At 71.7% G+C, this 56,793-nt stretch carries 56 protein-coding genes (2 of these 56 running past the window's edge); 43 read left to right on the top strand and 13 right to left on the bottom strand.

What is annotated here, in order from left to right:
* The 14 genes from ACIGEZ_RS01590 to ACIGEZ_RS01525 all read left to right on the top strand — a co-directional run.
* Positions 1–443, top strand: the end of a protein-coding gene (locus tag ACIGEZ_RS01590; protein ID WP_399824580.1) for a peptidoglycan D,D-transpeptidase FtsI family protein. It extends 1,528 nt beyond the left edge of the window; 443 of the gene's 1,971 nt are visible here — the last part of the coding sequence; its start codon lies off the left edge, out of view; its stop codon occupies positions 441–443.
* Positions 444–459: 16 nt separating this feature from the next.
* Positions 460–2,112 (top strand): UDP-N-acetylmuramoyl-L-alanyl-D-glutamate--2,6-diaminopimelate ligase, encoded by a 1,653-nt coding sequence (locus tag ACIGEZ_RS01585; RefSeq protein WP_399824579.1) that lies wholly within the window; start codon positions 460–462, stop codon positions 2,110–2,112.
* Positions 2,113–2,116: 4 nt separating this feature from the next.
* Complete coding sequence (gene murF / locus ACIGEZ_RS01580) at positions 2,117–3,547, top strand: UDP-N-acetylmuramoyl-tripeptide--D-alanyl-D-alanine ligase (RefSeq protein ID WP_399824578.1); 1,431 nt, start codon at positions 2,117–2,119, stop codon at positions 3,545–3,547.
* Entirely contained in the window at positions 3,544–4,614 is a 1,071-nt protein-coding gene (gene mraY / locus ACIGEZ_RS01575; protein WP_399824576.1) for a phospho-N-acetylmuramoyl-pentapeptide-transferase, read from the top strand. The genes murF and mraY overlap by 4 nt, the downstream gene beginning before the upstream one ends.
* A complete protein-coding gene (murD, locus tag ACIGEZ_RS01570) occupies positions 4,596–6,032 on the top strand; it encodes a UDP-N-acetylmuramoyl-L-alanine--D-glutamate ligase (RefSeq protein WP_399824575.1) in 1,437 nt (478 codons plus the stop codon). The genes mraY and murD overlap by 19 nt, the downstream gene beginning before the upstream one ends.
* 55 nt (positions 6,033–6,087) lie before the next feature.
* Positions 6,088–7,428, top strand: coding sequence for a putative lipid II flippase FtsW (ftsW, locus tag ACIGEZ_RS01565; RefSeq protein WP_399824573.1), 1,341 nt, complete (start codon positions 6,088–6,090; stop codon positions 7,426–7,428).
* A gap of 6 nt (positions 7,429–7,434) precedes the next feature.
* A complete protein-coding gene (murG, locus tag ACIGEZ_RS01560; RefSeq protein WP_399824572.1) occupies positions 7,435–8,529 on the top strand; it encodes an undecaprenyldiphospho-muramoylpentapeptide beta-N-acetylglucosaminyltransferase in 1,095 nt (364 codons plus the stop codon).
* 37 nt (positions 8,530–8,566) lie between these two features.
* Positions 8,567–9,358 carry a cell division protein FtsQ/DivIB gene (locus ACIGEZ_RS01555; RefSeq protein WP_399824571.1) on the top strand — a complete coding sequence of 264 codons (792 nt, stop codon included), beginning with the start codon at positions 8,567–8,569 and terminating at the stop codon, positions 9,356–9,358.
* 280 nt (positions 9,359–9,638) lie between these two features.
* Positions 9,639–10,853, top strand: coding sequence for a cell division protein FtsZ (gene ftsZ / locus ACIGEZ_RS01550; RefSeq protein WP_399824570.1), 1,215 nt, complete (start codon positions 9,639–9,641; stop codon positions 10,851–10,853).
* Positions 10,850–11,578, top strand: a complete 729-nt coding sequence (gene pgeF, locus ACIGEZ_RS01545) for a peptidoglycan editing factor PgeF (protein ID WP_399824569.1) — start codon at positions 10,850–10,852, stop codon at positions 11,576–11,578. Before ftsZ ends, pgeF begins: the two co-directional genes overlap by 4 nt.
* A gap of 8 nt (positions 11,579–11,586) precedes the next feature.
* Positions 11,587–12,306, top strand: a complete 720-nt coding sequence (locus tag ACIGEZ_RS01540) for a YggS family pyridoxal phosphate-dependent enzyme (protein WP_399824568.1) — start codon at positions 11,587–11,589, stop codon at positions 12,304–12,306.
* A gap of 139 nt (positions 12,307–12,445) precedes the next feature.
* Complete coding sequence (locus tag ACIGEZ_RS01535; protein ID WP_399824567.1) at positions 12,446–13,069, top strand: cell division protein SepF; 624 nt, start codon at positions 12,446–12,448, stop codon at positions 13,067–13,069.
* An 84-nt stretch (positions 13,070–13,153) separates the two neighbouring features.
* Positions 13,154–13,444 (top strand): YggT family protein, encoded by a 291-nt coding sequence (locus ACIGEZ_RS01530; protein WP_399824566.1) that lies wholly within the window; start codon positions 13,154–13,156, stop codon positions 13,442–13,444.
* Positions 13,445–13,499: 55 nt separating this feature from the next.
* Entirely contained in the window at positions 13,500–14,558 is a 1,059-nt protein-coding gene (locus tag ACIGEZ_RS01525) for a DivIVA domain-containing protein (protein WP_399824565.1), read from the top strand.
* Between the two features lie 153 nt (positions 14,559–14,711).
* Here ACIGEZ_RS01525 and ileS read toward each other — a convergent pair whose 3' ends face one another.
* Both ileS and ACIGEZ_RS01515 read right to left on the bottom strand, forming a co-directional pair.
* The gene (ileS, locus tag ACIGEZ_RS01520) at positions 14,712–17,855 is read right to left on the bottom strand and encodes an isoleucine--tRNA ligase (protein WP_399824564.1); all 3,144 of its coding nucleotides are present in this window, start codon (positions 17,853–17,855) and stop codon (positions 14,712–14,714) included.
* A gap of 520 nt (positions 17,856–18,375) precedes the next feature.
* Positions 18,376–18,687, bottom strand: a complete 312-nt coding sequence (locus ACIGEZ_RS01515; protein ID WP_399824563.1) for a hypothetical protein — start codon at positions 18,685–18,687, stop codon at positions 18,376–18,378.
* Positions 18,688–18,691: 4 nt separating this feature from the next.
* On the opposite strand from ACIGEZ_RS01515, the gene ACIGEZ_RS01510 reads away from it, so the two are divergent.
* From ACIGEZ_RS01510 to ACIGEZ_RS01485, 6 genes are all read left to right on the top strand, one after another.
* Positions 18,692–19,378 carry a TraR/DksA family transcriptional regulator gene (locus ACIGEZ_RS01510; RefSeq protein WP_399824561.1) on the top strand — a complete coding sequence of 229 codons (687 nt, stop codon included), beginning with the start codon at positions 18,692–18,694 and terminating at the stop codon, positions 19,376–19,378.
* A gap of 34 nt (positions 19,379–19,412) precedes the next feature.
* Positions 19,413–19,994, top strand: a complete 582-nt coding sequence (gene lspA, locus ACIGEZ_RS01505; protein WP_399824560.1) for a signal peptidase II — start codon at positions 19,413–19,415, stop codon at positions 19,992–19,994.
* 77 nt (positions 19,995–20,071) lie between these two features.
* Positions 20,072–21,013, top strand: a complete 942-nt coding sequence (locus tag ACIGEZ_RS01500) for an RluA family pseudouridine synthase (protein WP_399824559.1) — start codon at positions 20,072–20,074, stop codon at positions 21,011–21,013.
* Complete coding sequence (locus tag ACIGEZ_RS01495) at positions 21,010–21,489, top strand: GNAT family N-acetyltransferase (protein WP_399824557.1); 480 nt, start codon at positions 21,010–21,012, stop codon at positions 21,487–21,489. The genes ACIGEZ_RS01500 and ACIGEZ_RS01495 overlap by 4 nt, the downstream gene beginning before the upstream one ends.
* A gap of 57 nt (positions 21,490–21,546) precedes the next feature.
* Complete coding sequence (locus ACIGEZ_RS01490; RefSeq protein WP_399824556.1) at positions 21,547–23,133, top strand: Na+/H+ antiporter; 1,587 nt, start codon at positions 21,547–21,549, stop codon at positions 23,131–23,133.
* Between the two features lie 30 nt (positions 23,134–23,163).
* A complete protein-coding gene (locus tag ACIGEZ_RS01485) occupies positions 23,164–23,733 on the top strand; it encodes a dienelactone hydrolase family protein (protein ID WP_399824554.1) in 570 nt (189 codons plus the stop codon).
* A 71-nt stretch (positions 23,734–23,804) separates the two neighbouring features.
* On the opposite strand, the gene ACIGEZ_RS01480 is transcribed toward ACIGEZ_RS01485, so the two are convergent.
* The 5 genes from ACIGEZ_RS01480 to ACIGEZ_RS01460 form a co-directional block, all read right to left on the bottom strand.
* Entirely contained in the window at positions 23,805–24,740 is a 936-nt protein-coding gene (locus ACIGEZ_RS01480; protein WP_399824553.1) for a zinc metalloprotease, read from the bottom strand.
* Positions 24,741–25,133: 393 nt separating this feature from the next.
* Entirely contained in the window at positions 25,134–26,783 is a 1,650-nt protein-coding gene (locus ACIGEZ_RS01475; protein ID WP_399824552.1) for an alkaline phosphatase D family protein, read from the bottom strand.
* 159 nt (positions 26,784–26,942) lie between these two features.
* Complete coding sequence (locus tag ACIGEZ_RS01470) at positions 26,943–27,755, bottom strand: thioredoxin domain-containing protein (RefSeq protein WP_399824550.1); 813 nt, start codon at positions 27,753–27,755, stop codon at positions 26,943–26,945.
* Between the two features lie 51 nt (positions 27,756–27,806).
* On the bottom strand, positions 27,807–28,520 hold the full coding sequence (locus ACIGEZ_RS01465) for a hypothetical protein (RefSeq protein ID WP_399824548.1): 714 nt from the start codon (positions 28,518–28,520) through the stop codon (positions 27,807–27,809).
* 81 nt (positions 28,521–28,601) lie between these two features.
* The gene (locus ACIGEZ_RS01460) at positions 28,602–29,927 is read right to left on the bottom strand and encodes a DUF2252 domain-containing protein (RefSeq protein WP_399824547.1); all 1,326 of its coding nucleotides are present in this window, start codon (positions 29,925–29,927) and stop codon (positions 28,602–28,604) included.
* Between the two features lie 249 nt (positions 29,928–30,176).
* Here ACIGEZ_RS01460 and dnaE point away from each other — a divergent pair, with 249 nt between their 5' ends.
* Positions 30,177–33,719 (top strand): DNA polymerase III subunit alpha, encoded by a 3,543-nt coding sequence (dnaE, locus tag ACIGEZ_RS01455; protein ID WP_399824546.1) that lies wholly within the window; start codon positions 30,177–30,179, stop codon positions 33,717–33,719.
* A gap of 150 nt (positions 33,720–33,869) precedes the next feature.
* On the opposite strand, the gene ACIGEZ_RS01450 is transcribed toward dnaE, so the two are convergent.
* Positions 33,870–34,043, bottom strand: a complete 174-nt coding sequence (locus ACIGEZ_RS01450; RefSeq protein WP_399824544.1) for a hypothetical protein — start codon at positions 34,041–34,043, stop codon at positions 33,870–33,872.
* 217 nt (positions 34,044–34,260) lie between these two features.
* Between ACIGEZ_RS01450 and ACIGEZ_RS01445 the strand changes: the two genes are divergently transcribed.
* The 4 genes from ACIGEZ_RS01445 (at position 34,261) to ACIGEZ_RS01430 (ending at position 38,083) form a co-directional block, all read left to right on the top strand.
* A complete protein-coding gene (locus tag ACIGEZ_RS01445; RefSeq protein WP_399824542.1) occupies positions 34,261–35,556 on the top strand; it encodes an NYN domain-containing protein in 1,296 nt (431 codons plus the stop codon).
* A 20-nt stretch (positions 35,557–35,576) separates the two neighbouring features.
* The gene (locus tag ACIGEZ_RS01440; RefSeq protein WP_399826159.1) at positions 35,577–36,548 is read left to right on the top strand and encodes an ABC transporter ATP-binding protein; all 972 of its coding nucleotides are present in this window, start codon (positions 35,577–35,579) and stop codon (positions 36,546–36,548) included.
* A gap of 67 nt (positions 36,549–36,615) precedes the next feature.
* A complete protein-coding gene (locus ACIGEZ_RS01435) occupies positions 36,616–37,419 on the top strand; it encodes an ABC transporter permease (protein ID WP_399826156.1) in 804 nt (267 codons plus the stop codon).
* A 34-nt stretch (positions 37,420–37,453) separates the two neighbouring features.
* Positions 37,454–38,083, top strand: coding sequence for a DUF2567 domain-containing protein (locus tag ACIGEZ_RS01430; protein ID WP_399824541.1), 630 nt, complete (start codon positions 37,454–37,456; stop codon positions 38,081–38,083).
* Between the two features lie 52 nt (positions 38,084–38,135).
* Here the strand turns inward: ACIGEZ_RS01430 and ybaK are convergent, their stop codons facing one another.
* The 4 genes from ybaK to ACIGEZ_RS01410 form a co-directional block, all read right to left on the bottom strand.
* Positions 38,136–38,633, bottom strand: a complete 498-nt coding sequence (gene ybaK / locus ACIGEZ_RS01425) for a Cys-tRNA(Pro) deacylase (RefSeq protein ID WP_399824539.1) — start codon at positions 38,631–38,633, stop codon at positions 38,136–38,138.
* A gap of 17 nt (positions 38,634–38,650) precedes the next feature.
* A complete protein-coding gene (locus tag ACIGEZ_RS01420) occupies positions 38,651–39,388 on the bottom strand; it encodes an LON peptidase substrate-binding domain-containing protein (protein WP_399824537.1) in 738 nt (245 codons plus the stop codon).
* A 5-nt stretch (positions 39,389–39,393) separates the two neighbouring features.
* Complete coding sequence (locus ACIGEZ_RS01415) at positions 39,394–40,512, bottom strand: hypothetical protein (RefSeq protein ID WP_399824535.1); 1,119 nt, start codon at positions 40,510–40,512, stop codon at positions 39,394–39,396.
* A 147-nt stretch (positions 40,513–40,659) separates the two neighbouring features.
* Complete coding sequence (locus ACIGEZ_RS01410) at positions 40,660–42,261, bottom strand: oxidoreductase (RefSeq protein WP_399824533.1); 1,602 nt, start codon at positions 42,259–42,261, stop codon at positions 40,660–40,662.
* A 173-nt stretch (positions 42,262–42,434) separates the two neighbouring features.
* Here ACIGEZ_RS01410 and hisD point away from each other — a divergent pair, with 173 nt between their 5' ends.
* The 8 genes from hisD to hisF are packed head-to-tail and all read left to right on the top strand — an operon-like array spanning position 42,435 to position 48,196.
* A complete protein-coding gene (gene hisD, locus ACIGEZ_RS01405; protein ID WP_399824531.1) occupies positions 42,435–43,769 on the top strand; it encodes a histidinol dehydrogenase in 1,335 nt (444 codons plus the stop codon).
* A 20-nt stretch (positions 43,770–43,789) separates the two neighbouring features.
* Entirely contained in the window at positions 43,790–44,905 is a 1,116-nt protein-coding gene (locus ACIGEZ_RS01400) for a histidinol-phosphate transaminase (protein WP_399826153.1), read from the top strand.
* Positions 44,902–45,495 carry an imidazoleglycerol-phosphate dehydratase HisB gene (gene hisB / locus ACIGEZ_RS01395; RefSeq protein ID WP_399824530.1) on the top strand — a complete coding sequence of 198 codons (594 nt, stop codon included), beginning with the start codon at positions 44,902–44,904 and terminating at the stop codon, positions 45,493–45,495. The genes ACIGEZ_RS01400 and hisB overlap by 4 nt, the downstream gene beginning before the upstream one ends.
* Before the next feature lie 2 nt (positions 45,496–45,497).
* Positions 45,498–45,662: a hypothetical protein gene (locus ACIGEZ_RS01390; RefSeq protein ID WP_399824528.1), complete on the top strand. Its 165-nt coding sequence runs from the start codon at positions 45,498–45,500 to the stop codon at positions 45,660–45,662.
* Positions 45,659–46,309, top strand: coding sequence for an imidazole glycerol phosphate synthase subunit HisH (gene hisH, locus ACIGEZ_RS01385; RefSeq protein WP_399824527.1), 651 nt, complete (start codon positions 45,659–45,661; stop codon positions 46,307–46,309). The genes ACIGEZ_RS01390 and hisH overlap by 4 nt, the downstream gene beginning before the upstream one ends.
* Before the next feature lie 2 nt (positions 46,310–46,311).
* On the top strand, positions 46,312–47,049 hold the full coding sequence (gene priA / locus ACIGEZ_RS01380) for a bifunctional 1-(5-phosphoribosyl)-5-((5-phosphoribosylamino)methylideneamino)imidazole-4-carboxamide isomerase/phosphoribosylanthranilate isomerase PriA (RefSeq protein ID WP_399824526.1): 738 nt from the start codon (positions 46,312–46,314) through the stop codon (positions 47,047–47,049).
* Complete coding sequence (locus ACIGEZ_RS01375; protein ID WP_399824525.1) at positions 47,046–47,444, top strand: RidA family protein; 399 nt, start codon at positions 47,046–47,048, stop codon at positions 47,442–47,444. Before priA ends, ACIGEZ_RS01375 begins: the two co-directional genes overlap by 4 nt.
* The gene (gene hisF / locus ACIGEZ_RS01370; protein ID WP_399824523.1) at positions 47,441–48,196 is read left to right on the top strand and encodes an imidazole glycerol phosphate synthase subunit HisF; all 756 of its coding nucleotides are present in this window, start codon (positions 47,441–47,443) and stop codon (positions 48,194–48,196) included. Before ACIGEZ_RS01375 ends, hisF begins: the two co-directional genes overlap by 4 nt.
* A gap of 139 nt (positions 48,197–48,335) precedes the next feature.
* On the opposite strand, the gene ACIGEZ_RS01365 is transcribed toward hisF, so the two are convergent.
* A complete protein-coding gene (locus tag ACIGEZ_RS01365; RefSeq protein WP_399824522.1) occupies positions 48,336–48,971 on the bottom strand; it encodes a TIGR03085 family metal-binding protein in 636 nt (211 codons plus the stop codon).
* 84 nt (positions 48,972–49,055) lie between these two features.
* Here ACIGEZ_RS01365 and hisI point away from each other — a divergent pair, with 84 nt between their 5' ends.
* The 10 genes from hisI to ACIGEZ_RS01315 all read left to right on the top strand — a co-directional run.
* Positions 49,056–49,424 carry a phosphoribosyl-AMP cyclohydrolase gene (gene hisI / locus ACIGEZ_RS01360; protein WP_399824521.1) on the top strand — a complete coding sequence of 123 codons (369 nt, stop codon included), beginning with the start codon at positions 49,056–49,058 and terminating at the stop codon, positions 49,422–49,424.
* 11 nt (positions 49,425–49,435) lie between these two features.
* Positions 49,436–50,938: an anthranilate synthase component I gene (locus tag ACIGEZ_RS01355; protein ID WP_399824519.1), complete on the top strand. Its 1,503-nt coding sequence runs from the start codon at positions 49,436–49,438 to the stop codon at positions 50,936–50,938.
* A gap of 82 nt (positions 50,939–51,020) precedes the next feature.
* Positions 51,021–51,677: a TIGR02234 family membrane protein gene (locus ACIGEZ_RS01350; protein WP_399824518.1), complete on the top strand. Its 657-nt coding sequence runs from the start codon at positions 51,021–51,023 to the stop codon at positions 51,675–51,677.
* Between the two features lie 137 nt (positions 51,678–51,814).
* The gene (locus tag ACIGEZ_RS01345) at positions 51,815–52,069 is read left to right on the top strand and encodes an HGxxPAAW family protein (protein ID WP_399824516.1); all 255 of its coding nucleotides are present in this window, start codon (positions 51,815–51,817) and stop codon (positions 52,067–52,069) included.
* 104 nt (positions 52,070–52,173) lie between these two features.
* Positions 52,174–52,674: a DUF2752 domain-containing protein gene (locus ACIGEZ_RS01340; RefSeq protein WP_399824515.1), complete on the top strand. Its 501-nt coding sequence runs from the start codon at positions 52,174–52,176 to the stop codon at positions 52,672–52,674.
* Between the two features lie 141 nt (positions 52,675–52,815).
* Positions 52,816–53,625: an indole-3-glycerol phosphate synthase TrpC gene (gene trpC / locus ACIGEZ_RS01335; protein ID WP_399824513.1), complete on the top strand. Its 810-nt coding sequence runs from the start codon at positions 52,816–52,818 to the stop codon at positions 53,623–53,625.
* 130 nt (positions 53,626–53,755) lie between these two features.
* A complete protein-coding gene (gene trpM / locus ACIGEZ_RS01330; protein WP_399826151.1) occupies positions 53,756–53,938 on the top strand; it encodes a tryptophan biosynthesis modulator TrpM in 183 nt (60 codons plus the stop codon).
* A gap of 443 nt (positions 53,939–54,381) precedes the next feature.
* The gene (trpB, locus tag ACIGEZ_RS01325) at positions 54,382–55,665 is read left to right on the top strand and encodes a tryptophan synthase subunit beta (RefSeq protein WP_399824512.1); all 1,284 of its coding nucleotides are present in this window, start codon (positions 54,382–54,384) and stop codon (positions 55,663–55,665) included.
* A complete protein-coding gene (gene trpA / locus ACIGEZ_RS01320; protein WP_399824511.1) occupies positions 55,662–56,480 on the top strand; it encodes a tryptophan synthase subunit alpha in 819 nt (272 codons plus the stop codon). Before trpB ends, trpA begins: the two co-directional genes overlap by 4 nt.
* Positions 56,481–56,544: 64 nt before the next feature.
* A protein-coding gene (locus tag ACIGEZ_RS01315) for a DsbA family protein (RefSeq protein ID WP_399824509.1) crosses the window boundary here: on the top strand, positions 56,545–56,793 show its 5' portion. It continues 579 nt past the right edge of the window; only the first 249 of its 828 coding nucleotides appear in the window; its start codon is at positions 56,545–56,547; the stop codon falls past the right edge of the window.

Raw genomic sequence — 56,793 nt, 5'->3', positions numbered from 1 at the left:
TGGTGCGCGGCACCAAGGGCCCCGACGGCCGTTTCACCGCGGCGCCCGCGCCCAAGGAGAGCAGGGTGATCAGCGAGAAGACCGCCAAGACCCTCGCGCAGATGCTGGAGTCCGTCGTCGACGACCGGGAGGGCACCGGAAACAAGGCGGCCATCCCCGGCTACCGGGTCGCCGGAAAGACCGGCACCGCCAACCGCGTCGACCCCGAACGCGGCGGCTACAAGGGCTACACCGCCTCCTTCGCCGGCTTCGCCCCCGCCGACCAGCCCCGTATCACCGTCTACTGCGCCATCCAGAACCCCACCAAGGGCAGCTATTTCGGCGGCCAGATCTGCGGACCGATCTACAAGAAGGTCATGGAGTTCGCCCTGAAGACCCTGCACGTCGCCCCCACGGGCAGCGCCCCCGCCCGCCTGCCGGTGAACTTCAAGCCCAACCCGTGACACTCCGGGAGCACCAGTGACAACCATCACCCCCCGTTCCGGGAACCGGAAATCGAACTCCGTCGACGCCCCGGCCTCATTTAGCCCTGCGCAGGGTGCGCCCGGTACGCTCACCGCCGTGCCACACGCTGATCAGTACCGAACCACCCCGCCCCGCCCGGAGCGGCTCCGCCCGACACCCCTGGGCGAGCTCGCCGCACGGCTGGGCGTCGAGGCCCCCGGCGACGCCGCCGAGGTCTCGGGCATCACCCACGACTCGCGGGCGGTGCGCCCGGGTGACGTGTACGCGGCGCTGCCCGGTGCCCGCGCGCACGGCGCCGACTTCGTCGCCCAGGCCGCCGGGCTCGGCGCCGCCGCCGTCCTGACGGACCCGGCAGGGCGCGAGCGGGCCGAGGCGACCGGCCTGCCGGTCCTCGTGGTCGAGGACCCGCGCGGCCGGATGGGCGAGCTCGCCGCCGAGATCTACCGGCGGCCCGGCGCGGACCTGCTGCAGATCGGCATCACCGGCACCTCCGGCAAGACCACCACCGCCTACCTCGTCGAGGGCGGACTGCGCGGCGCGGGCAAGGCCACCGGCCTGGTCGGCACCGTCGAGATGCGCATCGGTGACGAGCGCATCAAGTCCGAGCGCACCACTCCCGAGGCCACCGACCTCCAGGCCCTGTTCGCGGTCATGCGCGAACGCGGCGTCGAGGCCGTCGCCATGGAGGTCTCCAGCCACGCCCTCGTGCTCGGCCGGGTCGACGGCTGCGTCTTCGACGTCGCCGTCTTCAACAACCTGAGCCCGGAGCACATGGAGTTCCACTCCGGCATGGAGGACTACTTCCAGGCCAAGGCGCGGCTGTTCACCCCGGAGCGCAGCAAACGCGGCGTGGTGAACCTCGACGACGCCTACGGCCGCCGGCTCGCCGAGGAGGCGACCGTCCCGGTCGTCACCTTCTCCGCCACCGGCGACCCGGACGCCGACTGGCGCGCGGAGGACGTCACCACCGGAGCGGCCGACTCCACGTTCACCGTCGCCGGCCCGGACGGTGAGCGGATCTCGGCCACCGCCCCGCTGCCCGGCCCGTTCAACGTGGCCAACACCCTCGCCGCGATCGTCACCCTGGCCACCGCCGGGCTCGACCCGCAGACCGCCGCCGACGGCGTCGCCGCCGTCCCCGGCGTCCCCGGCCGCCTGGAGCGGGTCGACGCCGGCCAGCCGTACCTCGCGGTCGTCGACTACGCGCACAAGACGGACGCCGTCGAATCGGTCCTGCGCTCGCTGCGCGAGGTCACCCGCGGCAAGCTGCACATCGTCATCGGCTGCGGCGGCGACCGCGACACCACCAAGCGCGGCCCGATGGGCGCCGCCGCGGCCCGGCTCGCCGACACCGCCGTCCTCACCTCCGACAACCCGCGCTCCGAGGACCCGCTCGCGATCCTCACCGCGATGCTCGCGGGCGCCGCCGAGGTGCCCGCCGCCGAGCGCGGCGAGGTCCTGGTCGACGCCGACCGGGCCGCCGCCATCGCCGCCGCCGTCGCCCGCGCCCAGCCGGGCGACACCGTCCTGGTCGCCGGCAAGGGCCACGAGCAGGGCCAGGAGGCCGCCGGGGTGGTCCGCCCCTTCGACGACCGTCAGGTCCTGCGCGAAGCGATCGAACACCGTCACAAGAACAGTCAGGGATGAAGCAGTGATCGCCCTCTCCCTCGCCGAGATCGCCGAAATCGTCGGCGGGCAGCCGCACGACATACCGGATCCGGCCGTCCTGGTCACCGGCCATGTCGTCATCGACTCCCGTGAGGTGAAGCCCGGCAGCCTGTTCGCCGCCTTCGCCGGCGAGCGCGTCGACGGCCACGACTACGCGGAGCGCGCCTTCGAGGCCGGTGCGGCGGCGGTGCTCGCCGCCCGCCCCGTCGGCGTACCCGCCATCGTCGTGACCGACGTCCAGGCCGCGCTCGGGGCCCTCGCCCGCGAGGTGGTCGGCCGCCTCGGCACCGACGTCGTCGCGCTCACCGGCTCGGCCGGCAAAACCTCCACGAAGGACCTGATCGCCCAGGTCCTGCAGCGCCACGCGCCGACCGTGTGGACGCCCGGCTCCCTCAACAACGAGATCGGCCTGCCGCTGACCGCGCTGAAGGCCACCGCCGAGACCCGGCACCTCGTCCTGGAGATGGGAGCGCGCGGAATCGGCCACATCCGCTACCTCACCGGCCTGACCCCGCCGCGCATCGGCCTCGTCCTCAACGTGGGCACCGCGCACATCGGCGAGTTCGGCGGCCGCGAGCAGATCGCCGAGGCCAAGGGCGAGCTCGTCGAGTCCCTGCCGGCCGCCGAGGACGGAGGTGTCGCGGTCCTCAACGCCGACGACCCGCTGGTGCGCGCGATGGCGAGCCGCACCAAGGCGCGGGTCACCCTGTTCGGAGAGTCGGACGAAGCGGCCGTACGTGCCGAGAATGTCCGGCTCACAGACAACGGACAGCCCTCTTTCAGGCTTCACACACCCACCGGGTGCAGTGACGTGACCTTGCGCCTGTACGGTGAGCACCACGTGTCGAACGCGCTCGCCGCGGCCGCCGTCGCCCATGAGCTGGGCATGCCCGTCGAGGAGATCGCCACCGCGCTCTCGGAGGCAGGCACCCTGTCGCGCTGGCGCATGGAGGTCACCGAGCGTCCGGACGGCGTGACGATCGTCAACGACGCCTACAACGCGAACCCCGAGTCCATGCGAGCCGCTCTGCGCGCGCTCGCGGCCATGGGCAGGTCTGCACAGGCCAGGGGCTCCCGTACGTGGGCGGTGCTCGGCAAGATGGCCGAGCTCGGAGACGAGTCGCTCGCCGAGCACGACGCGGTCGGACGGCTCGCCGTCCGGCTCAACGTCAGCAAGCTCGTCGCGGTCGGGGACAGGGAAGCGTCCTGGCTGCAACTGGGCGCCTATAACGAGGGTTCGTGGGGTGAGGAGTCGGTGCACGTGTCCGACGCGCAGGCGGCGGTCGACCTGTTGCGCAGTGAGCTGCGACCGGGGGACATCGTCCTGGTGAAGGCATCCAGGTCGGTCGGCCTCGAACGGGTCGCCCTGGCACTGCTCGACGCCGGCTCCGAAGGCGAGGTCGCCGGCCGATGAGGCAGATCCTCTTCGCGGGGGCCATCGGGCTCTTCCTGACCCTGATCGGCACCCCGCTGCTCATCAAGCTGCTCGCCCGCAAGGGATACGGACAGTTCATCCGGGACGACGGCCCGCGCGGCCACGCCGGCAAGAAGGGCACGCCCACCATGGGCGGCATCTCCTTCATCCTGGCCACGCTCATCGCGTACGCGCTCGCCAAGGTCATCACCGGTGAGGACCCGACGTACTCGGGTGTGCTCGTCCTCTTCCTGATGGCCGGCATGGGCCTGGTCGGCTTCCTCGACGACTACATCAAGATCGTCAAGCAGCGTTCGCTGGGTCTGCGGGCCAAGGCCAAGATGGCCGGCCAGCTGATCGTCGGCATCGCCTTCGCCGTGCTGTCGCTGCAGTTCGCGGACCTGCGCGGACTCACCCCGGCCTCCACGAAGCTCTCCTTCATCACCGACTTCGGCTGGGCCATCGGCCCGGTGCTCTTCGTGGTCTGGGCGCTCTTCATGATCCTGGCCATGTCCAACGGCGTGAACCTGACGGACGGTCTGGACGGCCTGGCCACCGGCGCGTCGGTGATGGTCTTCGGTGCGTACACCTTCATCGGGCTCTGGCAGTTCCAGGAGTCGTGCGCCAACGCGATGACCCTGACCAACCCGAACGCCTGCTTCGAGGTCCGCGACCCGCTCGACCTCGCGGTGGTCGCCTCCGCCCTGATGGGCGCCTGCTTCGGCTTCCTGTGGTGGAACACCTCGCCCGCCAAGATCTTCATGGGCGACACCGGCTCGCTGGCCCTCGGCGGCGCGCTCGCCGGTCTCGCCATCTGCTCCCGTACGGAGCTGCTGCTGGCCCTCCTGGGCGGCCTCTTCGTGATGATCACGATGTCCGTGGTCATCCAGGTCGGCTCCTTCAAGATGACCGGCAAGCGCGTCTTCCGGATGGCGCCCCTCCAGCACCACTTCGAACTCAAGGGGTGGTCGGAGGTCCTCGTCGTCGTCCGCTTCTGGATCATCCAGGGCATGTGCGTGATCGTGGGCCTGGGCCTCTTCTACGCGGGATGGGCATCCGAAAAGTGAGCGAGCTGGACTGGCAGGGCAAGAAGGTCACCGTCGCCGGACTGGGCGTGAGCGGCATCCCCGCCGCCCGGGTCCTGCACGGTCTGGGCGCGGTCGTCACGGTCGTCAACGACGGCGACGACGAGCGCTCCCGGGCGCAGGCCGCCGAGCTGGAGGCGGAGGGGATCACGGTCCGCCTCGGCGACGGCGCGACCCTGCCGGCCGGCACCGAACTGATCGTCACCACCCCGGGCTGGCGCCCCGACAAGCCGCTCTTCCAGGCCGCCGCCGAGGCGGGCGTGGAGGTCTGGGGCGACGTGGAGCTGGCCTGGCGCCTGCGCGGTCCGGACGCGGCGCCCTGGCTCGCGGTCACCGGCACCAACGGCAAGACCACGACCGTGCGGATGCTCGCCTCCATCCTCCAGGCGGCCGGCCTGCGGACCGCCGCCGTCGGCAACATCGGGGTCTCGCTCCTCGACGCCGTCCTCGGCGAGGAGACCTACGACGTCCTCGCCGTCGAGCTCTCCAGCTACCAGCTGCACTGGGCGCCCTCCCTGCGCGCCCACTCGGCCGCCGTGCTCAACCTGGCACCCGACCACCTCGACTGGCACGGCTCCATGGAGGCGTACGCCGCCGACAAGGGCCGGATCTACGAGGGCAACCAGGTCGCCTGCGTCTACAATGTGGCCGACCAGGTGACCGAGGACCTGGTCCGCGAGGCCGACGTCGAGGAGGGCTGCCGGGCCATCGGCTTCACCCTCGGCACCCCGGGCCCCTCGCAGCTCGGCGTGGTCGAGGGCATCCTCGTCGACCGGGCCTTCGTCGAGAACCGGCAGAAGAACGCCCAGGAGCTGGCCGAGGTCTCCGACGTCCAGCCGCCGGCCCCGCACAACATCGCCAACGCGCTCGCCGCGGCCGCCCTCGCCCGCGCCTACGGCGTCGAGCCGAAGGCCGTACGGGACGGGCTGCGGGCCTTCCGGCCCGACCCGCACCGCATCGAGCTGGTCGAGGAGATCGAGGGCGTCGTCTACGTCGACGACTCCAAGGCCACCAACACCCACGCCGCGGAAGCCTCGTTGGCGGCCTACGACCCGATCGTCTGGATCGCCGGCGGCCTCGCCAAGGGCGCGACCTTCGACGAGCTCGTCCGGAACTCCGCGAAGCGGCTCGCCGGAGTGGTCCTGATCGGCCGGGACCGGGCCCTGATCCGCGAAGCCCTGGCGCGACACGCGCCCGAGGTCCCGGTCGTGGACCTCGACCGGACCGACACTGGGGCGATGTCCGCGGCGGTCCAGGAGGCGACCCGGCTCGCCCGGCCGGGGGACACGGTCCTGCTGGCCCCGGCCTGTGCCTCGATGGACATGTTCGCCGACTACAACAAGCGGGGCGAGGCCTTCGCGGACGCCGTCCGCGCCCTCGCCACGACCGGGCACGCCTGACCTGACCAGCAAGGAGGTCCGGCCGCGCCGGGCACGACTGGAGGGGACAGCGACCATGCCGAGCAGAACCGCCGGGACGCGAGAGGCCTCCGCCGCACGCGGCGGCGGCCGCGCCCCCGCGGCGCCGAGGAGGGCGCGCGCGGGCGGGGTGCGGGGGCTCTACGAGCGGGCCCGCAGGGCCTGGGACCGGCCCCTGACCGCGTACTACGTGATCGTCGGCGCCGGACTGCTCATCACCGCGCTCGGCCTGGTGATGGTCTACTCCGCCTCGATGATCACGGCGCTCCGCTACGACCTGGTGCCCTCGTACTTCTTCCGCAAGCAGTTCTTCGCGGCGCTGCTCGGCGCGGGGCTGCTCCTGGTGGCCTCCCGGATGCCGGTGAAGCTGCACCGGGCGCTCGCCTACCCGATCCTGGTCGGGGCGATCTTCCTGATGGTGCTCGTCCAGATCCCCGGGATAGGAGTCGCGGTCGGCGGCAACCAGAACTGGATCTCGCTGGGCGGACCGTTCATGCTGCAGCCCAGCGAGTTCGGCAAACTGGCGCTGATCCTCTGGGGAGCCGACCTGCTGGCCCGCAAGCAGGACATGAAGCTGCTCACCCAGTGGAAGCACATGCTGGTGCCGCTGGTGCCCGGTACGTTTCTGCTGCTCGGCCTGATCATGCTGGGCGGTGACATGGGCACGGCGATCATTCTCACCGCGATCCTCTTCGGACTGCTGTGGACCGCAGGCGCGCCCACCCGGCTCTTCGTCGGGGTGCTCACCGTCGCCGGCGTGATCGGCATGGTGCTGATCAAGACCAGCCCGCACCGGATGGAACGGTTCGGCTGCCTCGGCGCCAGCGACCCGGGCGGCGCGGGGGACCCGTGCTGGCAGGCCGCGCACGGAATCTATGCTCTGGCCTCGGGCGGATGGTTCGGTTCCGGTCTGGGTGCGAGTGTGGAAAAATGGGGCCAACTCCCCGAAGCGCACACCGACTTCATCTTCGCCGTCACCGGGGAGGAACTGGGTCTGGCGGGGACGCTGTCGGTGCTGGCCCTGTTCGCGGCTCTAGGCTATGCGGGTATCCGCGTGGCCGGACGTACGGAGGACCCCTTCGTCAGGTATGCCGCGGGAGGCGTGACCACCTGGATCACGGCGCAGGCCGTGATCAACATCGGTGCGGTGCTCGGTCTGCTGCCGATCGCCGGAGTCCCCCTCCCGCTGTTCTCCTACGGAGGTTCAGCCCTGCTGCCGACCATGTTCGCCGTCGGGCTCCTGATCGCCTTCGCGCGACAGGATCCCGCCGCGAAAGCGGCCCTGGCCATGCGCCGCCCCGGCTGGGGCAAGCGGGCCGGGGGGAGATGGAAGTCGATGCGACGGCGCGTCAAGAAGCGTCCGTCCGGAGAGCGGTGAATTTCGGTGCATGTCGTCCTCGCCGGCGGAGGTACAGCCGGCCACATCGAGCCCGCGCTCGCACTCGCGGACGCCCTGCGCAGGCAGGACCCCAGCGTGGGCATCACGGCGCTGGGCACGGAGCGCGGCCTGGAGACCCGTCTGGTGCCCGAGCGGGGCTATGAGCTGGCGCTCATCCCCGCCGTCCCGCTGCCCCGCAAGCCCACCCCCGAGCTGATCACCGTCCCCGGGCGGCTGCGCGGCACCATCAAGGCCGCCGAGCAGATCCTGGAGCGCACCAAGGCGGACTGCGTGGTCGGCTTCGGCGGCTACGTGGCGCTGCCGGGCTATCTCGCGGCCAAGCGGCTCGGCGTGCCGATCGTGGTCCACGAGGCCAACGCCCGGCCCGGCCTGGCCAACAAGATCGGCTCGCGGTACGCGGCCGGGGTCGCCGTCGCCACCCCGGACTCCAAGCTGCGCAATTCCCGGTACATCGGCATCCCACTGCGGCACACCATCGCCACCCTCGACCGGGCCCGGGTCCGCCCAGAAGCGCGCGCCGCCTTCGGCCTCGACCCGAACCTGCCGACCCTGCTGGTGTCCGGCGGCTCCCAGGGCGCACGCCGGCTCAACGAGGTCGTCCAGCAGATCGCCCCGGTGCTCCAGCGCTCCGGCATCCAGATCCTGCACGCGGTCGGCCCGAAGAACGAACTGCCGCGTGTCGACAACATGCCCGGGATGCCGCCGTACGTCCCGGTACCGTACGTGGACCGGATGGACCTCGCGTACGCCGCCGCCGACATGATGCTCTGCCGCGCGGGCGCGATGACCGTCGCCGAACTGTCCGCCGTCGGGCTCCCGGCCGCCTACGTCCCGCTGCCCATCGGCAACGGCGAACAGCGGCTCAACGCCCAGCCGGTGGTCAAGGCCGGTGGTGGACTCCTCGTCGACGACGCGGAACTGTCGCCGCAGTGGGTGCAGGCCAACGTCCTGCCCGTACTGGCCGATCCGCACCGGCTGTACGAGATGTCCCGCGCCGCCTCCGAGTTCGGCCGCCGGGACGCCGACGACCTCCTCGTCGGCATGGTGTACGAGGCGATCGCCGCCCGCCGACAGGCGTAGCGCGCCGAGAACCCCGAGAACACGGAAGGCAGGGGACGTGTCCGGACCGGCGACCGCCGAGAAGAGTGGAACCAGCAGGTCCAAGGGGTCGCCGCGGCCGTCCCGACCGGGCACCCGGAATCTCCGGGTGCCCGGCCCGCGTGTGCTCCTCATCGCCTTCGGCGCCGTCGTCCTCGTGGCCGGCGGCATCTGGGCGCTCTACGGCTCGAACTGGTTCCGCGTCGAGCGGGTGAGCACCTCCGGTACGACGGTGCTCACCCGGGACGAGGTCGAGCGGGCCGCGGCCGTGCCGGTCGGTGCTCCGATGGTCTCCGTCGACACCGACGCCATCGAGGCGCGGCTGCGCGGGGAGCTGCCCCGGATCGACAGCGTGGACGTGGTGCGGTCCTGGCCGCACGGAATCGGTCTGAAAGTGACGGAACGACAGCCCGTCCTGCTCCTGGAAAAGGGCGGAAAGTTCACCGAAGTGGACTCTACCGGTATGCGTTTCGCCACCGTGGACAAAGCGCCCCGAGGTGTCCCCCGACTCGTGCTCCAGGCCGGCGCCTCGCCCAGCCTGCGCCGCTTCGACGAGGACCGGCTGCTGCGGGAGGCGGTAGGCGTGACGGGCGAACTCCCGGAGAAAATCGCCCAGGACACCCGTGTCGTCCGGATCACGTCGTACGACTCCATCACTCTGGAGCTCGGCGGAGGCCGCACCGTGTTCTGGGGCAGCGGAGAGGACGGGGCCGTGAAGGCCCGTGTTCTCACCGCGCTGATGAAAGCGACTCCCAAAGCGGGGCACTTCGATGTAAGTGCCCCCACCGCCCCCGCTTCGTCGCGGAGTTGACGCTCATCGGCGCTGGCCAGCACCCTGGTTGGCCAGCGCTACGGGTGATCACATAGGGTGAAAAGAAAAACGGGAGGTTCGGCGTGTTCGTTGAACGTGCGCCACTTGTCGACTTAGTGTCCTGTTCGGAAGAGTCCAGCGAACAGAGACACTGGTAACCCTAAACTTCAACGTTAGGGTTTGGGTCGGCGTTTCGGACCGTCCCAATCGGCATCCGTCGTCGCGGCGCGCTTACCACCGCGAAGCGGCGACACGTAACTCGAGGCGAGAGGCCTTCGACGTGGCAGCACCGCAGAACTACCTCGCAGTCATCAAGGTCATCGGTGTCGGCGGCGGTGGTGTCAATGCCATCAACCGAATGATCGAGGTCGGTCTCAAGGGCGTCGAGTTCATCGCCATCAACACCGACGCGCAGGCGCTGTTGATGAGCGACGCCGACGTCAAGCTCGACGTCGGCCGTGAACTCACCCGTGGCCTCGGGGCCGGGGCCAACCCGGCAGTCGGTCGCAAGGCGGCAGAGGACCACCGTGAGGAGATCGAGGAGGTCCTCAAGGGGGCCGACATGGTCTTCGTCACCGCCGGCGAAGGTGGCGGCACCGGCACCGGCGGCGCGCCCGTCGTCGCCAACATCGCGCGCTCGCTCGGCGCCCTCACGATCGGTGTGGTCACCCGGCCGTTCACCTTCGAGGGCCGGCGTCGCGCCAACCAGGCGGAGGACGGCATCGCCGAGCTCCGCGAAGAGGTCGACACCCTCATCGTCATCCCGAACGACCGGCTGCTCTCGATCTCGGACCGCCAGGTCTCCGTGCTCGACGCCTTCAAGTCGGCCGACCAGGTCCTGCTGAGCGGTGTCCAGGGCATCACCGACCTCATCACCACGCCGGGTCTGATCAACCTCGACTTCGCCGACGTCAAGTCGGTCATGTCCGAGGCCGGTTCGGCCCTCATGGGCATCGGCTCCGCCCGCGGCGACGACCGCGCCGTGGCCGCCGCCGAGATGGCCATCTCCTCGCCGCTCCTCGAGGCGTCCATCGACGGCGCCCGCGGCGTGCTGCTGTCCATCTCCGGTGGCAGCGACCTCGGCCTCTTCGAGATCAACGAGGCCGCACAGCTGGTCAGCGAGGCCGCCCACCCCGAGGCGAACATCATCTTCGGCGCCGTCATCGACGACGCCCTCGGCGACGAGGTCCGGGTCACCGTCATCGCGGCCGGCTTCGACGGCGGCCAGCCGCCGACCCGCCGCGACAACATCATCGGTTCGGCCTCGGCCAAGCGCGAGGAGCCGGCCCCGGCCCCCCGCATCGCCGAGACCTCCCGCCCGCTCGGCGGCCTGGGCACGGTCACCCCGCGCGAGGAGCCCGCGGCCCCCGCCGAGCCGGCGCCGGCCGTCGGTGAGTCCGCGCTGCCGCCCGTCACCCCGCCGGCGGTCCCGCCGGCCCGCCCGTACCCGGACACCCAGGCCGAAGAGCTGGATGTCCCGGACTTCTTGAAGTGATAGGACAGCGCTACGACACGAGCGGCGCCCACTTCGCCTTCACCGACCGGTGGGGCGGAGTGAGCGCCGTTCCGTACGAGGAGCTCAACCTCGGCGGCGCCGTGGGCGACGACCCCGCAGCCGTACGCGCCAACCGGGAGCGGGCGGCGGCCGGGCTCGGGCTCGACCCGGCGCAGGTCGTCTGGATGAACCAGGTGCACGGCGCCGACGCCCTCGTCGTCGAAGGCCCCTGGACCTCCGCCGACATCCCCTCGGTCGACGCGATCGTCACCGACCGCCGGGGCCTCGCCCTCGCGGTGCTCACCGCGGACTGCGTCCCGGTCCTGCTCGCCGACCCCGTCGCAGGGGTCGTCGCCGCCGCCCACGCCGGGCGGCCCGGGATGGTGACCGGGGTCGTCCCGGCCGCGGTCGCCCGGATGACCGGACTCGGCGCCGACCCGGAGCGGATCGTCGCCCGCACCGGGCCCTCCGTCTGCGGGCGCTGCTACGAGGTGCCGGAGGAGATGCGCGCCGAGGTGGCCGCGGCCGAACCGGCCGCCTACGCCGAGACCTCCTGGGGCACCCCCGCCGTCGACGTCGCCGCCGGAGTGCGCGCCCAGTTGGAGCGGCTCGGGGTCCGGGACGTCGAGGACGCCGGGGTCTGCACCCTGGAGTCCCGTGACCACTACTCGTACCGCCGCGACCGCACCACGGGGCGACTCGCGGGATATGTCTGGTTGAGCTGAGAAGAGATATGACGGACCGCAAGTCGGAACTCGCCGCGAACCTCGCCCGGGTGGAGGAGCGCATCGCCGCCGCGTGCGCCGCCGCCGGCCGCGGGCGGGAGGAGGTGACCCTCATCGTGGTCACCAAGACCTATCCCGCGAGCGACGTGAGACTCCTGCACGAGCTCGGGGTGCGGCACGTGGCGGAGAACCGGGACCAGGACGCGGCCCCCAAGGCCGAGGCCTGTGCGGACCTCGATCTGACCTGGCACTTCGTGGGCCAGTTGCAGACGAACAAGGTCCGTTCCGTGGTGGGTTATGCCGATGTGGTGCAGTCCGTCGACCGTTTGAAGCTCGTTTCCTCTCTCTCCGCGGCGGCGCAGAAGGCGGAGCGTGAGCTGGGCTGTCTGATCCAGGTCGCCCTCGACGCCGAGTCCGGCCTGCGCGGCGAGCGGGGCGGGGTCTCGCCCGACGGGGTCGAGGAGTTGGCGGCGGCGGTGGACGAAGCCGACGGGCTGCGGCTCGACGGACTGATGACCGTCGCACCGCTCGCCGGTCCCTATGCGGGCCGGCAACGGGCCGCCTTCGAGCGGCTGATGGATTTGTCGACTGTCCTGCGCGCGACTCGTCCGACTGCGAACATGGTGTCAGCAGGGATGAGTGCGGACCTCGAAGAGGCCGTGGCGGCCGGAGCGACACACGTGCGCATCGGTACGGCGGTACTCGGAGTCCGCCCTCGGCTCGGGTAACGTCGCGAAGCAAGTCGGACCACAGCAGAAAATATGGTCATTCCGCCGAAGAGGCGGGGCGGACCTCGTGGATCGCGGGCACTTGGTGACACTGCGAAATCGGTAAGGGCGATCCACCACAGAGCGGAGGATGCAGAGAATGGCCGGCGCGATGCGCAAGATGGCGGTCTACCTCGGCCTCGTGGAGGACGATGGGTACGACGGCCGAGGATTCGACCCCGACGACGATTTCGAACCCGAGCTGGAGCCGGAGCCCGAGCGCGACCGGCGCCATCACCAGCCCCCGCGTCAGGTGGAGCGGGAGGAACCGGTACGCGTGGTGGCCCCGCCCGCACCCCGCGAGCCGGTGTCCCATTCTGTCCCGGTACTCGCCGAGAGCGGACGTCCGGCCCGAATTGCCCCCGTGGCATCCATCACACCCGAACGTCCGAGCATGGAGAAGAACGCACCGGTGATCATGCCCAAGGTCGTGTCCGAGCGGGAGCCCTACCGCATCACCACATTGCACCCGCGGACCTACAACGAGGCCCGTACCATCGGGGAACACTTCCGTGAGGGCACCCCGGTGATCATGAACCTCACGGAGATGGACGACACGGATGCCAAGCGACTTGTCGACTTTGCCGCCGGACTCGTCTTCGGGCTCCATGGCAGCATTGAGCGCGTGACGCAGAAGGTGTTCCTGTTGTCGCCTGCTAACGTCGATGTCACGGCGGAGGACAAGGCCCGTATCGCAGAGGGCGGATTCTTCAACCAGAGCTGAGAACCGAGACCGAGAACAGCCCGGCCGCAGAGGGCGGCCGGACACGTTGAGAAGCAAGAGAGCCAGGGGAGAGGGAAGCGCGGGATGGGCGTCGCATTGCAGGTGGTCTACATCGCGCTGATGTGCTTCCTGGTCCTCCTGATCTTCCGGCTGGTCATGGACTACGTCTTCCAGTTCGCCCGTTCATGGCAACCCGGTAAGGCGATGGTGGTCGTCCTTGAGTCCACCTACACTGTCACCGATCCACCGCTCAAGCTTCTGCGGCGACTCATCCCGCCGCTGCGTCTCGGGGGCGTGGCACTCGACCTGTCCTTCTTCGTTCTGATGATCATCGTCTACATCCTGATCTCCATCGTGAGCAGCTTCGCGAGGTGAATGTGGACGATACGGTCTTGCCGACTGCCGACGACTACGTAGAGGTGAAGAAGAGATGCCGCTGACCCCCGAGGACGTGCGGAACAAGCAGTTCACGACCGTCCGCCTTCGAGAAGGCTATGACGAGGACGAGGTCGATGCCTTCCTCGACGAGGTCGAAGCAGAACTGACCCGTCTGCTCCGCGAGAACGAGGACCTGCGCGCCAAGCTGGCCGCGGCGACCCGTGCCGCCGCGCAGAACCAGCAGCAGCAGGGCATGCGCAAGCCCCCGGAGCAGCAGGATCGTCCCGTCGGTCCCGGCGCCCCCGTGCCCGCCGCCATATCCGGACCGCCGGTCCAGCAGCAGCCCCCGCAGATGGGTCCGCCGCAGCTGCCGTCCGGTGCCCCTCAGCTTCCCGCGGGTCCCATGCAGGGCGGGCCCATGGGCCCCGGCCCGATGCAGGGCGGCCCGATGGGTCCCGGCCCGATGCAGGGCGGCCCCATGGGTCACCCGCAGCAGCAGCCGATGCAGCAGATGCAGCCGGCCCAGGGCCCGGGTGGCGACAGCGCCGCGCGCGTGCTCTCGCTGGCCCAGCAGACCGCGGACCAGGCGATCGCGGAGGCCCGTTCCGAGGCCAACAAGATCGTCGGCGAGGCGCGCTCGCGCGCCGAGGGCCTGGAGCGGGACGCCCGCGCCAAGGCCGACGCCCTGGAGCGGGACGCGCAGGAGAAGCACCGCGTCGCGATGGGCTCCCTGGAGTCCGCGCGGGCGACCCTCGAGCGCAAGGTCGAGGACCTGCGGGGCTTCGAGCGTGAGTACCGGACCCGCCTGAAGTCGTACCTGGAGTCGCAGCTGCGTCAGCTGGAGACCCAGGCCGACGACTCGCTGGCCCCGCCGCGCACTCCGGCGGCCGCGTCGCTCCCGCCGTCCCCCTCGATGGCCTCGGCCGGTGCGGGCGCCCCGTCGTTCGGCGGCAACGGCACGATGGGCGGCGCCCCGTCGTACGGCGGCCAGCAGCAGATGTCCCCGGCGATGACCCAGCCGATGGCTCCGGTCCGTCCGCAGGCTCCGCAGCCGATGCAGCAGGCGCCGGCGCCGATGCGCGGCTTTCTGATCGACGAGGACGACAACTGACGGCGCCGACCCCCACGCGCTGAGCGCGTAGCCGTCGGCGGCAGTCTCAAGGGCCGGGCCCTGGGTGATCCCAGGGCCCGGCCCTTTTGCGTGGCTGCGGGGGTACGAGGAAGGGCCCGGCACACCAAGGTGCCGGGCCCTTCCTCGTCCTGCTTACGCCTTGCGGAGGCGGAAGGCGAGGGACAGGCCCTCGTCCTCGAAGGGGGTGCCGTACGTGTCGTCGGCGGCGCCCTCCGCGTAGTCCGTCGCCAGGACCTCGTCGGCGATCAGGGACGCGTGGGCGGCGAGGGCCTCCGCCGTCTCCGGCGAGGTGGCCGTCCAGCGCAGGGCGATGCGGTCCGCCACGTCGAGGCCGCTGTTCTTGCGGGCCTCCTGGATCAGCCGGATCGCGTCACGGGCCAGGCCCGCCTTGCGGAGCTCCGGAGTGATCTCCAGGTCGAGGGCGACCGTCGCACCCGCGTCGGAGGCGACCGACCAGCCCTCCCGCGGGGTCTCCGTGATGATGACCTCCTCCGGGGTGAGGGTGATCGACTCGCCGTTCACCTCCAGCGTCGCCTCGCCCGAGCGCAGGGCCAGGGACAGGGCCGCCGCGTCCGCGGCCGCCACCGCCTTCGCCACGTCCTGCACGCCCTTGCCGAAGCGCTTGCCGAGCGCCCGGAAGTTCGCCTTCGCCGTGGTGTCGACCAGCGAGCCGCCGACCTCCGAGAGGGAGGCGAGCGAGGAGACGTTCAGCTCCTCCGTGATCTGGGCCTGGAGCTCCTCGGAGAGGGCCGCGAAGCCCGCCGCCGCCACGAGCGCCCGCGAGAGCGGCTGGCGGGTCTTCACGCCCGACTCGGCGCGCGTCGCGCGGCCCAGCTCGACCAGGCGGCGGACCAGGAGCATCTGCTCGGACAGGACGCCGTCGATCAGCGCCGCGTCCGCCTCCGGCCAGGTGGAGAGGTGGACCGACTCCGGAGCGTCCGGGGCGACCGGGACGACCAGGTCCTGCCACACCCGCTCGGTGATGAACGGGGTGAGCGGGGCCATCAGCCGCGTGACCGTCTCGATCACCTCGTGCAGGGTCCGCAGCGCCGCCTTGTCGCCCTGCCAGAACCGGCGCCGGGAGCGCCGCACGTACCAGTTGGAGAGGTCGTCGACGAAGGCCGAGAGGAGCTTGCCGGCCCGCTGCGTGTCGTACGCCTCCATCGCCTCGGTGACCCCGGCGACCAGCGTGTGCAGCTCGGACAGGAGCCACTTGTCGAGGACCGAGCGCTCCGCCGGCGCCGGGTCGGCCGCCGACGGGGCCCAGCCCGACGTACGGGCGTACAGCGCCTGGAAGGCGACCGTGTTCCAGTACGTGAGGAGGGTCTTGCGGACGACCTCCTGGATCGTGCCGTGGCCCACCCGGCGGGCCGCCCACGGCGAGCCGCCGGCCGCCATGAACCAGCGCACCGCGTCCGCGCCGTGCTGGTCCATCAGCGGGATCGGCTGCAGGATGTTGCCCAGGTGCTTGGACATCTTGCGGCCGTCCTCGGCGAGGATGTGGCCCAGGCAGACCACGTTCTCGTACGAGGACTTGTCGAACACCAGAGTGCCGACCGCCATCAGCGTATAGAACCAGCCGCGGGTCTGGTCGATCGCCTCGGAGATGAACTGCGCCGGGTAGCGGCTCTCGAAGAGCTCCTTGTTCTGGTACGGGTAGCCGTACTGCGCGAACGGCATCGAGCCCGAGTCGTACCAGGCGTCGATGACCTCGGGCACCCGGGTCGCGGTCTTCCCGCAGCCCTCGGCGGGGCAGGCGAAGGTGACGGCGTCGATGTACGGGCGGTGCGGGTCCAGGTCCGACTGGTCCGTGCCGGTCAGCGTGGACAGCTCCGCGCGCGAGCCGACGCACGTCAGGTGGTCGTCCTCGCAGCGCCAGATGGGCAGCGGGGTGCCCCAGTAGCGGTTGCGGGAGAGCGCCCAGTCGATGTTGTTGTTCAGCCAGTCGCCGAAGCGGCCGTGCTTGACCGAGTCCGGGAACCAGTTCGTCTTCTCGTTCTCCTCGAGAAGCCGGTCCTTGACGGCGGTCGTACGGATGTACCAGGACGGCTGCGCGTAGTAGAGCAGCGCCGTGTGGCAGCGCCAGCAGTGCGGGTAGCTGTGCTCGTACGGGATGTGCCGGTAGAGCAGGCCGCGCGCGTCCAGGTCGGCGGTCAGCTGCTCGTCGGCCTTCTTGAAGAAGACGCCGCCGACCAGCGGCACGTCCTCCTCGAAGGTGCCGTCCGGGCGGACCGGGTTCACGACAGGCAGGCCGTAGGCGCGGCAGACCTTGAGGTCGTCCTCACCGAAGGCGGGGGACTGGTGGACCAGACCCGTGCCGTCCTCGGTCGTCACGTACTCGGCGTTGACGACGTAGTGGGCGGGCTCGGGGAACTCGACGAGCTCGAAGGGGCGCTGGTAGGTCCAGCGCTCCATCTCGGCGCCGGTGAAGGACTCGCCGGTGGTCACCCAGCCCTCGCCGAGCGCCTTCTCCAGGAGCGGCTCGGCGACGACCAGCCTCTCGTCGCCGTCCGTGGCGACCACGTAGGTCACCTCGGGGTGGGCGGCGACGGCCGTGTTGGACACCAGGGTCCAGGGGGTGGTCGTCCAGACGAGGAGCGCGGCCTTGCCGGCGAGCGGGCCCGAGGTCAGCGGGAAGCGCACGTACACGGAGGGGTCGACGACCGTCTCGTAGCCCTGCGCGAGCTCGTGGTCGGACAGGCCGGTGCCGCAGCGCGGGCACCAGGGGGCGACGCGGTGGTCCTGGACGAGCAGGTCCTTGTCGAAGATCTGCTTCAGCGACCACCAGACCGACTCGATGTACGAGGGGTCCATGGTCCGGTACGCGTCGTCGAGGTCGACCCAGTAGCCCATCCGGGTCGTGAGCTCGGCGAAGGCGTCGGTGTGGCGGGTCACGGACTCGCGGCACTTGGCGTTGAACTCGGCGATGCCGTACGCCTCGATGTCCTTCTTGCCGGAGAAGCCGAGCTCCTTCTCGACGGCGAGCTCGACGGGCAGGCCGTGGCAGTCCCAGCCGGCCTTGCGGGCCACGTGGTAGCCGCGCATGGTGCGGAAGCGGGGGAAGACGTCCTTGAAGACGCGGGCCTCGATGTGGTGGGCGCCGGGCATGCCGTTGGCGGTGGGCGGACCCTCGTAGAACACCCACTCGGGGCGTCCTTCGGACTGCTCCAGGGTCTTGGCGAAGACCTTGTTGTCCTGCCAGAAGTCGAGCACGGCGTGCTCGAGTGCGGGCAGGTCGACCTGGGCGGGCACCTGGCGGTATTGCGGCGGCGTCATGTTGCGAGCTCCTCCGGCGGATGATCCTCGTTCCGTCCGGAGGGACGAGAGCGCTGCTCCCGCGGTACCACCCTCCTTGGCCCCGGACGCGGACGCCCTGAGCCCCCTCATTGGGGTCGCGACGCCGGGTCTAGTCGCCGCGGCCGACCGCGGCTTTCTTCCGGCAGCTCCGGGGTGATGCTTCACATCGGGCTCGCCCCCGGGCTCTCACCGTCCCCGGGTCGCTCATGGCTGCGTACGACGCTACTCGTCCCCATCCAAGCCTTTCGCTCCGGCCAGTGTACGGGGCGGGGAGGCGGTCGGCCGACCGAATTCCCGGTGACCCGAATGGCCACACGGGCGGCGCAGAGTCGGACTTCGGCCAAGTGGGGGACGGCCGGGACGGATAACCGGCCGAGGAGCTGGGCACAACGGAGGCAGGCTCGCTCCGAAGGGCGCCGGGGCGGGCGTGAAGGGCGGCGTGCCCCGTTGCCGCGGGCCGTGGGCCGATTTATCGTCCCAGCACGATTCGCGAGCAAGATCACAAAATGTGAAGGGGCCGCGACATGGTGGCGAAGAAGACCGCCGCGAGGAAGACGACGGCCGCGAGAAAACCGGCCGCGGACACGTCCGCGCCCGCTGGGAAGGCGCCCGCGAAGAAGGCGAACGCCACGAAGGCGAACACCACGAAGGCGAACGCCACGAAGGCGCCGGCGAACAAGGCGCCCGCCAAGAAGGTGCCCGCGAAAAAGGCACCCGCGAAAAGGGCGCCTGCGAAGAAGGCGCCCGCGAAAAGCGCACCCGCGAAGAAGGCGCCCGCCAGGAAGGCGCCCGGGGAAAAGGCGGCCGCCACGAAGGTGCTCGCGAACGAGGCGCCCGCCGAGAAGGCGGCGGAAGCGGTGGCCCCCGCGGAGAAGACCTCCGCCGCGAAGGCGCCGGCCAAGAAGACGGCCAAGAGCGCGACGACCGCCGGGAGCGCGAAGACCGCGAAAACCGCCAAGACCGCCAAGACCGCCAAGGCGGCGAAGAGCGCCAGGACCACGAAGACCGCGACCAAGAAGACAGGAGCCAGGACGGTGGCAGCGAAGAAGACCGCGGGTGGGGTCACCACGGCCGCGAGCGACGCCGCGGTGCCCCAGGCCCGTACCGGCGAGCTCGCCGTACGCCCCGGCGAGGAGCCGTGGACCGAGCAGGAGGTCGACGAGGCCCGCAACCTGCTCATGTCGGAGGTGCTGCGGCTGCGCAGCGAGCTCACCCACTCGCAGGAGGAGCTCACCGGTCTGATGCGCGACTCCGGCGACGGCGCGGGCGACGACCAGGCCGACACCGGCACCAAGAACATCACGCGGGAGCACGAGCTGGCCCTGGCCGCCAACGCCCGCGAGATGCTGGAGCAGAGCGAGCACGCCCTGGAACGGCTCGAGGCGGGCACGTACGGTCTGTGCGAGGTCTGCGGCAAGCCGATCGGCAAGGCCAGGATGCAGGCGTTCCCCCGGGCCACCCTCTGTGTGGAGGACAAGCAGAAGCAGGAGCGGCGCGGCTGACGCGGTCGCGGGAGTGTGCCGTACCCTCGTGCACATGGCAGAGGCGGAGAGCGTCATCGGTACGCCGGATTCAGGTGCGACGGATTCAGCAGGGGCCGACGAGACGGCCGTCCCCGAGGAGCGTCCGAAGGGCAGGCGGCGGATCGTCGCCCTGTTCGTCGTGGCCGTACTCGCCTACCTTCTCGACCTCGGCAGCAAGATGCTCGTGGTCGAGAAGCTGGAGGGGCACGCGCCGATCCAGGTGATCGGTGATCTGCTGCGCTTCGAGGCCATCCGCAACGCCGGTGCCGCCTTCGGCATCGGCGAGGCCTTCACGATCATCTTCACGGTGATCGCGACCGCGGTCATCGCGGTGATCGTCCGCCTGGCGCGCAAGCTCTACAGCCTGCCCTGGGCCATCGCGCTCGGCCTGCTGCTCGGCGGCGCGCTCGGCAACCTGACCGACCGGATCTTCCGCTCGCCCGGTGTCTTCGAGGGGGCGGTCGTCGACTTCATCGCGCCCGCCCACTTCGCCGTCTTCAACCTCGCCGACTCGGCGATCGTCTGCGGCGGCATCCTCATCGTGATCCTCTCCTTCCGGGGCCTGGACCCGGACGGCACGGTCCACAAGGACTGAGCTCGGGGCCCGGCTCCGGACCGGGCCGCGGAGGTGCTCCAGGACGGAGCACCTCCGACACAAGGCATACTCGACGGGTGAGTACGAGTCCCGAGATCCGCACGCTGCCCGTTCCCGACGGCCTGGAGGGCGAGCGCGTCGACGCCGCCATCGCCCGTATGTTCGGGTTCTCCCGTACCAAGGCGGCGGAGCTGGCCGCCGCAGGCAAGGTCCTGGTCGACGGCGCCGTCGTCGGCAAGTCCGAGCGGGTCAGCGGGGGTGCGTGGCTCGAGGTCGAGATGCCCGGCACGGCCGCTCCGGTCCAGATCGTGGCCGAGCCCGTGGAGGGCATGGAGATCGTCCACGACGACGACGACATCGTCGTGATCATGAAGCCGGTCGGCGTGGCCGCCCACCCGAGCCCCGGCTGGACCGGCACCACGGTGATCGGCGGCCTCGCCGCCGCCGGCTACCGGATCTCCACCTCCGGCGCCGCCGAGCGCCAGGGGATCGTGCACCGCCTCGACGTCGGCACCTCCGGTCTGATGGTGGTGGCGAAGTCGGAGTACGCGTACACGTCGCTGAAGCGCCAGTTCAAGGAGCGCACGGTCGACAAGCGCTACCACGCCCTGGTGCAGGGCCACCCGGACCCGCTGAGCGGCACCATCGACGCCCCCATCGGCCGGCACCCCCACCACGACTACAAGTGGGCCGTCACCGCCGACGGCAAGGCGTCCGTGACCCACTACGACCTGATCGAGGCGTACCGGGCGGCCTCGCTGCTCGACATCAAGCTGGAGACGGGCCGCACCCACCAGATCCGGGTGCACATGTCCGCTCACCGCCACCCCTGCGTCGGCGACCTCACCTACGGCGCCGACCCGACCATGGCCAAGCGCCTCGGCCTGACCCGGCAGTGGCTGCACGCGGTGCGGCTCGGCTTCGAGCACCCCGGTGACGGCCAGTGGGTCGAGTTCGCCAGCACCTACCCGGCGGACCTGCAGACCGCACTCGACCGGATCGCGGCGGAGAGCCGATGAGCACCGCCGAGGCCGTGTCGTACGAGGTGCGCGAGGCCGTCGGCCAGGACGACCGCGAGGCCTGCTTCGCCGTGCGCCACGAGGTCTTCGTCCAGGAGCAGGGCGTCCCGCGGGAGATCGAGTACGACACGTACGACGAGACCGCCGTGCACGTGCTCGCGATCCGCGGGGACGGCGTGCCGCTGGGCACCGGGCGGCTGCTGCACGGCGCGGACGCGGCCGGCAAGACCGGTGGCGACGCCTCGGTGGGCTCCCTCGGGCGGCTCGCGGTCGCCCAGGCGGCCCGCGGTCTCGGGGTGGGCGCGGCGCTGGTGAGGGCCATCGAGGACGCGGCCCGCGCCCGCGGGCTCGCCGCCGTCGACCTGCACGCGCAGACCCACGCCCTCGGCTTCTACGAGCGGCTCGGCTACGAGGCGTACGGCCCCGAGTTCCCGGACGCGGGCATTCCGCACCGGGCGATGCGCCGCCCGCTCTGATCCGTACGCCACGGGGGCAATCGCTGCCAAACCGGACGTACGTGGCAGGGTGAGCCCGTGGATCAATTGGCCCTGTTGTTCCTGCTGCTCCTCGGTGCCGTGCTGACCGTGCCCCTCGGGGACCGGCTCGGGCTACCGGCACCCGTCCTGATGACCCTCGTCGGGATCGCGCTGGCCTTCCTGCCCTTCGTGCCCGACGTCGACATCCCGCCCGAGTACATCCTGCCGCTGGTGCTGCCGCCACTGCTCTACGCCACCGCGCAGCGCACCTCCTGGCGGCAGTTCGCGGCCAACCGGCGGCCGATCTTCCTGCTCGCGGTGGCCCTGGTCTTCGTCACCACGGCCGCCGTCGGGGCGGTCGCCGACGCGCTCGTGCCCGGCATCCCGCTGGCCGCCGCGCTCGCCCTCGGCGCCCTGGTGGCGCCGCCCGACCCGGTCGCGGCGACCGCCGTGGCGGGCTCCCTCGGGCTGCCCAGGCGCCTGGTGTCGATCCTGGAGGGCGAGGGCCTGTTCAACGACGTCACGGCCATCGTGCTCTACCACGTGGCGATCACCGCGGTGGTCACCGGTTCCTTCTCCTGGCCCGACGCGCTCGGCGAGCTCGTCCTGTCGGCCGTGGTCGCCGTGGTCGTCGGCCTCGCCCTCGGCTGGGTCACCAACAGGCTGATGGGCGCGCTCGGCGACCCCACCCTCCAGACCGGGCTCACCCTGCTCGTCCCGTTCGTCTCCTACGTGCTCGCCGAGGAGTTGCACGGCTCCGGCGTCCTCGCGGTCCTGGTCACCGCGCTCTTCCTGGCCGAGCACGCGACCGACGCCGACGACGTGATGGGGCGGCTGGCCGGGCAGACCTTCTGGGAGGTCGTCGACACCCTGGTCACCGGCATCGCCTTCGGGCTCATCGGCCTGGAGCTCGTGCACGTCTTCGGCGTCGCCGAGGGGCGCGGCGGGCAGATGCTCGGCTGGGGCGCGGCCGTCGTCGGGGTGGTGGTCGCCGTCCGGCTCGTCTGGCTGCTGCCGGCGACCTGGCTCGCGAAGCGGCTGCACACCCGGCGCGACTACGCCGAGGAGATCCCGGTGAGCTGGCGGGAGACCGTCGTCATGTGGTGGTCCGGGATGCGCGGCGTGGCCTCGGTGGCGCTCGCCCTCGCCATCCCGCTGCGTACGGACGACGGGTCGCCCTTCCCCGGCCGGGACGAGATCGTCTTCATCGCCTTCTGCGTGATCATCGGCACCCTGGTGATCCAGGGGCTCACCCTGCCCTGGCTGGTGCACCGGCTCGGGGTGCAGGCCGACGCGGACGCCGAGCAGGCCTTCGAGCGGGAGCTGGCCATCCGGGCGGCGAAGGCCGCCAAGCGCCGGCTGAAGGAGATCGAGGAGACCGAGGAGCTGCCCGAGGAGGTCTCCGAGCGGCTACAGCGCGGGGCCTTCGACATCGGGGCGCGGATCAGCCCGGACATGGTCGACGAGGAGCGGCGGGCGGCGTTCACGGAGCGGGTGGAGCGGGTGAAGCAGGTCCACCGGATCCAGCGGGAGCTGATGTCGGCGGCCCGCCACGCGGTGCTTTCGGCGCGAAGCGAGCCCGGCGCCGACCCGGAGGTGGTGGACAGGGTGCTGCGGCACCTGGACGTGCGCAGCATGCGCTGAGGGGTTTCGAGCAGGTGGCAGGATGGCCGCATGGACATCATGCTTTTCCACTCGGTCTACGGGATGCGCCCCGCCGTGGCGGCCGCGGCCGAGCGGCTCCGGGCCGCCGGGCACCAGGTCTGGACGCCGGACCTCTTCGGGGGCCGCACCGCCGGCACGGTCGAGGAGGGCATGGTGCTCAGGGACGAGATCGGCAAGGACGAGCTGCTGAAGCGGGCGGTGCTCGCCGCCGCGCCCCACTCGGAGCGCGGCCTGGTCTACGTGGGCTTCTCGTTCGGGGCCTCGGTGGCGCAGACGCTGGCGCTCGGGGACGAGAAGGCGCGCGGGCTGCTGCTGCTCCACGGCACCTCGGACATCGCCGAGTCGGCCTCGGTGGACGACCTGCCGGTGCAGCTGCACGTGGCCGAGCCCGATCCGTTCGAGACGGACGACTGGCTGTCGGCCTGGTACCTGCAGATGCGCAAGGCCGGGGCGGACGTGGAGGTCTACCGCTACCGGGGCGCGGGTCACCTGTACACCGACCCGGAGCTGCCGGACTGGGACGCGGAGGCGGCGGAGCGGACCTGGTCGGTGGCGCTGTCGTTCCTCGACAGCCTGTAGAGCGCGGCACGAACGGGGTGTGGCCCCCGGGGAGTTCCCCGGGGGCCACACCGCTGTCCACGGACGATCCGTCAGCCGCGGTACGCGGTCCAGGAGTCGTTCATGCGGGTCACCTGGCCCGCGGTGAACTGGTACATGCAGGAGTCGTACGTGTAGTCCATGAAGTTGTGGATCGGGTCCACACCGGTCTTGTTGGTGCAGGAGTCACGGCCGGTCGGGCACTCGAAGGCCGCGCTCTTCTCGGCCGGGGTGTCGCTGACGGAGTCGCCGGAGCCGCTGCAGCCGCCCTGGAAGGTGTGGTAGAGGCCCATCCAGTGGCCGACCTCGTGGGTGGCCGTGTCGCCCTCGTTGTAGTTGGCGGCCGAGCCGCCGGGCAGCGAGGAGTCGAGGACGACGACGCCGTCCATCGCCGGGTTGGACGCGTAGGAGGACGGGAAGGTCGCCCAGCCGAGCAGGCCGCCGCTGAGGTTGGCGGTGTAGAAGTTCAGCGCGCCGGCGCCGCCCTTGCGGAGGGTCTGCTTCATCTGCTTCTCGGCGGTGGAGCCGTCGGCCAGGTTGTACCAGCTCGCGTTGTCCGTGTAGTCGGTTCCGGCCAGGGTGAACTGGAAGCCCGTGTTCACGTTGCCGGTGCCCTGGCCGCCGTACGCGGCGTTGAGGACGGCCATCTGCTTGCTGATGTCGGTGGCGGTGAGCTTGCCCGTCGTGCCGCTGTGGATGACGTGGAAGTAGACGGGGATGCTGACCGCGGTGGCGCCGGCCGCCGCGGAGACGCGGGCGCCGGAGACGCGGGCCTCGCTGACTCTCTTCTTCAGGTCCGCGTCCATGGCCTTGGCCTGGGCGGCGGTGACCTCGTTGGGCTCGGCCTTGGTGGCGCTGCCCTTGGCCTTGCGGGCGCCGGAGAGGGCGGACGCGTCGTCCGCGCACTTCTCGGCGGAGGCCAGGGTGTTGGTGGTGGCCGGGGTCGCCGCCGGGGCGGAGAGGGGGGCCAGGGCCAGGGTTCCGGCCATGACCGCAGTGCCGAGCATACGACGTGACATACGCGGCGATATACGAACAAGAGCACGCACGGGTGACTCCTCGCGGGGGGTTGTGGAGAGGTACTTCCTCGCCACTGGCCGGGAGATTACGCGTCCATGTCAGACATCGTTGAGGATTGATCAAGCCCAATCATTCGCAGGGCAAATCGGGTCATCGGGAAGAAAAAATTGCGCCGATTCCGGAGTTTGAGACGTGGACGTAACAGGAGAGACGACAAAGGCGGGTGGTGTGTCCGGTTTCGATCGCCCGAACTCGCCACCCGCCGTAGCCATGTGATCTTCCGTTAACGCGAGTGATCATGGCTGAAAATCGTCGCTACGGTGTCGTTACTTCGTCACCTCGTCACCTCGTCACGTCGTCGCTCAGCGCACCGGCTGGTACACCCGCTCGACGCGCTGCGTTCCGTTGAGCGTCCGGTACGAGCGCGCCCAGGCCGCCGTCGCGTTCACGTCCGCCCGGTCGGAGAGGGTGTAGTAGTCCATCTGCGAGCGCTCGGCCGTCACGTCGAGCACGCCGTAGCCGTGGTGGTCCATGTCCACCCACTTCACATGGCGGTTGGCCGCCTTGATCGCGCCGGCGGCCACCACCGAGAGCGTGTTCGGCGCCACGTGCAGCAGGTCGTCCAGGTTGTCCGAGGTCACCGAGGTCACCACGAACTCCGTCGCGGCCGAGGCCGACAGCGGGTACGTCGCCGCCTTGGAGGGCACGTCGTTGGCCCAGGCCATGTGGATGTCGCCGGTCAGGAAGACCGTGTTGCGGATGCCCCGGTCCGTCAGGTGCTTCAGCAGCTCCTTGCGGTCGTCCGTGTAGCCGTCCCACTGGTCGACGTTGATCGCGATGCCCTCCTTGGGCAGCCCGAGCAACTCGGCCAGCGGACCGAGCAGATCGGCCGGGAGCGCGCCGAAGGCCACCGGCGAGATCATCACCGAGGTACCCACCAGCTGCCAGGTCGCGTCCGAGGCCGCGAGCCCCGACTTCAGCCAGTCCAGCTGCGCGCGGCCGGTGAGGGAGCGCTCCGGGTCGTCCACCTTGCCGCTGCCCACGCCCGCCTGCTGCGAGCGGAACGAGCGCAGGTCGAGCAGGTGCAGATCGGCCAGCTTGCCGAAGCGCAGCCGCCGGAAGACGGTGCCCTCGGTCGAGGTGCGCACCGGCATCCACTCGAAGTACGCCTGCTTGGCGGCCGCCACCCGGTCCGCCCAGGCGCCCTCGGCGCCCGGGGTGTGGTTCTCGGCCCCGCCCGACCAGGCGTCGTTGGCGAACTCGTGGTCGTCCCAGATGGCCACCACCGGGTGCGCCGCGTGCAGCGCCTTGAGGTCGGCGTCCGTCTTGTACTTGCCGTGCCGGGTGCGGTAGTCGGCGAGCGAGACGATCTCGTGGGCCGGCTCGTGCTGCCGGACGACGTACTTCGCCTCCGGGTAGCCGCCGCTCTGGTACTCGTAGATGTAGTCGCCGAGGTGGAGGATCGCGTCCAGGTCGGTGCGGGCGGCGAGGTGGCGGTAGGCGGAGAAGTAGCCGGCCTCCCAGTTGGCGCAGGAGACCACGCCGAAGCGGACGCCGGGAGCGGTCGCGTCGGCGGCGGGAGCGGTGCGGGTGCGGCCCGTGGGGGAGACGGTCTGGCCGGCGGCGAACCGGAACCAGTAGGCGGTGGCCGGGCGCAGACCGCGGACGTCCGCCTTCACGGTGTGGTCGGAGGCGGCGGTGGCGACGGACGTGCCGTCGGCCACGATCCGGGTGAAGCCGCGGTCTTCGGCCAGCTCCCAGCGGACCGTGACATCGGGTCCCTTGCCGGAGCCCGGCACGGCGTCGGGGGTGGGGGTGACGCGCGTCCAGAGCAGGACGCCGTCGGGCAACGGGTCGCCCGAGGCGACACCATGCAGGAAGGCGGGTTCCGCGGCGTCCGCGAGCGCGGGCGAGGCGGCGGCCGCCAGTGCCGGGGCCGCGACGGCCGACACGGCGGCGGCCTTCACGAGCGTGCGGCGACTGGGGGCTGATATGAGGTTACGACTGGTCACGGGCCGTCAGATTACCGACTGGTACGGCCAATCGGCAGAGGTGCGCACAATGTTCGCCGACTCTTCGGCCGGGCGTCGAGAAGCGGCGGCCCCCGTTCCGCCGGGGCGCGGCGGAACGGGGGCCGAAATCAGCCGGAAGGACCCGAGAGAGGCTGGGCCCTACTTCAGCACCTTGGCGAGGGCGGTGTTGAACGCGTCCACCGTCAGCGGCGGGTTTTCGCTGCCCTCGGCGGTCAGCGTCTTGCCGTCCATCTTCAGCGTCGGCGTGCCCCGGACACCGCTCTCGTCGAAGGCCTTCGACATCTTCATCGCCCAGGCGTCGAAGGTGCCGTCCTCGACGTTCTTCTTGAACTCGGCGTTGCCCTTCAGGGCCGGCACGGAGTCCGCCACCTCCAGGAGATAGGAGTCCTTGGCGAACTTGTCCTGGCTCTCCTCCGGGTGGAACTGTGTCGAGTACAGCGCCGACTTGTACTTCAGGAAGGCCTCGGGGCTCACGTTCAGTGCCGCGCCGAGGGCCGACAGGGCGTTCTTCGAGCCCTCGCCCTGGTCGGAGTTGTCGATGAAGGTCGCGCCGACGTACTTGATCTTGTACTTGCCGTCGGCGACGTCCTTGTCCACCGTGGCGCCCACGCCCTGCTCGAAGGTCGCGCACACCGGGCAGCGCGAGTCCTCGTACAGCTCCAGGGTCTTCTTCGCCTCGGGCTTGCCGACGACGACCGTGGTGCCGTTCTCGCCCTCGGTGTTCTTCGGCGCCTTGATGCTCTTCGCGTCGGCCGCCGCCTCCCACTGGGTGGGCTTGCCGGCCTGGACGACGGCGTAGCCGATGCCGCCGGCGACCGCGAGGACGGCGACGGCCGACACCGCGACGATCACCTGACGGCGGGCCTTGTCCTTCTTGGCCTGGCGCTCCCGCTCGATCTTCAGCCGCTCGCGGGCGGCCGCCTTGTTCTCCTGGCTGTTGCGCTTGCTCATGGAAATGATCTCCGTACGTGAAGAAGGGAAAGGGCAGGACTGCGTGCTTGCTCAGACGAGGGCGGGCGAGGGCGCGAAGAAGCGCCGCACGCCCGCGCAGCACGGCGGTCCACGCCGTCCCACGGAGTGCACGAGCAGACGGGTCCGCGACCGGCGCGGCCGGTCCACGGGATGCCCACCGCGCCGCGGGGCCGACCCCGAGGCGCGGAAGAAGGCCGCCACCACGAGCAGCGGCCGGAAGGCGAAGGCGACGGCTGCCCGGAGCAGCCGGGCGAGCGCCCGCTCCCCGCCGCGCAGCCAGGAGGCCGCCGAGAGCCCGACCGCCACATGGGCGGCGAGCAGCAGCCAGGGCACGGCCGGATCGGGCGAGCTCAGCAGGGCCGTCGCGGTCCCGCTCCCCGGGGCCGCCACACCCGGCAGCGGCAGGCCGAGGGCGCCACCGCACAGCACGTCCACGCCGACCGCGCGCAGCGAACCGGCGACCGGGCCGCCGGCGGGGCCGTAACAAGCCGCCTGACCGCTGGTGAAGAGCGTGTCGGCGGCCAGCTCCAGCGGGACGAGCAGCCCGGCGATGGGGGCGAAGCCGCGCTCACGGCCGGCCAGGACGAACGCCACGGCGAAGACGCCGGCCGCGACCGGGACGACCGTCCCGAGCGGCAGCGGCACCCCGGACAGCAGGACATGCGAGGCCACGGACAGCGCCACGACCAGTGTCGTGAAGAACGCCGCCCGGAGGGCTCTCAGCTGGGTGCTTGCCATGTCCATCGCCGTGGAAGTGTGCCATGCCCGGCCGTAAGGCGTCCCTAAGGGCGTCCTGTGAGCCGCACCAGGCGCCCCGCGCCTGCCCTACAACCCCGGAATCCGGCCGTTGCGGAACAGGTCCACGAAGATCTGGTGGTCGGCCCGGGCCCGCGCCCCGTACGCGTGCGCGAAGTCGACCAGGAGCTCGGCGAAGCCCTCCTCGTCGGCCGCGATGGCCGCGTCGATGGCCCGCTCCGTGGAGAACGGCACCAGCGAGTGGCCGCTGGAGTCGTCCGCCGCGGCGTGCATCGTCGCCGTCGCCCGGCCCAGGTCGGCGACGGTCGCCGCGATGTCCTGCGGATCGTCGATGTCCGACCAGTCCAGGTCCACCGCGTACGGCGAGACCTCCGCCACCAGCTGCCCGGCACCGTCCAGCTCCGTCCAGCCCAGCCACGGGTCGGCGTGCGCCTGGAGCGCCCGCTGGGAGATGACCGTGCGGTGGCCCTCGTGCTGGAAGTACTCCCGTACCGCCGCGTCCGTCACATGGCGCGACACCGCCGGAGTCTGGGCCTGCTTCAGGTAGATGACGACGTCGTTCTCCAGGGCGTCGCTGTTGCCCTCCAGGAGGATGTTGTACGAGGGGAGGCCGGCCGAGCCGATGCCGATCCCGCGCCGGCCGACGACGTCCTTCACCCGGTACGAGTCCGGGCGGGCCAGGCTCGCCTCCGGCAGCGTCTCCAGGTAGCCGTCGAAGGCGGCGAGCACCTTGTAGCGGTCGGCCGCGTCCAGCTCGATCGAGCCGCCGCCCGCGGTGAAGCGGCGCTCGAACTCGCGGATCTCGGTCATCGAGTCGAGCAGGCCGAAGCGGGTCAGCGCACGGGCCTCGCGCAGCGCGCCGAGCAGGGCGCCGTCGGCGGTCTCCAGGGTGAAGCCGGGCGCCTCGTCGCTCTTCGCGCCGGTCGCGAGGGCGTGGATCCGCTCCCGATAGGCGGCGGCGAGGATCCGTACCAGGTGGCTGATCTGCTCGTCGCTCAGCGCCTTGGCGTAGCCGATCAGTGCCAGGGAGGCGGCCAGGCGCTTGAGGTCCCAGGTGAAGGGGCCGACGTACGCCTCGTCGAAGTCGTTGACGTTGAAGATCAGCCGGCCGTTGGCGTCCATGTAGGTGCCGAAGTTCTCGGCGTGCAGATCGCCGTGGATCCACACCCGGCCGGTCCGCTCGTCCAGGTACGGGCCGCCGTGGGCCTCGCGCTCCAGGTCCTTGTAGAACAGGCAGGCGGTCCCGCGGTAGAAGGCGAAGGCGGAACCGGCCATCTTGCGGAACTTGACCTTGAAGGCGGCCGGGTCGGCGGCGAGCAGCTCGCCGAAGGCGGTGTCGAAGACGGCGAGGATCTGCTCACCGCGCTCGGCGGCGGTGGGCTGGGGGACCGACATCGAAGGGGCCTCCTGGTGCGGGGCGCGGCGCGCGGGCGACGCGGGGTATGGCTGGAAATTGTGCATGACAAATGGGACAGGTGTTCTCTGTCTTCCAACGCGCGACGGTACTCCCGAGTGCCCGTCCGCCGCCCGGCCACCACCCGTCATCGAGGGGCGTGGCCCCCGCTGCGTCCTTCTCCGCGTTGTCAGTGCAGCGTCGTAGACTTCCACGCTGTCCCCCCAGAAGTTCACAGGAGGCTCCCCACCGTGACCAGGCCGCCCTTCACGCACCTCCACGTCCACACCCAGTACTCCCTGCTGGACGGTGCCGCGCGGCTGAAGGACATGTTCAACGCGTGCAACGAGATGGGCATGACCCATATCGCCATGTCCGACCACGGCAACCTGCACGGTGCGTACGACTTCTTCCACTCGGCCAAGAAGGCCGGTGTGACGCCGATCATCGGCATCGAGGCCTATGTCGCCCCCGAGTCCCGCCGCAACAAGCGGAAGATCCAGTGGGGCCAGCCGCACCAGAAGAGGGACGACGTCTCCGGTTCCGGCGGCTACACCCACAAGACCATCTGGGCGGCCAACTCCACCGGTCTGCACAACCTCTTCCGGCTGTCCTCCGACGCCTACGCCGAGGGCTGGCTCCAGAAGTGGCCCCGGATGGACAAGGAGACCATCTCCCAGTGGTCGGAGGGCCTGATCGCCTCCACCGGCTGCCCCTCCGGCGAGCTGCAGACCCGGCTGCGCCTCGGCCAGTTCGACGAGGCCCTGAAGTCCGCCTCCGAGTACCAGGACATCTTCGGCAAGGACCGGTACTTCCTGGAGCTCATGGACCACGGCATCGAGATCGAGCGCCGGGTCCGCGACGGACTCCTGGAGATCGGCAAGAAGCTCGGCATCCCGCCGCTGGTCACCAACGACTCGCACTACACCTACGCGCACGAGGCCACCGCCCACGACGCGCTGCTGTGCATCCAGACCGGCAAGAACCTCTCCGACCCGGACCGCTTCAAGTTCGACGGCACCGGCTACTACCTGAAGTCCACGGACGAGATGTACGCCGTCGACTCCTCGGACGCCTGGCAGGAGGGGTGCCGCAACACCCTCCTGGTCGCCGAGCAGATCGACACCACCGGCATGTTCGAGCCGCGCGACCTCATGCCGAAGTTCGACATCCCGGAAGAGGGCTACACCAACACCACCTGGTTCAAGGAGGAGGTGCGGCGCGGCATGGCCCGCCGCTACCCCGGAGGCGTCCCCGAGGACCGGCAGAAGCAGGCCGAGTACGAGATGGACGTCATCATCCAGATGGGGTTCCCGGGCTACTTCCTCGTCGTCGCCGACTTCATCATGTGGGCGAAGAACAACGGCATCGCGGTCGGCCCCGGCCGTGGCTCCGCCGCCGGTTCGATCGTCGCCTACGCCATGGGCATCACCGACCTCGACCCGATCGAGCACGGACTGATCTTCGAGCGGTTCCTCAACCCCGAGCGCGTCTCCATGCCCGATGTCGACATCGACTTCGACGAGCGTCGGCGCGTCGAGGTGATCCGGTACGTGACCGAGAAGTACGGCGCCGACAAGGTCGCCATGATCGGCACGTACGGAAAGATCAAGGCGAAGAACGCCATCAAGGACTCCGCCCGCGTCCTCGGCTACCCGTACGCCATGGGTGACCGGCTCACGAAGGCGATGCCGGCCGACGTCCTCGGCAAGGGCATCGACCTCAACGGCATCACCGACCCCTCGCACCCGCGCTACAGCGAGGCCGGCGAGATCCGGGCGATGTACGAGAACGAGCCGGACGTGAAGAAGGTCATCGACACCGCCAAGGGTGTGGAGGGCCTTGTCCGGCAGATGGGTGTGCACGCGGCCGGCGTGATCATGTCCAGCGAGCCCATCGTCGACCACGCCCCGATCTGGGTGCGGCACACCGATGGCGTGACCATCACGCAGTGGGACTACCCGCAGTGCGAGTCGCTCGGCCTGATCAAGATGGACTTCCTGGGCCTGCGGAACCTCACGATCATGGACGACGCCGTCAAGATGGTGAAGGCCAACAAGGGGGTCGACCTCGACCTCCTGGCCATCCCGCTGGACGACCCCAAGACGTACGAACTGCTCTGCCGGGGTGACACGCTCGGCGTCTTCCAGTTCGACGGCGGCCCCATGCGCTCGCTGCTGCGCCTGATGAAACCCGACAACTTCGAGGACATCTCCGCCGTCTCGGCCCTCTACCGGCCGGGCCCGATGGGCATGAACTCGCACACGAACTACGCCCTGCGCAAGAACAAGCAGCAGGAGATCACTCCGATCCACCCGGAGCTGGAGGAGCCCCTCCGGGAGGTCCTCGACGTCACCTACGGCCTGATCGTGTACCAGGAGCAGGTGCAGAAGGCCGCCCAGATCATCGCCGGGTACTCCCTCGGCGAGGCCGACATCCTCCGCCGCGTGATGGGCAAGAAGAAGCCCGAGGAGCTGGCGAAGAACTTCACCATCTTCCAGGAGGGCGCCCGAGGCCGGGGCTACAGCGACGAGGCGATCCAGGCCCTGTGGGACGTCCTGGTGCCGTTCGCCGGCTACGCCTTCAACAAGGCGCACTCCTCCGCGTACGGCCTGGTCACGTACTGGACGGCGTACCTCAAGGCGAACTACCCGGCCGAGTACATGGCCGGACTGCTGACCTCGGTCAAGGACGACAAGGACAAGTCCGCGGTCTATCTGAACGAGTGCCGCCGCATGGGCATCAAGGTCCTGCCGCCGAACGTCAACGAGTCCGAGTCGAACTTCGCCGCCCAGGGCGACGACGTGATCCTCTTCGGCCTCTCCGCCGTCCGCAACGTCGGCGCCAACGTCGTCGAGTCGGTCATCAGGACCCGCAAGAGCAAGGGCAAGTACAGCTCGTTCCCCGACTTCCTCGACAAGGTCGAGGCCGTGGTCTGCAACAAGCGGACCGTCGAGTCGCTGATCAAGGCCGGCGCCTTCGACACCATGGGCCACACCCGCAAGGGCCTCGTCGCCCAGCACGAGCCCATGATCGACACCGTGGTGGCGGTCAAGCGCAAGGAGGCCGAGGGCCAGTTCGACCTCTTCGGCGGCATGGGCGAGGAGGACAGCAGCGAGCCCGGCTTCGGCCTCGACGTCGAGTTCGGCGACATCGAGTGGGAGAAGTCCTACCTGCTCGCCCAGGAGCGCGAGATGCTCGGCCTCTACGTCTCCGACCACCCGCTCTTCGGTCTCGAGCACGTGCTCTCCGACAAGACCGACGCCGGCATCTCCCAGCTCACCGGCGGCGAGCACGCCGACGGCGCGGTCGTCACCATCGGCGGCATCATCTCCGGCCTCCAGCGGAAGATGACCAAGCAGGGCAACGCCTGGGCCATCGCCACCGTCGAGGACCTGGCCGGCTCCATCGAGTGCATGTTCTTCCCGGCGACCTACCAGCTGGTCTCGACCCAGCTGGTCGAGGACGCGGTCGTCTTCGTCAAGGGCCGGCTCGACAAGCGCGAGGACATCCCGCGTCTGGTCGCCATGGAGCTGATGGTCCCCGACCTGTCCAACGCGGGCACCAACGCGCCGGTGGTCCTCACCATCCCGACGGTCAAGGTGACCCCGCCGATGATCAGCCGGCTCGGCGAGATCCTGAAGCACCACAAGGGAAACACCGAGGTCCGCATCAAGCTCCAGGGGCCGCGCTCGACCACCGTGCTCCGCCTCGACCGGCACCGGGTGCAGCCCGACCCGGCGCTCTTCGGCGACCTGAAGGTGCTCCTCGGCCCGTCCTGCCTGGCCGGATAGCCCGTACGCCGGCCCGCTCGGCCCGTACGCCGGCCCGCTCGGCCCGTACGCCGGCCCGCTCGGCCCGTACGCGGGCCCGCTCGGCCGGACAGCCCGCACGCGCAAGGGGCGCGCCCGTCGTCACGGGCGCGCCCCTTTGCCGTGGGCTCGTCAGTTGTGGCCGAACCGCTTCTGCCGACCCTTGCGGGCCATGTCACCCGGCGTGACCTGGGTGGCGCGCTGCTCTGCCTGGGACTCCATCGACGACGCCTGCGCCTGCTGGGCGCCGCGCTCGGCCTGCGAGCCGCGCTGCTGACTGCGGTCCTGCTTCCGGTTCTTGGCCATGGTGATGATGCCTCCTCAAAGGGGTCTGGGGGCCAGGGCCGCTGTCAGACTCACATACGGCAGGAAGCGCCGCATTTTGGATCATTACGGACGGTAATCCCGCCCCGCGCGTGAGATCCGCCACGCCGATGATCCAGTTCCGGACCTCAACCCATCCGCGGTCGGGCAGACTCGGAGCAACCTGGAGCACTTCCGATCCCGAGGTTCCCGAAAGAGGGTGGAACACGTGGACCGCTGCGTCGTCCTGGTGGACGCCGGCTATCTGCTGGGCGCCGCCGCAAGCCTTCTCGCCGGAGAACCGGCCCGCTCACGGATCACCGTCGACCACGCCGCACTCATCCAGCAGCTGCGCGAACGCGCCGAGGCCGACACCGAGCAGCCGCTGCTGCGGATCTACTGGTTCGACGGCGCGCCCGACCGGGTGCCACAGCCCGAGCACCGCCGGCTGCGCGTGATGCCCCGGGTCACCGTCCGGCTCGGCGCGCTGACCCGCAGCGACGGACGCTGGGCGCAGAAGGGCGTCGACGCGGCCATGCACACGGAGCTCACCGAGCTCGCCAGGAACCGCGCCTGCTCCGACATCGTGCTCGTCACCGGTGACGGCGATCTGCTGCCCGGCCTGATGTCCGCCAAGGAGCACGGCGTCGCCGTCCACCTGTGGGCCGTGCAGGCCGCCGACGGCGACTACAACCAGTCCGAGGACCTGGTCGCCGAGGCCGACGAGCGCCGGGTCCTCGACCGGGCCTGGATCACCCGGGCCGTTCGCGCCAAGGACCTCACCGGCCTGTGCGGCACCCCGCCCGTGCCGCGCCCCGAGATCGCCGCGATCCTCTCCGCCCCGCTGCCCGAGTCCGCGCTCGCCGCCTCCGCCGAGCGGGCCGCCGCGGCCGCCGCCCACAACTCCGCGCAGACCGACCCGAACGCCGCCGCACCGTCACCGGCCGCGGGCGGAGTGGAGACGGCCAACGGCAGCACCGTCCCCGCGCCCGCCGCCGGCAAGACCGTCCCCACCCCCAAGGACCTCGCCGCCCTGCGCGGCCCCGCCGCCCCCAGCGCCCCGCACCCGGCCGGCGCGACCCTGCGCTGGTCCTCCGACAAGGGCTGGATCGACCGCCCCGCCGCCCCCCTCGGCGAGCCGGCCGAGACCGCCTTCCTGCCCACCCTCGCCCAGGTCACCAGCGCCGAGCAGCGCTGGGCCGACCGGGAGGAGGACATCACCACCGTCGGCGGCGACCCCTACGAGGTGGGCCAGGTCTTCGCCCGCCGCTGGCTCGACCGGCTCCCCGAGCACGGCCACGTCCACAAGCTCGCCGCCATGTACCCGCGCATCCCGCACCGCATCGACGGCGAACTCCTCCGCTACGCGGCCCGTTTCGGCCTGCTCGCCCACAAGGACGACCAGATCGACGAGCACGACCGGTACGCGATCAGGGCCGGATTCTGGCGCGAGATCGACGTCCACGCCGCCGCCCAACACGCCCCCGCGCCCGAGGAGAGCCGCGGGACCCCGTAGGCTCATCCCTCGTGAGTACGGTGTGCGTGGTGCGGGATCTGGTCAAGACGTACCCCGCCACGCGCGGCAGACGCGGAGCGCCGGCGACCCCCGAGGTGCGGGCCACCGACGGGATCAGCCTCGATGTGCGCGGCGGCGAGATCTTCGGCCTGCTCGGTCCCAACGGCGCCGGCAAGTCCACCCTGGTCCGCCAGCTCACCGGACTCATGCGCCCCGACTCCGGGACCGTCCGGATCCTCGGCCACGACGTGATCCGCCACCCCGAGCGCGCCGCCCGGCTCCTCGCCTACCTCGGCCAGGAGTCCACCGCGCTCGACGAGCTGACCGTGGCCCTGGCCGCCGAGACCACCGCCCGGCTGCGCGGGCTCGGTGCCCGCGAGGCCCGCGCCGGGCGGGACGCCGTACTCGACGAGCTCGGCCTCACCGAGATCGCCGGACGGCCCCTGAAGAAGCTCTCCGGCGGCCAGCGACGGCTCGCCTGCGTCGCCGCCGCCCTCGTCGGCGAGCGGCCCCTCCTCGTCCTCGACGAGCCCACCACCGGCATGGACCCCATCGCCCGCCGGGCCGTCTGGGCGGCCGTCGACCGGCGGCGCGCCGAGCACGGCGCCACCGTGCTGCTCGTCACCCACAACGTCATCGAGGCCGAGACGGTCCTCGACCGGGTCGCCGTCCTCGACCACGGCCGGGTCATCGCCTGCGACACCCCCGCCGGACTCAAGGAACGGGTCGCGGGGGAGGTGCGGGTCGAGCTCGTCTGGCGCGAGCGGCCCCCGCTCGACGTCCCCGAGGTGGCCGCGCTGCGCCCGTCCGCGCAGGAGTCGGGCCGCCGCTGGGTGCTCCGGCTCGCGCCGGACGAGGCACGGGCGGCGGTCGCGGCGGTCACCGGCGGGGCGGCCTTCGCGGCCCTGGACGACTTCACGCTGGCGACGCCGAGCCTGGAGGACGTCTACCTGGCGCTCGGCGGCGAGACCCGGGGACTGGTGAAGGCATGACGTACGACGTGACGTACGAGTCGACCGTCAGGAGCTGTACGAGTTGAGCACCCTGCCCGCCGAGGCCCTGACGGCCACCGCTCTCGGCGATCCGGTCCGCCACGAGGAGGAGGGCGCCGCGCCGCTCGCCCCGCGCGCCCGGCTGCTGCCGGCGCTCGGCGCGGTGTACCGCGCCCAGCTCTCGCGCGCCCGGGTGTCGCGGATCCCGCTGCTCTTCGTGGCGACCTTCCAGTCCGTCGGGATCATGGTCCTGATGCGGGGGGTCGTGGACGGCGGAGCGGAGGCGCGGGCCGTGGTGGCCGGCTCGGCCGTCCTCGTGGTGGCCTTCGTCGCGCTCAACCTGCTCGCCCAGTACTTCGGGCAGCTACGGGCCGGCGGCGGGCTCGACCACTACGCGACGCTGCCGGTGCCGCCCGCGGCCGTGGTGCTGGGCGCGGCGGGGGCGTACGCCTCGTTCACCGTGCCCGGGACGGTGGTGACCGCGGTCACCGGCTCGGTGCTCTTCGGACTGCCGCTCGGCCACCTGTGGATCCTGGCGGCGGTCGTGCCCCTGTCCGGGGCGGCGCTCGCCGGTCTCGGCGCGGCGCTCGGACTCCTCGCCCCCCGGCAGGAACTGGCCACCCTCCTCGGCCAGCTGGGCATGTCGGCGGCGCTGCTGCTCGGCGTCCTGCCGGCCGACCGGCTGCCCGGGCCGATCGGCTGGGCCCGCGACCTGCTGCCTTCCACGTACGGGGTGGAGGCCCTGGCCCGTACCTTCGACCCGCACCCGGACTGGGCGGTGGTCGGCCTCGACCTCGCGGTGTGCGGGGCGGTGGGCGTGGTCTCGCTCGCGGTGGCGACCTGGGCCTACCGCAGGGCGGCGGTCCGCTGAGGCGGCGCACAGCCGCACCTGGCACGATGGCGTGGTGACCGCACCTCTGACTCCGCCCCACCAGCCGCCGCACGACTCCTACTGGCCCGGGCCCGACCCCGCGCTGCCCGCGGCGGACGGGGCCCCCAGCACGATGACCGAGCTGCGGCAGGCCGCCGTGGTGACCGCCGTCTCCGCGGTGGCCGGGGCCCTGCTCGGACTGCTCTGGCTGTGGCTCGCACCGCGGGTCACCCTGGTCTCCGACGGCAAGGCGGTCTTCCTGCGCAACAGCGAGGGGGAGGCGGCGATCGGCATGGACGGAACGTTTGTCCTGCTCGCCCTGGGCTTCGGCGCCGTGGCCGCCGCGCTGGTCTTCCTGATCCACCGCCACGGCGGCGTCGCCCTCGTCCTCGGCCTCGCGGCCGGCGGGGTCCTCGGCTCGCTGCTCGCCTGGGGCACGGGCGTGTGGCTCGGCCCGGAGCGCGATGTCGTCGCCCACGCCAAGGCGGTCGGTCCGAACGTGTTCTTCGAGGCACCGCTCGAACTCAACATGGCGGCCGCGGCGATGCTGGCCTGGCCGGTCGCCGCGATGATCGTCCACCTCGCCCTGACGGCGCTCTTCGGGCCCCGTGACCCGGAGCCGGACGAGGGGCCCTGGCCGCCGGCGCCCACGACAGGGCGGTAGCCCCCGCGGGGCCCGGCAGGGCCTCCGCCCGGGCACATGGCTCCCGCGGGGCTCAGCCGCGGCCGATCGGCGCCAGGACGGCGTCGGTGAGGGCCGCCAGGTCCTGCGGGGCGAGTTCGACCTCCAGGCCGCGGCGGCCCGCGGAGATGCAGATCGTCTCGTGCCCGGAGGCCGAGGCGTCCAGGACCGTGCGCAGCCGCTTGCGCTGGCCCAGCGGCGAGATCCCGCCACGGACGTAGCCCGTCGTGCGCTCCGCCGCCGCCGGGTCCGCCATCGCCGCGCGCTTGCCGCCCACCGCGGAGGCCAGCGCCTTCAGGTCCAGCTGGCCCGCGACCGGGACCACCGCGACCGTCAGCTCGCCGTCCACGTCCGCGACCAGCGTCTTGAACACCCGGTCGGCGGACACACCCAGCGCCTCCGCCGCCTCCTCGCCGTACGAGGGGGTCGCGGGGTCGTGCTCGTAGGCGTGCAGTGTGTACGCGGTGCCGGCCGCCGTCAGGGCCACCGTCGCCGGGGTGCCGCCGCCGTTCTTCTTCTGCTTCTTCGCCACGACGGGCTCCCCTCGGTTCAGTTCGGGCTGGTCGGCGCGCGCGTCAGATCCACCGCGGGCAGGGATGGCAGGTGCCGGAGCACGGCCGTCTCCGAGCGCAGCAGCGACAGCTCCTCGCGCAGCCGGGTCGCCGTGTCCGGCGCCTGCAGCAGCCGCTGCTTGGCCGGGGTGTCGAGCACGGCGGCCGCGGCGACCAGGTACGACACCACCGACGGGTCGTCCGGCAGCTCGCTGGTGGTCAGCGAGCGCTCCCGCGCGCCCGCGAGCCGCTTCTGATAGGCCCGGAAGGCCCGCAGCACGCCCTCGGCCAGCGTGCCCGCCTCGTCGCCCTGCTCCTCGGGGATCTCCTCGACCTCGGCCGTCAGGTACGGGCCGCTCGCGTCGACCGACAGCAGCTTCACCCGGGTCGTGCCGGTGGCCATCACCTCGAAGCCACCGTCCGCCCGCTCCCGGATCGAGGCCGCGTCGGCGATGCAGCCGACCCGGTGGAAGGCCTGAAGGGGGTCGGGGCCGAAGCCGGCCGCGGGGCCCTTCTCCGGCAGCGCCGTCTGGTCCGGCAGCCCGGGGGCGGTCGGGGCGACCTCACGGCCGTCGCGGATCGCCACGACAGCGAACCGCCGCGGCTCGGAGTCGTCGATCTTCAGCAACTCGCGCATCATGGCGCGATAACGCTCCTCGAAGACGTTCAGGGGCAGCACGAGGCCCGGGAACAGCACCGCGTTGAGCGGAAAGAGAGGCAGGCTGGCGGAGGTCACAGCGGTCAAGCGTAATGGCCGCCGGGCCCGCCCCGACCGGCCCGTCCGCCGGCGGCTCCGCGACCCTGCCCCGCGAGCTCCTCGCCGGACCGTTCGGGCGCCGTCCCGAGGACCCGCTCGCGCAGCGGCGTGCGCCGGGCGACCTCGCGTACGGCGGTGGCCCGCGCTTCCAGGAAGCCGCGCAGCGGGTCGTCGCCGAGCAGCGCCCAGGGGAACGAGGTCGCCTGCGGCCCGATCCGTCCGAACTCGGCCAGGGCGTCTCGCCAGCGGCCCCGCTCGATCAGCAGGTGCACCAGCAGATTGCGCACCTCCGCGGGCCACAGGTCGCCCGCCGGGTACTCCGCCGACAGGGCGAGCGCCCGGTCGGCCGCCGCGTCGATCCGGTCGTCCCGTACGCCCTGCCCGGGGCCGGGCCCCTGGCCCTGTCCGGCGAGCAGCTGCGCGAAGGCGGCCCGCACCGGCAGTGCCTGGACCAGCGAGCCGGGCAGCGCGTCCTCCGCGGCCTGCTCGGCGAAGTCGAAGCACTCGCGGTGCGAGCCGTACCACTGGGCCGACAGGTATTTGAGCGCGGCCGCATGGCAGCCGTAGTGGTGCGGGGAGCGGCGCACGGCCTGCTCCCACAGCGCCTCGAAGGCCGTGTGCCCGGCGTGCGTGCCCCGCGCGTGGTCCAGGGCGAGCCGCCACGGCACCGGGTCGCGCGGCGCCGCCTCGATCGCCGCGTCGATCAGCGGCCCGAGCTCACGCAGCCGTTCCGCCCTGGCCGGCGACTGCCAGGCCCTGCGCACCGCGAGCTGGGCCTTGACCAGCAGGGCGTCCGGGTCGCGGGGCGCGACCGAGAGCCAGTGGTCGAGCCAGCCGTCCCTGCTGTACGCGAAGGTGCTCAGCCGGGTGACATAGCGGTCCCGGTCCTCCCACTCGGCGGCGTCCCGGGTGGTTGCGAGCAGCTTGGCGGCCGGCTCCGGGTCGTCGAGGGCGGCCGCGACCAGGGCCGGCGCGAGGCGGCCGTCGGGCACGTCGAGCAGCACGTCGTCGTCCGGCGGGAGCCCGGCGGCGAGGCGCGGGGTGTGCCGGACCAAGCGGGCGGTGCCGATCAGGGCGCGGAGCAGTGACATCGTGCGAAACATTGAAAACCGCAGGTGAGGGCCGCGCCAGTAGCGGACTGTGAAGCTTTGGTAGCGGCGTGAAGGTTGTTCTGACCGAGGTCAAGACAGCGTAAAGAAAAGGGCGGGCCGGTGCTCGTCCGACCCCCTCGTCCCACCCCTGCGCCCGGCTCACCCCCGTCGCAGCAGTCGCGAGGCTCCGGCCGCGACGGTCGTGGCGAGGATCCAGCCGAGGAGGATGAGCACCGTCGACGCCCACTGCCAGAAGCCCTCCATGCGCCAGTAGCCGACCTGGCCCAGATCGATCACCGGGAGCAGGACGTCGAGGGCGTAGAGCGTCGCGTTCCACTTGGGCGCCTCGCCCGGCTTCAGCGCCACGGGGTCGTAGTGCGAGAACGCGTACGCGCCCGCCGCCCACAGCACCGCCATCCACAGCGCCGCCCGCCCCGGCCGGTACCCGTAGGCCACCGTCCAGTCCTGGACGTACCCCCACAGCTTCCCGGCCACCGGCAGCGTCTCGCGGCGCCGGCGCTGCTTGGCGAGCAGCACCTCCCGCGCGTCCGCGTCCTCCCCGCTGCTGCGCAGCACCGTGGCCAGGCGTTCGTACGGCTCCGGCGCGTACTCCGGGGTCGCCGCCGCCACCCACTCCAGGCGCCGGGCCAGCGGGAAATGGCCGTAGGGCACCAGCGTCTCGTAGACGAAGCCGCCCATCGCGAGCCCGCCCGGGCCCGGCCAGCTCGTCGACAGGTCGACCAGCGTCACGACCTTCGCCCCGTTGAGCACCACCCGCCCCTCCTCCGGGCGCTCCCCGTTGAACCGCAGCTCCGGCGTCACGATCCGGCGCAGCGACACCTCCTCCCGGCGCGAACCGTCGAGCAGGAAACGGGCGTAGTGCAGGTCCACCGAGTCGCCGAAGCGGCCGTCGTCGAGGCGCACCCCGCCGTGGCACTCGACCGGCTTGCGCCGCGCGCCCCGCGCCGGCGTCACCCCGTACGGCGGGGTGGCCGTCGAGTCGCCCGAGCCGTCGTACACCCACGCCGCGTTCAGGTAGAGCGTGCGCTCCACCGTCAGCTGAGGCGCGTTCAGCGCGCGGCGCTGCTGGGCCCCGCGCAGCACGCTGCCCCGCAGGCTCAGCGACACGCCGACCTTCGCGCCGCGCAGACTCAGCTCCCCGTGCGTCTCGATCAGCTCGGCCTGGAGGTCCTGGGCCACCACCAGACCGTCCGCCGTGATCGCCCGGCCGCGCCGGTCCGGCCACACCCGGATCTGGTTGATCAGCAGGTCCGTGCCGATCTGGGCGTCCGTCAGCCGGATGCCCCGCTCCACCCGGCAGCGCGGCAGGTGCAGATCGCCCTCGGTGTGCAGGCGCGCCGCCTCCAGGCGGGGTATCGCGCACTCCACCATCCGCAGCGTCCCGAACCGGGCCTCGGGCAGCACCACCTCGCTGTCGAAGCGGCAGCCGTTCAGCTCCACGTACGGCCCTATGGTGCCGCCGGCGAGATTGAGCGCGCCGGTGATCCGCGCCCCGCGCAGCTTCAGCGCCGCGACACGCCCGGACCGCGCCTGCGGCCCGTCGAGCAGCAGCAGTGCCACCACCTCGGCCCGCACACTGCGCTCACCGCCCCACACCACCTCCCTGGCGAACGGATCGTCCCGCTCCGCCACCCCCTCCCTCAGGTCACAGGCCCGGCCGACCCGGAACGCCCTCCACATCTCCCGCTCCGGCCGGGTCAGCCCCTCCGGCATCCCGTCGTCCACGCGCGGCTCGGTCACTGCCGCCCCCTCGCTTTCCACGATTCCGCTTCCCCGGATTCGTACAGCCGTTCTTCCCGCTGAGTGACGGACTGAACGCTAACGGTCAGGAGTGGCGACAAGACGCCAGAGTGGCCCGTATCAGCCAGTGATACGGGCGTCCGACGCTGTGGGCCGTCTGCGAGAATTGACCCGTGATCTCTCGAATCGATCTGCGCGGCGAGGCCCTCCCCGAGGGTTCCGCCCTGCGTGACCTGCTGCCCCGTGCCGAGTTCGACGTGGAAGCCGCCCTGGAGAAGGTGCGGCCGATCTGCGAGGACGTCCGGCATCATGGCGCCGCAGCGGTCATCGACTACGGGGAGAAGTTCGACGGCGTCCGCGTCGAGAGCCTGCGCGTGCCCGCCGAGGCGATCGCCCGCGCCCTCGACGAGCTCGACCCGGCGGTCCGCGCCGCCCTCGACGAGTCCATCCGCCGCGCCCGCCTCGTCCACCGCGAGCAGCGCCGCACCACCCACACCACCCAGGTCGTGCCCGGCGGCACGGTCACCGAGAAGTGGATCCCCGTCGAGCGCGTCGGCCTGTACGTGCCGGGCGGGCGCTCCGTCTACCCGTCCTCCGTCGTGATGAACGTGGTACCGGCGCAGGAGGCCGGTGTCGAGGGCATCGCCGTGTCCTCGCCGCCGCAGAAGGAGTTCGGCGGACTGCCGCACCCCACCATCCTCGCGGCCTGCGCCCTGCTCGGCGTCGACGAGGTGTACGCCGCGGGCGGCGCCCAGGCCATCGCCATGTTCGCGTACGGAACCCTCGACAGCGCCGACACGCCCGGCTGCGCCCCCGTCAACCTGGTCACCGGCCCCGGAAACATCTACGTCGCCGCCGCCAAGCGCCTCCTCAAGGGTCGCATCGGCATCGACGCCGAGGCCGGCCCGACCGAGATCGCGATCCTCGCGGACGCCACCGCCGACCCGGTGCACGTCGCCGCCGACCTGATCAGCCAGGCCGAGCACGACCCGATGGCCGCCTCCGTCCTCGTCACCGACTCCGCTGAGCTGGCCGAGGCCACCGAGGCCGAACTCAAGACCCAGGTCGCCGCCTCCAAGCACGTCGACGACCGGATCGTCCCGGCCCTGGCCGGCCGGCAGTCCGCCGTCGTCCTGGTCCGGGACCTCGCCGACGGCCTCAAGGTCGTCGACGCCTACGGCGCCGAGCACCTGGAGATCCAGACCGCCGACGCCGCCGCCGTCGCCGGCCGGGTCCGCAACGCGGGCGCGATCTTCGTCGGCCCCTGGGCCCCGGTCTCCCTCGGCGACTACTGCGCCGGCTCCAACCACGTCCTGCCCACCGGCGGCTGCGCCTGCCACTCCTCGGGCCTGTCCGTGCAGTCCTTCCTGCGCGGCGTGCACATCGTGGACTACACGCGCGACGCCCTCGCCGAGGTCGCCCACCACGTGGTGACCCTCGCCGAGGCGGAGGACCTGCCCGCCCACGGCGCCGCCATCAAGGCCCGGTTCGGTTGGAAGGTGCCGTAAAGCAAGTGACCGCGAACGACATCATCGGGATCGACGACCTTCCGATCCGTGACGAGCTGAAGGGCAAGTCGCCCTACGGCGCGCCCCAGCTCGACGTGCCCGTCCAGCTGAACACCAACGAGAACCCCTACCCGCTGCCCGAGCCCCTGGTGGCCCGCATCGCGGAGCGGGTCGCCGAGGCCGCCCGCGGCCTCAACCGCTACCCCGACCGGGACGCGATCGAGCTGCGCACCGAGCTGGCCCGCTATCTGACCCGTACCGGAAAGCACCCGGTCACCGTCGGCAACGTGTGGGCCGCCAACGGCTCCAACGAGGTGCTCCAGCAGCTGCTGCAGACCTTCGGCGGCCCCGGCCGTACCGCGATCGGCTTCGAGCCCTCGTACTCGATGCACGCCCTGATCGCCCGCGGCACCGGCACCGGCTGGATCTCCGGCCCCCGCAACGAGGACTTCACGATCGACGTGGCGGCGGCCGGACAGGCCATCGCCGAGAACGCGCCGGACGTCGTCTTCATCACCTCGCCCAACAACCCCACCGGCACGGCGGTCGCGGCCGAGACGGTCCTCGCGCTGTACGAGGCCGCGCAGGCCGCCAGGCCCTGCCTGGTCGTGGTCGACGAGGCATACGTGGAGTTCAGCCACCGCGACTCGCTGCTGCCCCTCATCGAGGGCCGCCCGAACCTGGTGGTCTCCCGGACCATGTCCAAGGCCTTCGGCGCCGCAGGACTCCGCCTGGGTTACCTGGCCGCCCACCCCGCCGTGGTCGACGCCGTCCAGCTGGTCCGCCTGCCGTACCACCTCTCCGCCGTCACCCAGGCCACCGCGCTGGCCGCCCTGGAGCACACCGACACCCTCCTCGGGTACGTCGAGCAGCTCAAGGCCGAGCGCGACCGCCTGGTCGCCGAGCTGCGCGCGATCGGCTACGAGGTCACCGAGTCCGACGCCAACTTCGTGCAGTTCGGCCGCTTCGAGGGAGCGGAGGGCTCCCACGCGGCCTGGCAGAAGATCCTCGACCGGGGCGTCCTGGTCAGGGACAACGGCGTACCGGGCTGGCTGCGGGTGACCGCCGGCACCCCCGAAGAGAACGACGCGTTCCTCGACGCGGTTCGTGAGCTGAAGAAGGAGCAGAACGCATGAGCCGCGTAGGCCGCGTTGAACGCACCACCAAGGAGACGTCCGTCGTCGTCGAGATAGACCTCGACGGCACCGGAAAGGTCGACGTGTCGACCGGGGTCGGCTTCTACGACCACATGCTCGACCAGCTCGGCCGGCACGGTCTGTTCGACCTGACCGTGAAGACCGACGGCGACCTCCACATCGACTCGCACCACACCATCGAGGACACCGCCCTCGCCCTGGGCGCCGCCTTCAAGCAGGCCCTCGGCGACAAGGTCGGCATCTACCGCTTCGGCAACTGCACCGTCCCCCTGGACGAGTCGCTCGCCCAGGTGACCGTCGACCTCTCCGGCCGCCCCTACCTGGTGCACACCGAGCCCGAGAACATGGCGCCGATGATCGGCTCCTACGACACGACGATGACCCGGCACATCCTGGAGTCCTTCGTGGCCCAGGCGCAGATCGCCCTGCACGTGCACGTGCCGTACGGCCGCAACGCCCACCACATCGTCGAGTGCCAGTTCAAGGCCCTCGCCCGCGCCCTGCGCTACGCCTCCGAGCACGACCCGCGCGCCGCCGGCATCCTGCCCTCCACGAAGGGTGCTCTGTAACCGTGAACGGCCTTTCCACCGTCCTCATCGTCGTCGGGCTCTTCCTGCTCGGCGGCATCTACTCCTTCGCCAGGCAGCAGATGCCCAAGGGCCTCATCGTGCTGCTCTCCATCGGTGCCGCGATGTGCCTCGGGGCCGGCGTGCTCCGGCTGGACGTGTGGTCATGAGCACCACCGCCGGTCCCAAGAAGGTCGTCGTCTTCGACTACGGCTTCGGCAACGTCCGCTCCGCCGAGCGCGCCCTCGCCCGGGTCGGCGCCGACGTCGAGATCACCCGCGACTACGAGCGGGCCATGAACGCCGACGGACTGCTCGTCCCCGGCGTCGGCGCCTTCTCCGCCTGCATGACGGGCCTCAGGGAAGCGCGCGGCGACTGGATCATCGGGCGCCGGCTCTCCGGCGGCCGGCCCGTCATGGGCATCTGCGTCGGCATGCAGATCCTCTTCGCCCGCGGCATCGAACACGGCGTGGAGACCGAGGGCCTCGACGAGTGGCCCGGCTCGGTCGAACCGCTGCAGGCGCCCGTCGTGCCCCACATGGGCTGGAACACGGTCGACGCCCCCGTGGACACCGAGCTGTTCGCCGGCCTCGACGCCGACAGCCGCTTCTACTTCGTGCACTCCTACGCGGTGCGCGAGTGGAGCCTGGAGGTCGGCAACCCGAACATGCGCGCCCCGAAGGTCACCTGGGCCACGCACGGCGAGCCCTTCGTCGCCGCGGTGGAGAACGGCGCCCTGTGGGCGACCCAGTTCCACCCCGAGAAGTCCGGCGACGCCGGCGCCCAGCTCCTCACCAACTGGATCGGAACCCTGTGACTGTGTCGCCCCGTAGCCTGCTCGAACTCCTCCCCGCGGTCGACGTCCGCGACGGCCAGGCCGTCCGTCTCGTGCACGGCGAGTCCGGCACCGAGACCTCCTACGGCTCCCCGCTGGAGGCCGCCCTCGCATGGCAGCGCTCCGGCGCCGAGTGGCTGCACCTCGTCGACCTGGACGCCGCCTTCGGCACCGGTGACAACCGTGAGCTGATCTCCGAGGTCGCCCACGCGATGGACATCAAGGTCGAGCTCTCCGGAGGCATCCGCGACGACGCCACGCTCGCCGCCGCCCTCGCCACCGGCTGCACCCGCGTCAACCTGGGAACGGCCGCCCTGGAGACGCCCGAGTGGGTCGCCAAGGTCATCGCCGAGCACGGCGACAAGATCGCCGTCGGTCTCGACGTGCGCGGCACCACCCTGCGCGGCCGCGGCTGGACCCGTGACGGCGGCGACCTGTACGAGACGCTGGCCCGTCTCGACTCCGAGGGCTGCGCCCGCTACGTCGTCACCGACATCGCCAAGGACGGCACCCTGCAGGGCCCCAACCTGGAGCTGCTGCGGAACGTCTGCGCGGCCACCGACAAGCCGGTCGTCGCCTCCGGCGGCGTCTCCTCCCTGGACGACCTGCGGGCCCTCTCCGGGCTCGTGCCGCTGGGCGTCGAGGGCGCGATCGTCGGCAAGGCGCTGTACGCGAAGGCGTTCACCCTGGAGGAGGCGCTGGAGGCGGTGGCTTCCGTATGACCGACTCCGTGCGCAAGGTGGTGACCGGCGCTCCCTGGGAAGAGCAGTTCGGCTACTCCCGAGCGGTCGAGCTGCCGAACGGCACCGTCCTGGTGTCCGGCTGCACGTCGGTCGTCGGCGGCTCGATCGCCGACGGCGGTCCGTACGACCAGGCCGTCAACTCCTTCAACGTCGCCTTCGATGCCCTGAAGCAGCTGGGTCTGGGCCCCGAGCACGTCGTCCGGACCCGGATGTACATCACCCACGCGAGGGACGTGGACGAGGTCGGCCGTGCTCACAAGGAGCTGTTCGACGCCGTCCGCCCCGCCGCCTCCATGATCATCGTCTCCGGCTTCGTGGACCCGCGGCTGGTCGTCGAGGTCGAGGTAGAGGCCTACAGGAGTGATGCGGCATGAGCCTCGCCGTACGCGTGATCCCCTGCCTGGACGTGGACAACGGCCGGGTCGTCAAGGGCGTCAACTTCCGGAACCTGCGCGACGCGGGCGACCCCGTCGAGATGGCCAAGCTGTACGACGCCGAGGGCGCCGACGAGCTGACCTTCCTCGACATCACCGCTTCCTCGGGCAACCGGGAGACCACGTACGACGTGGTGCGCCGCACGGCCGAGCAGGTCTTCATCCCGCTCACCGTCGGCGGCGGGGTGCGCTCCGCCGAGGACGTCGACAGGCTGCTGCGGGCCGGGGCCGACAAGGTGGGCGTGAACACGGCCGCCATCGCCCGCCCCGAGCTGATCCGCGAGATCGCCGAGCGCTTCGGCCGCCAGGTCCTGGTCCTTTCGGTCGACGCCCGCCGTACCGAGTCGGGCTCCTTCGAGGTCACCACGCACGGCGGCCGCCGGGGCACCGGCATCGACGCCGTCGAGTGGGCGCACCGGGCCGCCGAGCTCGGTGCAGGGGAGATCCTGCTCAACTCGATGGACGCGGACGGCACCAAGGACGGCTACGACACAGAGATGATCGCGGCCGTGCGCAAGCACGTGACCGTGCCGGTGATCGCCTCCGGCGGCGCCGGCAAGCTGTCCGACTTCCCGCCGGCCGTCGAGGCGGGCGCGGACGCGGTGCTCGCGGCCTCCGTCTTCCACTTCGGCGATCTGCGGATCTCGCAGGTCAAGGGCGCGCTGCGGGAGGCGGGCCACACCGTTCGCTGAGCGATGCCCAGGGAGGGCCCCTTCGGGGGCCCTTTCGTTCGCGTCTTCACGGTGTGCCGCCGTCCGTGTCCTCGGCGGGATCTACGGCCTGTCCGCCACGGCGCTGCGCCGCGCGGAGCCGCCGGCATGGTCCGGCCGGTCAGATCCCCAGCTGCTTCGCCGCGTGCAGCCGCTCCACGGCCTCCTGCTCACCGTCCAGCTCCACCTTGGACGCGTCCTGGCGGCCGAAGAGGAACATCGTCAGCTCACCCGGCTCCCCGGAGACCGTCACGACCGGGGTGCCGCGGTGCGCCACCGCCGTCTGGCCGTTCGGGCGGCGCAACACCAGACCCACCGGCGCCTTGCGGCCGAGCAGCCGGGCCGACTTCTCCAGGCGCGCCCACAGCGCGTCGGAGAACACCGGGTCGAGCTCGCGCGCCGACCAGTCGGGCTGCGCCCGGCGCACGTCCTCGGCGTGGACGTAGAACTCGACGACGTTCGCACCCTCGTCCACCTGCTTGATCGTGAACGGGGACAGCCGCGGCGGGCCCGTACGGATGAGCTGGACCAGCTCCTCGTACGGCTTCTCGGCGAACTCCGCCTGCACCCGCTCCAGCCTGGCCTTCAGCGCCGGCACGACCGTGCCGGCCGCCGCGTCCGGGCGGCGCTCGCGCACCACCACATGGGCCGCCAGGTCCCGGGTCCGCCACCCCTCGCAGAGCGTCGGTGCGTCCGGGCCGGCGGCCTCCAGCAGATCGGCGAGCAGAAGCCGTTCACGCTTGGCATGGGTCGACATGGTCGCCAGGGTACGACCGCGGCCACCGGTCCGCCCAGTGGACGCCCCGCCGGACGACACCCCCGGCCACGGCACAATGGCGCCATGAGCAGCACGCCCCGGACCCCCAGCGACCTCGACCCGGCCATCGCCGCCCGCCTCAAGCGCAGCCCCGACGGCCTGGTCCCCGCCATCGCCCAGCAGTACGACACCGGCGAGGTGCTCATGCTCGGCTGGATGGACGACGAGGCCCTGCACCGCACCCTCACCACCGGCCGGTGCACCTACTGGTCGCGCAGCCGCCAGGAGTACTGGGTCAAGGGCGACACCTCGGGCCACTTCCAGCACGTGAAGTCCGTCGCCCTCGACTGCGACGCCGACACCGTGCTCGTCCAGGTCGACCAGGTCGGCGCCGCCTGCCACACCGGGGCCCGCACCTGCTTCGACGCCGACGTCCTCCTCGCGGCCGAGTAGGGTCTGGCGCCATGGATCTCGAGACCTTCCGCAAGCTGGCGGCCGACCGCCGCGTCATCCCCGTCAGCCGCCGGCTTCTCGCGGACGGCGACACCCCGGTCGGGCTCTACCGCAAGCTGGCCGCCGAACGCCCGGGCACCTTCCTCCTCGAATCCGCGGAGAACGGGCGCAGCTGGTCCCGCTACTCCTTCATCGGCGTCCGCAGCGACGCCGCCCTGACCGTGCGCGACGGGCAGGCGCACTGGCTCGGCACCCCGCCGGTCGGCGTCCCCGTCGACGGTGACCCGCTCGCCGCCCTGAAGGCGACCGTCGAGACCCTGCACACCCCCCGCGACCTCGCGGGCGGGATGCCCCCGTTCACCGGCGGCATGGTCGGCTACCTCGGCTACGACATCGTGCGCCGCCTTGAGCGCATCGGCGAGCACGGCGGCGACGACCTGAAGCTGCCCGAGCTCACCATGCTCCTCACCAGCGACCTCGCGGTCCTGGACCACTGGGACGGCACGGTCCTGCTGATCGCCAACGCGATCAACCACAACGACCTGGAGACCGGCGTCGACGAGGCGTACGCGGGAGCCGTCGCCCGGCTCGACGCGATGGAGGCCGACCTGGCCCGCCCGGTCGCGACCACCCCGGCGGCCCTGCCGGCCTCCGAGCTGCCCGAGTTCTCGGCCCTCTGGGGAGGCCCCGCCTACCAGGACGCCGTCGAGGACATCAAGGAGCGGATCCGGGCCGGCGAGGCGTTCCAGGTCGTGCCCTCGCAGCGGTTCGAGACCCCCTGCACCGCCTCGGCCCTCGACGTCTACCGGGTGCTGCGGGCCACCAATCCCTCCCCGTACATGTACCTCTTCCGCTTCGAGAACGGCTTCGACGTCGTCGGCTCCTCGCCCGAGGCGCTGGTCAAGGTCGAGGACGGGCAGGCGATGGTCCACCCCATCGCCGGCACCCGGCACCGCGGGGCGACCCCGCAGGAGGACCACGACCTCGCCGAGGAGCTCCTGGCCGACCCCAAGGAGCGCGCCGAGCACCTCATGCTGGTCGACCTCGGCCGCAACGACCTCGGCCGGGTCTGCGAGCCGGGCTCCGTCGAGGTCGTCGACTTCATGTCGATCGAGCGGTACTCGCACGTCATGCACATCGTCTCCACCGTGACCGGCAAGGTCGCCGAGGGGAAGACCGCCTTCGACGTCCTCACCGCCTGCTTCCCGGCCGGCACCCTCTCCGGGGCGCCCAAGCCGCGCGCGATGCAGATCATCGAGGAGCTCGAACCCACCCGGCGCGGCCTGTACGGCGGATGTGTCGGCTATCTCGACTTCGCCGGCGACTCCGACACGGCCATCGCCATCCGTACGGCGCTGCTGCGCGACGGAACCGCGTACGTGCAGGCGGGAGCGGGTGTCGTCGCCGACTCCGACCCGGTCGGCGAGGACAACGAGTGCCGCAACAAGGCCGCGGCCGTCCTCCGTGCCGTCCACACGGCCAACCGGATGACGTCGGGCGCGAGCCGGGGGTGACACGGGGACGGGCCGGGGGTGACGTCGGTGACGACGTCGACCACCACGACCGGATGAACGGCTCGTGAGCCGGTAGGGGATAGTGGGGTATGTGAGTGCCGTACCCGTACCCCAGCCCCGAGCCGCCCGAACGGGCGGCGCCGCCTCCTCCGGCGCCCGCCGCAGCCTGGCCGCGGCCCTGCTGCTCGGCGCCCTCGGAGCCACCGTCGTACTGCTCTCCGCCGGCCAGATCTGGGCCGAGGGCACCGCGGCCGTCGGCGGCGGCACCGTCCCCGTCGAGGCCGACGGCGGCACCGTCACCGGCGTGCCGACCGCCCTCGCGATCGTCGGCCTCGCCGCGCTCGTCGCCGTCTTCGCCGTCCGCCGCACCGGCCGCACGCTGGTCGCCGCCCTGCTCGCCCTCAGCGGCGCGGGCGCGGCCCTCGCGGCCTTCCTCGGCGCGTCCGACAGCGCCGCGCTCGACGCCGAGGCCGCCCGGATCAGCGGGAACACCGCCGCCGTGGTCGACGGCCTCAGCCACACCGCGTGGCCGTACGTCACCGCCGCCGGCGCCGTGCTCATCCTGGCCGCCGGGCTCTTCGCGCTGCGCTTCGGCAAGTCCTGGCCCGCGATGGGCGGCCGCTACGAGCGCACCGGCGCACCGCGCGCCGGCCGCCGACCCGCGGCCGCCGACCCGGACCGTCCCGAGGACCTGTGGAAGGCCCTGGACCGGGGCGAGGATCCGACCCACGGGGGCTGAGCAGCCGACCCGCGGGCCGACGGGCGTCACCGGCCCGCCGCGACGCGTGATCGTTCGGGCACCCCGATTCATCGCCGCGCCCCCATGTGCGGAAGAATGAACCGTCACCACCGAGCAACACCAACGAGGAGCAACTCATGGCGGGCAGCGCCCACGGACACACCCCGGCCGCCTGGACCGGTGTCATCATCTCCTTCATCGGCTTCTGCATCGCCGGAGTCTTCATGGTGGCGGCCAACGTGCCCGGTTTCTGGGCCGGCGTCGGCGTCATCGTCCTCGGCGGCATCGTCGGCGGCGCGATGAAGGTCGCGGGCCTCGGCATGCCGAAGGAGTCGGCCGCCGTCGCCGCCGCCCGCGACGCCGCCACGGCGGTCGCGAAGGCCCACGCCTGACACCTCCGCATCACCCCGAAGGCGCAGTCCCGCGACGCGGGGCTGCGCCTTCGCGCGTGAGGAGCGAGAATCACCGCGTGGACGCGAATCCGACGGCGGGAGCCGTGACCGAACCCGCAGCCGCCCGTACGCCGGACACGCCGGACACGCCGCCCACGCCGGGCGCGTGGGGGGTGCACCCAGGCCCGTACGCCCCGCCGCCGCCGAGGCCGCTCGCCCGGCGCCTGCTGGTGCCGCTGGGCACGCTCGCCGGGGTCGCGGCTGCCTTCGCGTACGTCGGCACCGTCGACCCCAACGAACCCGGGCACTACCCCGTCTGCCCGCTGCTCCGCTTCACCGGCCTCTACTGCCCCGGCTGCGGCGGCCTGCGCAGCGCGCACGCTTTCGTCCACGGCGACCTCGGCGCGGCCCTCGGGTCCAATGCCCTCGCCGTCGCCGGCTACGGCGTCTTCGCCCTCGTCATGGTCCTCTGGCTGATTCGCGCCGTCCGGGGCGTCCCCATGAGGCTGGCGATCTCGCCGTTCTGGTGGTGGGGGTTCGGGGCTATCCTGGCCCTTTTCAGCGTGGTACGGAACCTTCCGTTCGGCTCCGCGCTGGCCCCCTGAAGTCCCAGTAGATGGGACGCGGCTCGAACCGATGCGGGTCAGGGGCCCACCTGCGGATACCATCGACATGGCTGAACCCTGTTCATAAGCGTTCATCAGTGTTCATCAACACCGTCACCGTCCCGGAAGGGGGCCTCTCGCGTGAGTGTGCTCGACGAGATCATCGAAGGCGTGCGCGCCGACCTCGCAGAGCGGCAGGCGCGGGTCTCCCTCGACGAGCTCAAGGAGCTCGCCGCCAAGGCTCCGCAGGCCAAGGACGGCGTCGCCGCACTGCGCGGTGACGGCGTCAAGGTGATCTGTGAGGTGAAGCGCTCCAGCCCGTCCAAGGGCGCACTCGCCGCGATCGCCGACCCGGCCGGTCTCGCCGCCGACTACGAGGCGGGCGGCGCCGCCGTCATCTCCGTCCTCACCGAGCAGCGCCGCTTCGGCGGCTCGCTCGCCGACCTGGAGGCCGTCCGCGCCCGGGTCGACATCCCGGTGCTGCGCAAGGACTTCATCGTCACCGCCTACCAGCTCTGGGAGGCCCGTGCGTACGGCGCCGACCTGGCGCTGCTTATTGTCGCCGCCCTGGAGCAGGAGGCCCTGGTCTCCCTCATCGAGCGGGCCGAGTCCATCGGTCTGACCCCGCTGGTCGAGGTCCACGACGAGGACGAGGTCGAGCGGGCCGTCGACGCGGGCGCCCGGATCATCGGCGTCAACGCCCGGGACCTGAAGACCCTCAAGGTCGACCGTTCCACCTTCGAGCGCGTCGCCCCCGAGATCCCGGCCCACATCGTCAAGATCGCCGAGTCCGGTGTCCGCGGCCCGCACGACCTGATCGCCTACGCCAACGCCGGCGCCGACGCGGTCCTGGTCGGCGAGTCCCTGGTCACCGGCCGTGACCCGAAGGCCGCCGTCGCCGACCTGGTCGCCGCCGGCGCCCACCCGGCGCTGCGGCACGGCCGGAGCTGATCCGGCGATGACCGGCCGCCACGACACGCAGCACGTCCCGGACCTCCCGGTCCGGGACGCGGCCGGCGTGCTCGCGGCGGCCCGTACGGCGCTCGCCGTACCCAGCCGGCGCACCCGGCTCCGTACGGCCGTGGCGCCCGCCCACGCCCCGCTCGCCCGCGGTTGCCGCCCTCGCGGCTGCCGCGCACCCGCCCGCCGTGTCCACGGCCGCCGGGTCCGCTATGTGATCGGCGACGAGCCGGGCCAGGTCAACGGCATGCGATGGCGCCCGCGCCTCGCGCGCACCACTTCCACGTACAGCGACAACGCCTAGCCGAGGCGCCTCGCCTCGACCTTGTCGTGGCCCGTCACCCTGTTGCGGGTCGCCGTTCCCGTCGTGCCCCGTCGTCCCGTTATGGGCTGCCGCCCTGGCTGTGGCCCAACCCCCGTTGTGGACATTCGTCCCGCTGGGGCGGGACGGGTGGGCACAACGGGACGGCGCCACTTGTGCGGGCGCGTCCGCACCAGTGCCTGCCCCCGCCACCACGAGGGCGCCGCGCCCTGGTGGGTACCGCACCGATGGGGAGCCTGGGCACGGCAGGGCGCCGTCCCGTGTGCCCACCCGTCCCGCCCAGCGGGACGATTGCCCACACGGGCCGGGCCGGCGGGCCACCAGGCCGCGGCCGGGGTTCGGCGTTGTCGTACGTGAGGGGCTCGCGCGCATACCGTGACCACCAACCACGTCACCCGGGGCCCCGCCCCGCGAGGAGCAGTCGCATGTCCAGCGAGTTCTTCATTCCCGACCCCGACGGTCAGGTTCCTTCCCCCGAGGGCTACTTCGGTGCCTACGGCGGCAAGTTCATCCCGGAGGCCCTCGTCGCCGCCGTCGACGAGGTCGCCGTCGAGTACGACAAGGCCAAGTCCGACCCCGAGTTCGCCCGCGAGCTCAACGACCTGATGGTCAACTACACCGGCCGTCCCAGCGCCCTCACCGAGGTCCCGCGCTTCGCCGGGCACGCCGGCGGGGCGAGGATCTTCCTCAAGCGCGAGGACCTCAACCACACCGGCTCGCACAAGATCAACAACGTGCTCGGCCAGGCCCTGCTCACCAAGCGCATGGGCAAGACCCGCGTCATCGCCGAGACCGGCGCCGGCCAGCACGGCGTGGCCACCGCCACCGCCTGCGCCCTCTTCGGACTCGAGTGCACCATCTACATGGGCGAGGTCGACACCCAGCGGCAGGCCCTCAACGTCGCCCGCATGCGGATGCTCGGCGCCGAGGTCATCGCGGTGAAGTCCGGCAGCCGCACCCTGAAGGACGCCATCAACGAGGCGTTCCGCGACTGGGTCGCCAACGTCGACCGCACCCACTACCTGTTCGGCACGGTCGCGGGACCGCACCCCTTCCCCGCGATGGTCCGCGACTTCCACCGGGTCATCGGCGTCGAGGCCCGCCGCCAGATCCTGGAGCGAGCCGGCCGCCTCCCCGACGCGGCCATCGCGTGCGTCGGCGGCGGTTCCAACGCCATCGGCCTCTTCCACGCCTTCGTCCCGGACGCCTCCGTCCGCCTGATCGGCTGCGAACCGGCCGGCCACGGCGTCGAGACCGGCGAGCACGCCGCCACCCTCACCGCGGGCGAGCCCGGCATCCTCCACGGGTCCAGGAGCTACGTCCTCCAGGACGAGGAGGGCCAGATCACCGAGCCGTACTCGATCTCGGCCGGACTCGACTACCCCGGCATCGGCCCCGAGCACGCCTACCTCAAGGACAGCGGCCGCGGCGAGTACCGCGCCGTCACCGACGACGCCGCCATGCAGGCGCTGCGCCTGCTCTCCCGTACCGAGGGCATCATCCCGGCCATCGAGTCGGCGCACGCCCTCGCCGGGGCCCTGGAGGTAGGCAAGGAGCTCGGCAAGGACGCGCTGCTCCTCGTCAACCTCTCCGGGCGCGGCGACAAGGACATGGATACCGCCGCTCGCTATTTCGGGCTGTACGACACCGACGCCGAGGTGGCCGCCGACGCGACCGCCACCGCCGAGATCCAGGGGGACGCCAAGTGACGGGCAACACGCAGCTGCTCAGCGACACCCTCGCCCAGGCGAAGGCCGAGAACCGGGCCGCGCTCATCGCGTACCTCCCGGCCGGCTTCCCGACCGTGGACGGCGGCATCGCGGCGATCAAGGCCGTCTTCGACGGCGGCGCCGACATCGTCGAAGTCGGCCTGCCGCACAGCGACCCCGTCCTCGACGGCCCGGTCATCCAGACCGCCGACGACATCGCCCTGCGCGGCGGCGTCAAGATCGCCGACGTCATGCGCACGGTGAAGGAGGCCCACGCGGCCACCGGCAAGCCGGTCCTCGTCATGACCTACTGGAACCCCATCGACCGGTACGGCGTCGAGCGCTTCACCGAGGAGCTCGCCGCGGCCGGCGGCGCGGGCTGCATCCTGCCCGACCTGCCGGTCCAGGAGTCCGACCTCTGGCGCGAGCACGCCGACAAGCGCGGTCTCGCCACCGTCTTCGTCGTCGCGCCCAGCAGCAAGGACGAGCGCCTGGCCACCATCACCGCGGCCGGCTCCGGCTTCGTGTACGCGGCCTCCCTCATGGGCGTCACCGGCACCCGCGAGTCCGTCGGCGAGCAGGCCGCGGACCTCGTCCGCCGCACCCGGGCCACCAGCGACCTTCCCGTCTGCGTCGGCCTCGGCGTCTCCAACGCCACCCAGGCCAAGGAGGTCGCCGGCTTCGCCGACGGCGTCATCGTCGGCTCCGCCTTCGTCAAGCGGATCCTCGACGCCGACGGCGACGAGAGCGTCGCGCTCGGCGCCGTAAGGGAACTGGCGGCCGAACTCGCCGAGGGCGTGCGCCGCACCCCGTAACCCGTACGGGTGGATTCGAGACCGGGGAGGCACGCGCGTGCCTCCCCGGTTCGTTGCTGTGGGCGTGAGCCAGAACAGTGACGGTAACCGGAGCGCGCGGGAGCGCCTCCAACAGCAGCGCGAGCGCGACAAGGCCCGCGAGAAGCAGCGACGCGTCCTCATCGTGTCGGCCGCGGTCGTCGGCGTCCTCGGCCTGGCCGCGGTCGTCGGCGTGATCGCCGCCAACAGCGGCGGCAAGGACAGCTCCGACAAGGCCGGCCCCGTCGTCGCCCCCACCGGGGCCGTCGGCGGCGACAAGCCCGCCATCCCCCAG

The organism is Streptomyces sp. NPDC085481 (assembly GCF_044541845.1).
Lineage (GTDB): Bacteria > Actinomycetota > Actinomycetes > Streptomycetales > Streptomycetaceae > Streptomyces.
This window is presented reverse-complemented; position numbering and strand designations above follow the sequence as displayed.

Coding starts and splice junctions, on each gene's coding strand:
- mraY (WP_399824576.1), top strand. CDS start 3,544: ATGAGGCAGATCCTCTTCGCGGGGGCCATCGGGCTCTTCCTGACCCTG.
- murD (WP_399824575.1), top strand. CDS start 4,596: ATGGGCATCCGAAAAGTGAGCGAGCTGGACTGGCAGGGCAAGAAGGTC.
- ftsW (WP_399824573.1), top strand. CDS start 6,088: ATGCCGAGCAGAACCGCCGGGACGCGAGAGGCCTCCGCCGCACGCGGC.
- ACIGEZ_RS01540 (WP_399824568.1), top strand. CDS start 11,587: ATGACGGACCGCAAGTCGGAACTCGCCGCGAACCTCGCCCGGGTGGAG.
- ACIGEZ_RS01535 (WP_399824567.1), top strand. CDS start 12,446: ATGGCCGGCGCGATGCGCAAGATGGCGGTCTACCTCGGCCTCGTGGAG.
- ACIGEZ_RS01530 (WP_399824566.1), top strand. CDS start 13,154: ATGGGCGTCGCATTGCAGGTGGTCTACATCGCGCTGATGTGCTTCCTG.
- ACIGEZ_RS01525 (WP_399824565.1), top strand. CDS start 13,500: ATGCCGCTGACCCCCGAGGACGTGCGGAACAAGCAGTTCACGACCGTC.
- ileS (WP_399824564.1), bottom strand. CDS start 17,855: ATGACGCCGCCGCAATACCGCCAGGTGCCCGCCCAGGTCGACCTGCCC.
- lspA (WP_399824560.1), top strand. CDS start 19,413: ATGGCAGAGGCGGAGAGCGTCATCGGTACGCCGGATTCAGGTGCGACG.
- ACIGEZ_RS01495 (WP_399824557.1), top strand. CDS start 21,010: ATGAGCACCGCCGAGGCCGTGTCGTACGAGGTGCGCGAGGCCGTCGGC.
- ACIGEZ_RS01485 (WP_399824554.1), top strand. CDS start 23,164: ATGGACATCATGCTTTTCCACTCGGTCTACGGGATGCGCCCCGCCGTG.
- ACIGEZ_RS01480 (WP_399824553.1), bottom strand. CDS start 24,740: ATGGCCGGAACCCTGGCCCTGGCCCCCCTCTCCGCCCCGGCGGCGACC.
- ACIGEZ_RS01470 (WP_399824550.1), bottom strand. CDS start 27,755: ATGAGCAAGCGCAACAGCCAGGAGAACAAGGCGGCCGCCCGCGAGCGG.
- ACIGEZ_RS01465 (WP_399824548.1), bottom strand. CDS start 28,520: ATGGACATGGCAAGCACCCAGCTGAGAGCCCTCCGGGCGGCGTTCTTC.
- ACIGEZ_RS01460 (WP_399824547.1), bottom strand. CDS start 29,927: ATGTCGGTCCCCCAGCCCACCGCCGCCGAGCGCGGTGAGCAGATCCTC.
- ACIGEZ_RS01450 (WP_399824544.1), bottom strand. CDS start 34,043: ATGGCCAAGAACCGGAAGCAGGACCGCAGTCAGCAGCGCGGCTCGCAG.
- ACIGEZ_RS01415 (WP_399824535.1), bottom strand. CDS start 40,512: ATGTTTCGCACGATGTCACTGCTCCGCGCCCTGATCGGCACCGCCCGC.
- hisB (WP_399824530.1), top strand. CDS start 44,902: ATGAGCCGCGTAGGCCGCGTTGAACGCACCACCAAGGAGACGTCCGTC.
- hisH (WP_399824527.1), top strand. CDS start 45,659: ATGAGCACCACCGCCGGTCCCAAGAAGGTCGTCGTCTTCGACTACGGC.
- ACIGEZ_RS01375 (WP_399824525.1), top strand. CDS start 47,046: ATGACCGACTCCGTGCGCAAGGTGGTGACCGGCGCTCCCTGGGAAGAG.
- hisF (WP_399824523.1), top strand. CDS start 47,441: ATGAGCCTCGCCGTACGCGTGATCCCCTGCCTGGACGTGGACAACGGC.
- ACIGEZ_RS01365 (WP_399824522.1), bottom strand. CDS start 48,971: ATGTCGACCCATGCCAAGCGTGAACGGCTTCTGCTCGCCGATCTGCTG.
- hisI (WP_399824521.1), top strand. CDS start 49,056: ATGAGCAGCACGCCCCGGACCCCCAGCGACCTCGACCCGGCCATCGCC.
- ACIGEZ_RS01355 (WP_399824519.1), top strand. CDS start 49,436: ATGGATCTCGAGACCTTCCGCAAGCTGGCGGCCGACCGCCGCGTCATC.
- ACIGEZ_RS01345 (WP_399824516.1), top strand. CDS start 51,815: ATGGCGGGCAGCGCCCACGGACACACCCCGGCCGCCTGGACCGGTGTC.
- trpB (WP_399824512.1), top strand. CDS start 54,382: ATGTCCAGCGAGTTCTTCATTCCCGACCCCGACGGTCAGGTTCCTTCC.